The sequence below is a fragment of the Salininema proteolyticum genome (assembly GCF_042685645.1).
GTDB classification, from domain to species: Bacteria; Actinomycetota; Actinomycetes; order Mycobacteriales; family Micromonosporaceae; genus Salininema; species Salininema proteolyticum.
Genome location: NZ_JBHUNX010000001.1, coordinates 4,812,665 through 4,869,009, shown reverse-complemented (window position 1 = coordinate 4,869,009; position 56,345 = coordinate 4,812,665). Strand labels below are relative to the sequence as shown.

Genomic DNA, 56,345 nt, shown 5'->3' with positions numbered 1-56,345 from the left:
CCCCTCCTCGGCCGACTTCCCTGAAAGAGTCGAGGTCGTCCAGGGCGACCCCTCTCGCCCGGAATCCGTCAGAGAGCACCTCCGCGGCGTCACCGCCGTCTTCATGAACTCCGCCGCCATCGGCGACGCGACCGAGGAGTTCGCCGCCCTCGCGGCGGAGCGCGGTGTACGGCGCCTGGTAGCCCTCGCCGCGTACAACGTGGAGGAGGCCGTCGCGCTGCAGCCCTCGCGGTTCATCGGCCACCGGAACCGGGAGTGCGAGGCCGCCGCCGAGTCGAGCGGCCTGGAGTGGGTGAGCCTGCGCCCCCACGTCTACGCGAGCATGGCCTTCCCCCTGTGGGGAGAGCAGATCCGGGCGGGAGACGTAGTCTCCTGGCCGTACCCCGACTTCCGCGAGCCCATCCTCGACCCGCGCGACGTTTCTGAAGTCGCAGCCCGGGCGCTGCTCGATCACGATCTGCTGGGCAGGAAGCCCGTCCTGACCGGACCGGAGGTGATCAGCAACGCCGAGATGGTCGACGCCATCGGCAAGGCGATGGGGCGGCCCCTGCGCTACCACGAGATCACTCCCCGGCAGACCGTCGAGGCCATGGCCGCGATGGAGCTGCCTCCGGCGCTCGCCGCCTCGTTCCTGGCCCGGTTCGTCGCCTTGGAGGACGAGCCGCCGGTCGTGACAGACGAGATCGAGGGGATCCTGGGCCGTCCGGCCCGCACGTACGGCGAATGGGCCGCCGACCACGCCGGGGCCCTGGCCCGCCCCTAGAAAAGGAGAGCCGCCGGCGACGGAGTCGCTCGGCGGCGTTCGCTCGGTTGGGAGCTCAGGCGGATGCCGGAGGCAGTGCAAGGGCTCCGCACTGGTGCGTTGGTTCGTGCCGGTCTCGTGGCCCGATGGACGGAAACCCTACGGGGCCACGAGACTGGCACGAACTCTGTCTTCAGGCCGGCGCCGCGTTCAGGTGGGGCCTAGCGGTCACAGGCGACCCGAAGGCCGCATAAAGCCGTGCGGCCGTAGGGCCCTCAGGACGCAAGGCCGTCTGGACGCAGGGCCGTACGGTTCTAAGCCCGCGAAACCGTCACGCGGTGACGGCGTCCGCGGCCGCCGGGTCGCAGTCGCGCAGGAACTGAGCGCAGCGCGCGGCCTCGTCGGACTCGCCGATCGCGTCGGCCGAGCGGGACAGCTGGAAGAGGCATTTGAGGAAGCCCCGGTTGGGTTTGTGCGCCCACAGGACGGGGCCGTTGCCGCGCCATCCCGCACGGCGCAGCTGGTCCAGCCCGCGGTGGTAGCCGGTGCGGGCGTAGGCGTAGGCCTCCACGTCCCGGCCCTCGGCGAGCGCGTCCTTGGCGAGCCGCGCCCACGCGGCGCAGAACCAGGGATAGTTGCGCGCGGTGTCCTCGGCGGAGTTGGCGTCGAGGTGCGCCCGGGCGTCGGCGTCGTCGGGCATTTCGGTCGCGGGGGGCTGGGCCATCAGGTTCTGAGGTGCCATGTATCCGCCCTTCTCTGTGTCTGTCGCTGGGCTTGAGCTCACGGGTACGTACAGCGTCCAGCCTAACTCGGGCGGGGGCCGGGAGCCGACGGCGTGTCCGGCTTCTGGACTAGCCGTTCGGGCAGCGGGGCGGGGCGTCCGCCCCTTCAGGACCGCGAGTCGCGGCGCTCCTCTTTCTCGTAGGCCTCGTCGATGAGGTCGCGGACCTTCTCCTCGTGCTCGGGCTCCGGTTCGCTCTGCCGGTCGGGCCGTTTGCGCGTGGCGAGGTGGAGGATGAGCATGCCCAGGGCGGCGGCGACGACGGAACCGGCGAGGACGCCGATCTTGGCCTCGTCGGCGTACAGCTCCGAGTCTCCTCCGCGGAACGCCAGTTCGGTGATGAACAGGGCGACGGTGAAGCCGATGCCGGCGACAACGCTGAGGCCGGCCATGATCGGCCAGCTGGTGCCGTCGGGCCGGGAGCCGAGGCCCAGTTTGACCGTCAGCCAGGTGGTGCCGAAGACTCCGACGGTCTTGCCGACGACGAGCCCCAGGAGGATGCCGAGGGTGGCCGTGGAGGTGAAGGCCTCCCCGACGATGTCGGCCGAGAGGGGGATGCCGGCGTTGGCGACGGCGAAGAGCGGCAGCACCACGAACGACGAGAAGGGGTGCAGTTTCGCCTGGATGCGGTCGCTGGGCGGCACCGATTCGCGCGCCAGGATGATGAGGCGCCGGGTGCGTTCGGGGCTGGCTCCCTTGGCCGCGATCTTCTTGGCGTAGTCCTTCGCCACGCCGTCGTCGAGGAGGGGTTTGGCGCTGATGAAGAGCCCCATGACGACTCCGGCGATGGTGGCGTGGACGCCGGATTCCAGCATGCACAGCCACAGCGCCAGGCCGAGGACGATGTAGACGGTGGTGGCCCAGACGCGGATGGCGCGCATGACGGCCAGCAGCGCCACGATGGCGATGGCGGCGATCAGCCAGGGCAGGCTGATCTTCTCGGTGTAGAAGACGGCTATGACGGTGATGGCGCCGAGGTCGTCCACGATGGCGAGCGTGAGCAGGAAGACGCGGGCGGGCGCGGGGATCTTCTTGGCGAAGAACCCGATGACGCCCAGGGCGAAGGCGATGTCGGTGGCCATGGGGACGCCCCAGCCGTGGGCGGTGGGGGTGCCGGCGTTGATCGCGGTGTATACGAGGGCGGGGACGGCCATGCCGCCGAGGGCGGCGGCGATGGGCGTGACCGCCTTGCGCGGGTCCCGCAGTTCGCCGGAGACGACCTCGGACTTGATCTCCATGCCGACGACGAAGAAGAAAATGGCCATGAGGCCGTCGTTGACCCAGTCCTTGAGGCTCTCGTCGACGGTGAAGGAGCCGGCGCCGATGGAGAGGCGGGCGTTCCAGAACGCCTCGTAGCCGTCGGCCCAGCCGGAGTTGGCCCAGAAGAGGGCGATGGCGGTGGCCGCGAGGAGGACGATGCCGCCGGCGGACTCGATCCGGAGGAACTTGCGCGCGGGCAGGCCGATGTAGCGCGCCAGCGGCGTCCCGGAGCAGATGTAGGGCGGGCGGTCGCGCCAGATCGGCAGCTCCCACAGGTCGGTGCCCTTCTTGCCGGCCAAGGTCCTAGTCCTCCTTCGGGAGGCGCAGGGAGCGTTCCTCGGTCATGTCGTCGCCCCAGACCTGGACGCCGCGGATCTCGGGGAAGGCCTCGCGCCGGAAGACGGGGTCGCGGCCCTGTGCGCGCTGGGCGTCGTAGTCCTTGAGGAGTTTGAAGGCGACGCCGGAGAGGGCGGCGATGGCGATGAGGTTGACGAATGCCATGACGCCCATGGTGATGTTGGCGAGGCTCCAGACCAGGTCGAGGCTGGCGACGGCGCCGAAGAAGACCGCGGCGACCACGATCCAGCGGACGGTGTTGAGGACGATCCGGTTGCCGCTGAGGAAGCCGACGTTGGACTCGCCGTAGAAGTAGTTGCCGATGGTGGAGGTGAAGGTGAACAGGAGCAGGATGAGCGTGAGGGGGTAGATCGCCCAATGTCCCAGGGAGGCGGTGACGCCGTCGGAGACGAGCTGGGCGCCGACGTTCTCGCCGTAGGCGGGGTCGGTGGTCAGGACGATCATGGCGGTGATGGTGCAGACGAAGAGCGTGTCGAAGTAGACGCCGAAGGCCTGGGTGAGGCCCTGCTTGACGGGGTGTGAGACCGAGGCGGTGGCGCCCGCGTTGGGCGCCGATCCCATGCCGGCCTCGTTGGAGAACATGCCCCGCTGGATGCCGACGACGAAGACGGTGCCGAAGGCGGCGCCCCCGATGGCCTGCATGCCGAAGGCCGACTCGAAGATGCTCTGGAACATGAAGGGGATGTTCTCGACGTTGAGGGCGACGACCGCGACTCCGATGGCCAGGTAGAGGAAGGCCATGAAGGGGATGAGGAGCTGGGCGGTGTGGGCGATGCGGCGCAGGCCGCCGAAGATGATGAGGCCGACCAGGGCGGCCAGGCCGAGTCCGATGACGACGTTGACGTCGGTGCCCACGTCGAGCCCGGCGGCGGTGAAGGCGTCGGAGAGGGCGGCCGAGGCGGTGTTGGCCTGGACGGTGTTGAACGTCAGCGGGTAGGTGAGGATGAGGACGACGGCGAAAATGGCTCCCAGCCAACGCTTTCCGAGCCCGTACTGCATGTAGTAGGCGGGGCCGCCCTTGTAGCCCTCGGGGATCCGGGTCTTGTACAGCTGCGCGAGCGTCGACTCGGCGAAGGCCGAGGCGGAGACGACGATGGCCATGGCCCACATCCAGAAGACCGCTCCGGGGCCTCCGGTGGCGATGGCGATGGAGACGCCGACGACGTTGCCGGTGCCGATCCTGGCGGCCGAGGAGATCGCGAAGGCCTGGAAGGCCGAGGTGGCCTTCTTGCCGTCGGGGGCGGCGGCCGGGGCCTCGGTGATGCTCTTGAACATCTGGGGGAACAGGCGGATCTGGACGCCCTTGGTGCCCACTATGTACAGCAGGGAGACGGCCGTCAGCAGCGGGATGAGAGTCCATAGCCAGAAGGTGTCGTTGGCGTTGTTGATCGAATCCAACCACTGGTCCATGACTCATCCCCCGGGTCCGCGTCGTACTTCGCAGAACCAGGCTAATGTCAACTGTGGTCGGTCGCCCACGCTTTGTGAGATTTCGCCCCTCGCGGGCGAATCGGACTCACGCTCCGGCGGTCAGGACTCGCCTTGGCAGTCGGGGCAGATGCCTCGGAAGGTCATCTTGGCCTCGGTCACGAGGAAGCCGTGGCTGTCCTCCGGGCGCAGCAGCGCCAGGGCGTCGCCCGAGAGGTGGACGTCGCGCATCTTGCCGCACACGTCGCAGACGAGGTGCTCGTGGTCGTGGTGGACGTTGGGGTCGTAGCGCTTGGAGCGGCCGTCGACCGAGAGTTCCAGGACCTCCCCGAGGGAGACGAGGTCCTTGAGGGTGTTGTAGACGGTGGCGCGGGAGATCTCGGGCATCTTCTCGTTGGCGCGCACGAGGATCTCGTCGGCGGTGTAGTGGACGTGCTCGCCGCAGTCGAGCATCTCGGCGATGACCCGGCGCTGCGGCGTCATGCGCCAGCGACGGTCTCGCAACCGTTCTACCAAGCTACTCATCGTTTCGACACCTTTGCCTAGGGGCTCGCGTTCGTCGGGTGTGACCAGGGAGATCAAACCCCATCCTAACAGCAAATGGACAACGGTGCCCATGTTGCGTCCCACACCTCGGACCGCCTTGTTGTTTAGAACGAGTCTAAGGTAGGATGGGGTCCGCATTCATCAGAGTATCAGTCGCAGACCGCTACGGATCGTAAAGGAAGACTCATGGTCGACACTTTCGACAATACTGCCGGCCCCCTGACCACCGAGTCCGGGGCTCCCATCGCCAACAACAACCAGAGTGAGGCCGCCGGCAAGGGCGGACCGCTACTCATCCAGGACCAGGTGCTCCTCGAGAAGCTCGCCCACTTCAACCGCGAGCGCATCCCCGAGCGCGTCGTCCACGCCCGCGGAGCCGGCGCCTACGGCAAGTTCACCGTCACCGCCGACGTGACCAAGTACACCAAGGCGGCCTTCCTTTCCGAGATCGGCAAGGAGACCGAGACCTTCCTGCGCTTCTCCACCGTGGCCGGCAACCTCGGCGCCGCCGACGCCGTCCGCGACCCGCGCGGCTGGGCCCTGAAGTTCTACACCGAAGAGGGCAACTACGACCTCGTCGGCAACAACACCCCGGTGTTCTTCATCCGCGACGCGATCAAGTTCCCCGACTTCATCCACACGCAGAAGCGCGACCCGTACACCGGCTCGCAGGAAGCCGACAACGTCTGGGACTTCTGGGGCCTGTCCCCCGAGTCGACCCACCAGGTCACCTGGCTCTTCGGCGACCGCGGCATCCCGGCCTCCTACCGCCACATGAACGGCTACGGCTCCCACACCTTCCAGTGGACCAACGCCGAGGGCGAGCACTTCTGGGTCAAGTACCACTTCAAGACGGACCAGGGCATCAAGAACCTGACCGCCGAAGAGGCCGACAGGCTCGCCGGCGAGGACCCGGACAGCCACCAGCGCGACCTGCGCGAGTCCATCGAGGCCGGCGACTACCCGACCTGGACCGTCCAGGTGCAGGTCATGCCCGCCGCCGAGGCCGCGAACTACCGCTTCAACCCGTTCGACCTGACCAAGGTCTGGCCGCACGAGGACTACCCGCCGATCGAGATCGGAAAGCTGGAGCTCAACCGCAACCCGGAGAACATCTTCGCCGAGGTCGAGCAGTCCATCTTCTCCCCCGCGCACTTCGTGCCGGGCATCGGCCCGTCGCCGGACAAGATGCTGCAGGGCCGCCTCTTCGGCTACGGCGACGCCCACCGCTACCGCGTCGGCATCAACGCCGACCAGCTGCCGGTGAACCGCCCGCACGCCACCGAGGCGCGCAACGGCAACCGCGACGGCTACGCCTACGACGGCCGCCACGGCGGGCAGAAGAACTACGAGCCCAACTCCTTCGGCGGACCGAACGAGACCGGCGAGGCCCTGTGGGCCCCGATCGAGGTCAACGGCCCGACTGGTGAGTGGGAGACGCCGCGCCACTCCGAGGACGACGACTTCGTCCAGGCCGGCGACCTCTACCGCCTCATGAGCGAGGACGAGAAGGAGCGCCTGGTCGCGAACCTGTCCGGCAACATCGCCGGCGTCAGCCGCGACGACATCGCCGAGCGCGCCATCGCCAACTTCGCCAAGGCGGACGAGGACTTCGGCAAGCGCCTTCGGGCCGCCGTCGAGGCCCTGCGCAAGTAACTCGGGACGGCCCGGCGCCGGTGATTCGCTCATCGGCGGTCCGGGCCCGGTCCGGCCCTTCCGGGGGCCGGCCGGCTCCGTGGAGCGAGGGAGGCCGAAGGAACGGCCGCCCCAGGTGAGACGACTCTTCCCCGGCCGACGTGTCGGGGCCGAGGTCCCGTGCGGGGAGCGTCCGCCGGTTCGCTGGTTCGCAAAATCGCATGTCCGTCGACCCGACAGGTCGGCCGGCTCGGACCGGCGCGGTGTTCACCGCATGAAGGGGTCCTTCCTTCCGGGAAGGGCCCCTTCCGCGTGTCCGAAGGAGAAGATGCGGTCCGGCTCCGGGCCGACCGCGTGCCGCGTGCGGAGCGGCGACCGTGCGCAGGGCAGCTCGTGCCCACTCATGCCCGACCGCCTACCGCATGCGGAGCGGCGGGTCGAGAGGCCTAGTACGCCTCCAGGGGCCGCCCGCACTTCTCGCATTCCGGCGGCTTCTGGCGCGGCACGTCGACGAACTCCTCGGCGACGATCTTCAGGCTCCAGCGCTCGTCGGTCTCCTTGAGGACGGTGATCGAGGTGATGTCGTCGCGCTCGGGGCGCTCCGTCCCCCAGTCGATCTCGAGGGGCTCCACGTGCTTGGCCAGCTTGACGTTGCGGCCCTTGAGGTAGTAGCCGGCCCGGGAGTAGATCAACTCGAGGTTGTCCTCCTCGGTCGCGAAGCGGGGCTCCTCGCCGCGGCCCGTCGTGAAGGCGTGGAACTGCGTGTGGAGCTGCCGCACGATCTGCTGCAGCGGGACCGAGGAGTACTCCTTCACCCAGTCGTTCTCCTCGCGGTTCTTCCACGCCGTCAGGCGGGCGGAGATCTCGGTGTAGGAGATCTTGCTGCGATCCTTCGCCCAGGTGTCCTTGAAGACCTGGAGCGCCCAGTTGTAGGCGACCCGCACGGCTCCGAGCGTCTCGTTGAGGTTGCGCGCCTGCTGCGCGCTGGGGGCGAACGTGTACTCGTAGCGTCGTTTCACCAGATGAGTCATAGGTTTAGAAAGATCCACCACCCGTTGATAACACCGATTACGTCTCGTCGGCTGTTCTTCACTCGCGTGTCGTGCGCGGTTTCGCTCGTGACGGTTGTTACACTTTTCCGAGACGATAAGTTACTCTAGGGTTTCCAGCGCCCCGCTGGACCGGTAGTCTCGACAGCATGGAGACTGAGAAAACTACCGATGCCGTGGAGCGGCTTCGGGCCTATTTCTCCGCGGGGAAGACGAAGCCCATTCCCTGGCGGCAGGCCCAGCTGGACGCCCTCCTCGCCATGATCGAAGAACGCGGCAGGGACATAGCCGACGCCCTGGAGGCCGACCTCGGCAAGGCCGCCGCGGAGTCCTACCTGACCGAGATCGACTTCACCAAGGCCGAGATCAAGCACCTGCGCCGCCACCTCTCCTCCTGGACCCGCCCCAAGCGCACGCACACCCCCTCCTACCTGCGGCCCGCGCGGTCCTACACGCTCCTCGAACCCCTCGGGACCGTCACCGTCATCGGACCGTTCAACTACCCGTTCCAGCTGGTGCTCTGCCCGGTCGCCGGGGCGCTCGCCGCCGGCAACACCGTCATCGTCAAGCCCTCCGAGCACTCCCCCGCCACCGCCGAGCTCGTCGAACAGCTGCTCGTCGAATACCTGGACGAAGAGGCCGTCGCCGTCGTGCAGGGAGGCGTGGAGGAGACCTCCGAGCTGCTGGCCCAACGCGTCGACCACATCTTCTTCACCGGCTCCTCGCGCGTGGGCAAGATCGTCGCCAAGGCCGCCGCCGAGAACCTCACCGGCTACACCCTGGAGCTGGGCGGCAAGAGCCCCGCCATCGTCGAGCCCGGCAGCGACCTGAAGGCCGCCGCCAACCGCATCGTCTGGGGCAAGTTCACCAACGCCGGGCAGACCTGCATCGCGCCGGACTACGTGCTGGCCGTCGGGGGCTGCGAAGAGGAGCTGACCGAGGAGCTGGGCGAGGCGGTGCGGCGCATGTTCGGCAACTCCCCGGCCGAGAGCCCCGACTACGGGCGGATCGTCAACACCGACTCCTTCGACCGGCTCGCGCGCTACCTGGACGACGGCAAGGCCGCCGTGGGCGGGGGACGCAACCGCGACCGGTTGTACATCGCGCCCACCGTGCTCACCGACGTGAGCGTCGACTCGCCGGTCATGCGCGAGGAGATCTTCGGGCCGATCCTTCCCGTCGTGCCCGTGGAGACGCTGGAGGACGCCGTCGGGTTCGTGAACCGCGGCGAGAAGCCCCTCTCCCTCTACGGCTTCTGCGCCTCGGAGTCCTCCAAGCGCAAGCTGCTCACCCGCACCTCGTCCGGCGCGGTCGGGTTCGGCATCCCGCTGGCCCACTGCGGGGTTCCCGGCCTGCCCTTCGGCGGAGTCGGCCACTCCGGTCAGGGCTCATACCACGGCAAGTACTCGCTGGAGGCGTTCAGCCACCGCAAGTCCGTGCTCGACAAGCCGCTCATGCCCGACACCATGGCGTTCGTCTACGCGCCGTGGACGTCCTTCAAGCAGAAGGTCATGCGCAAGCTCATGTAAGCCGGAGCACAGGACCCCCCTTCGATTCCCGATGCGGAGATCCTGTAGTCTGGTTCGCGGTGGCGTGTCTGAGCGGCCGAAAGAGCCCGCCTCGAAAGCGGGTGTGCGGTAACCCCGCACCGTGGGTTCAAATCCCACCGCCACCGCTCTGAAAGAAGGGCCACGACCGGCGAGGTCGTGGCCCTTCTGCTATCCCCGCCCGAAACTTTGACCGCTGTGCGGGCGGGGGACGTCCTGCTCATTCGGGATCCCCGCGCCGCTCCTGCTCCCGACCGCTGTGCGGGCGGGGGAACGTCCCCGTTCAGCGAAGGCGCGGCGCACCGCGCAGATCCAACACCGGAAAAGGCCCGGCGCCGAAGCGCCGGGCCCTGCTCGATAACGCCGGACTACTCCATCGAGGGCATGTCGAAGTCGAAGCCGCAGAACTTCCAGGCGTCGTCCTCCTTGACGAACTTGGCGTCGACGGAGGTCTCCTCTCCGCCCTCTGGCTTGCCGGTGAGCGTCACCGTGGCGTTGTCACCGTCTATCTTCTCCTCGCCGACGGTGATCTCGACGTCGTCGCCCGCGCCCTCCTTGAGGTCGTCCACGTCGAAGTCGCCCTCGGACTGGTCCTTGAGGTCGCCGCAGAAGTCGTCCTCGGTGATGTCACCGCTGACGAGGTCCTCGGCGAGGCTCTTGGGCGAGGCGGAGTTCTTGAAGACGAAGAAGTACAGGAGAGCGCCTACCACCAGCAGGACGACGACGATCACGATCGCGAGGAGCGGGCCCTTGCCGCCCTTCTTCGCCGGGCCGCCGGGCTGCTGGTTCGGGTCCTGGTAGGTCATGGGTTCCTCTTTTCGGGTCGGGAGGATCGGACCCGCACAGAGTAAGGGGCGCTTGCCAGCACCGGGCCGACATACGACCGCATACTCCCGATCCCCTTCAGTCGGAAGGCGAACCCGTGATCCGCTCCAGATGCGCGAGCCCGGCCTGGGAGGCGAGCACGAGAAGCCTGTCCCCCACCGCGATCACATGCTCCCGGTCGGGGTACCAGATGTCGCCGTAATGCTCCGTCTTCACGGAGGGCTCGATCACCTCGCCGTTGTCCCCGATCGTCGGGCGCCGCAGGGCGACGAGGCGGTAGGCGCCGGGCTCGTTGAGCCGGTCGGCGGTCAGTCCCACCGCGTCGGACCCGGCCTCGACGCCGATCTGCGCGATGTGGACCATCTGGCCCCGCACCGGGATCGTGGCGAGGATCTGGTCGTCGGTCACCAGCGCCGCGAAGGCGGCCGCGGCGACCCGGGGCGCGCTCCAGGAGGAGTGGCGCCGCGTCTCGAACCGCTCGTCCCGGGACGGCGGCCCCGACCGGCGCCGGCGCCGCTCTTGGAAGCGCCGGTTGAGGTTCTGGCGCACCAGCTCGGCGAACTCCTCGTCGTAGATGCGCAGCACGGTGTGGACGTCCGGCCGGCAGCTGATGGCCGACAGGGCGACCTCCAGGTTCGCGGAGTCCTGCTTGGCCATGGCGACCACCGAAATGCACTGCTGCACCCCGGCCTCATGGAGGACTTCGGAGCTCCCGGCGTCGCCGAACAGGACCTGCGCCCCGCAGGCGCGCGCCGTCTGCACGCCGGGCACGTCGCGGTCCTTCTCGATCGCCACGACCTGCTGCCCCTGCGCGCGAAGCAGTTCGACGACCCGCGTGCCGATGTTCCCCAGCCCGACGACGATGACGTGGCGCCGCACCGGCTCCACGATCCTCCCGGTGGCCAGCGCGTACTTGCGCCCGACGAGGGCCTGCACGATGGCGCCGGTGACGACGGGGACGAGCAGCGACCCGGCCAGAGTCACCGAGGCGTGCGCGAACCGCGTCCACGGCTGGGCCCGGAGTTCGGGGTCGATGCCCCCGCCGGCGGCGAGCGAGATGATGTACAGCGCGTCGTAGGTCGTCAGCGGCTGGTCGGGGTTCTGGCCGTAGACCCGCAGGAGGACGATGCCGGTGATGAGGATGACGGTGAGAGCCAGGGCGGCGAGCCGCAACTTGATGTCGACGGTGCGCCGGAACTCCCGCAGCACCCGCCTCAGCGCGCGCCCGGCCCTCTTGCGGAAGCGGCGCAGTGCGGGCGAGCGCGAGCGCGGCAGGAGCCTCAGGTAGCGCGCGTTGGCGAGGTCCTCGTCGGGCAGGATCTGGACGTGGGGCCGTTCCCCTTGGGCGATGGCCCATTCGGTGCCTCCCTCGGGGCGGTTGCTCACGAGGAGCTCCCTGCCCCACAGGCGGATCTTCCCGGGCGGCACGTGCAGTTGGGCGGCGGCGACGTAGGTGGGGGCGACCATGTCGGCGTCGGACTCGATGTAGAGGTCGTCCTTGCCGACGAGGTGTTTGACGCGGGAGCGCAGTTGGCGGTTGTACATGCGGATGATGAGGCGGGCGCGGTGGCCGTCCTCTCTCGCCGCCAGGTTGTTGCTCAGTTCGCGGATCTTGAGGGCCAGGTGGAGGTTGCCGACGTCGTCCTGGGCGAGGAGGACGACGGCGTAGGCGTCTTTGAGCCCGGCGTCGGCCACCGTCTCGGTGTCGATGTGCTCGGCCTCTTGGACGCGGATGAGGTCGTTGCGGGACTGGGCGGCGCGGATGGCCGTGCGCTGGAAGCCGGGGCCGGGTTTCAGCACGGCGGTGACGGCGAGCCCGAAGTTCTCGGTGGTGCTCTTGATGAACCGCAGGGCGAGGCCGGAGTCTCCGACGACTATGACGTGTTTGGCCCCCGGCGGCGGCCAGTTCGGGCGGAGCGGTGCCATACTCCGAGTGTAGCCTTGCGCGACAATATTATTACAGTGTCGTCTATGCTTAATTTCGCCTATATGCGGAGGAAGAAGCCCTGATTCTAGGCCAGGCGACTCTTAAGGTCCGAAATGGATATCTCGTAGTCGTACCAGTTGACGTCGTGGACGAAGCCCAGCTGGCCGTTGACCCAGTTCATGTCGTGGGCCTCGGGCGCCGTCCAGGTCTGGACGTCCTCCAGACGCGGTTCGCGGTGGCGCAGTTCGAGCAGCAGCGCCGCCTTCATCGTCATGGTCAGCCCGTAGGAGCGGTGTCCCCGGGCGACGACCGTGTCGTACTGGTCGGCCCTCGTGGGCCGCTGGCTGGAGACGACCAGCTCGGTCAGCCCGACGACCTCGTCGGTGCGCTCGTTGATGGCCACCATGATGTGCGGGCGCATGCCCCGGCGCCGCAGGGTCGAGAAGGCGGTGGCCAGCTGGTCGGCCTCGGCCGAGGGCCGCCACTCGGGGAGGGAGACGACGGGCGCCTCGGGCGTGTGCAGGTGCGCCTTGACGTCCGCGTAGGAGTCGGCGTACGAGGGCGGGACGCTTCCGGGGAAGTAGCGCAGCTCGTAGCCGGCCGCGATGCGCTTGGCGGCGGTCTCCATGTACTCCCAGTCGATGCCGTCCCAGGGCAGCAGGTGGCGGTGTTCGAGGTCGGCGATGGTGAAACCGAGGTGGTTGTAGAAGCCGACGGCGGGCGTCGTGGCGATGACCTCGGTGACCATGACCTCGCACTGGCAGGACTCGGCGACGTCGGCCGCCGCCGCGAGCAGGGCCCGCCCCACTCCCTTGCCGCGGGCGCGGGGCCGGGTGGAGATCTCGACGATGGCCGTCTCCTTGTCCGTCAGCGTCGTGAGGACGCAGTGGCCGAGGAAGTCACCGTCCTCGACAGCGACGAGCAGGCGGCGGTGGGACCCGGGGACGGTGTTCTCCAGGTAGTCGCGCATGTGGTCGTCGGTCCACCGGGGCTCGCCCGGCATGTCGGACTCGGTCATCGCGTTGAGGACCTCCCGCCAGCGGCGAAGGTCCTCGTCGGCCATGGCCGCGGGTTGGCGTTCCTCGATCCGCATCGACCCTCCTGGTTCTTCGTCCAGCGTGTTCGGGGGAGTCTTCCATTTTAGGCGAGGGCGGTCGCCCCCGAAAGACGTGAGGGGTGATCAATTGCTCTGGCGTCCGTAGGAGTCCGCCCTCGCGTAGACGTCCCGGACGTAGCTGTCCTCGTGGTTGTAGGAGAAGACGGCGTCGTACCAGTCTCCGGGGTCGGACAGGTCGTGCCCGTCGGCGCAGAGGTAGTCGGCCGCCGCGGTGGTCGCGTCGTCGATGTTGTGCGGACTGGCGGTGCCGTCGCCGTTTCCGTCCGCCTGCCAGGTGGCCCAGGTCGGCGGGATGAACTGCATGGGCCCGGCGGCCTTCATGCGTTCACCCCCGACTTCCACCTCGGGGCCGTAGATCTCGTCGGCGGTGTCGCCGTTGCCGGTCACGCGGGTGCCGCCGGTGGTGCCGTGGTTGGTCTCGACCGATCCGATGCCCGCGAGAGTGGTCCAGGAGAGGTTGCAGCCGGGGTTGGAGCGCGCGCTGACGAGCTCGGCGCGGCCGTAGGCCTCCAGGACCCGCACGGGGATGCCGAGGTCGCTCAGGCTCTCGGCCCAGGCGGTGACGCTGTCGGGGGCGGAGCCGGGGCTGGGGCTCCCGCTCGGGGACTCGGGGTCGTCCGGCACGGGGGCCACGTCGACGGGGCGTCCGGACTGGGGGACGCTGTCGAGGTCGGAGAAGTAGGGGCGCTCGGAGGCCTCGGGTTCGGGCGGTTCGCCGAAGGACCAGTCGGGGCCGGAGCGGGGGCTGACGAAGGCGCCGACGGTGAAGAGGAGTCCGACCGCGGCGACGGTGACGGTGGCCTGGACGGCGAGGCGGCTCGCCGGGGAGGTCAGCCGGCGGCGAAGCCAGCCGGCTCTGCCGGGGGCCTCGGAGGCCGGCGCGGCGGGATCGGCGGAATCGGCGGGATCGGCGGGATCGGCGGGATCGGCGGGATCGGCGGGATCGGCGGGATCGGCGGGATCGGCGGCCGAAGTTTCCGCCGCCGCGTCGTCGCCCCCGGAATCACCCGAGGAATTCTCGTCTTCACCGCCCCGGCGCTGCCCGGGAATCCCAGGCTTGGCATTCGGGTCGGCCGGCGGAGTCGCGGAAGCGGCGCCGCCGTCCTTCTCGGGCGCACCGGCGGGCCGGACGTCCACTTCGGGCGCCTTCGGCTCTCCGAGGGGTCTTCTCTGGTCGGGGATCTCGGCGGCGGCCTCCTCCGGGCCGCCCTGACTCCGACGTCGTTGCCTGAACCACACATCCGTGAGTATCTCTCACTCGTTCCCGCGGCCGCAATCGGGCAATGGTTTTGAGAATTTCTTGGACTGCCCGCCACCTGCCCGCCCCCGGCTCGTTGTCCAGTTCGGGGAATAGACCCGCAGTGAGGTCGTCCCTGGACGATTCGGCTTCTGTAATGGGGCGCGGAGCATTAGTATCTGCGTTGAGCCGGGTGGTCCGGGCGATGCCGGAGCGCGTTCTCATTGTGGCGGTTTGGTTCACGCACTCGACAAATAAAAGGTGGCTCTACGCAGTGGCGGTCGTCGAGTCCCATTCCACCGACGGATGGGGCCGCACGGCGCCGCCGGGGGCGGCCGGGTGAGCCCGAAGCCGTCCCGCCCGCGGACCGCCCCGGCGGCACGCCGACAGCGCCGTCGGCGTCGAGGGCTGCCCACCTGCCGTTGAATCGCGCTCGCCACTGCGGGGAGACAGAAAGCGACTACACCGGTGGACACGACGAACCTTCCAGAGGCCAAACCGACGCATGAACCGACACCGCGTCCCGAGCCCGACACCGCGCTGGGGGCGACGCGAGAACCGACAAGCCCGTCCGAGCTCCCGACGGCTCCCGAACTGACACGCCCGTCCGAGCCCCGGACCGCCCCGGAGGCGACCCGCGAACCGACACCCGAACCGACTCCGGCGCCCGGGCCGTCGCACGCTCCGGCGCCCGACCTTGAACCGACACCGACAGAATCGGGGCCCGCCATGCCGCCGACCACGACCACCCGCCCGGCGCGCCTGCCGTCGGGCTTCCTGACCTTCGCCATCACCGACATCGAGGGCTCCACGCCCCTCGCCGGCGAGCTCGGCGACGACGACTACGCCGAGCTGATCCGCCGCCACCGCTGCGTCATTCGCTCGTGCGTTCGACGCCACGGCGGCCACGAGGTCGAGACGGAGGGCGACTCGTTCCTCCTCGTCTTCACCCAGGCCCTGGACGCCGTCCGCTGCGCCATCGAGATACAGCTCGACCTGGCCGCCGCCTCCTGGCCCCGCTTCGGGCGCCCGCACCCGGTCCGCCCCCGCGTGCGCATCGCCCTCCACAGCGGACACGCCATGGCCGCCGAGCACGGCTACGACACCATCGAGATCCACAAGACCGCTCGAATCTGCTCGGTCTCGCACGGCGACCAGATCGTCGCCTCCGAGCAGTGCCGCGCCGCCGCCGACTTCGACCGCGTCAGCCCCTTGGGAGACTTCCTCCTCAAGGGGCTGAAGGAGTGCCTGACGCTCCACCAGGTCCACGCCCCGGGCCTCCCCGAGGAGTTCGCCCCGCCGCCGGTCCCGCCCCGGCGGCACAACCTCCCGCAACCCTATTCGCAGACCATCGCCCACGGCGTCCAGCTGGGACTGCTGAACCGGGCGCACCGCTGCCAGCGGCTCATCACCCTGAGCGGACTGGCGCGCTCCGGCCGGACCACCACCGTCCTGGCCTGGGCCCGCAACCACCTCGACTCCTACCTCGGAGGCATCTGGTACGTCCCGCAGTCGCACCTGGGGCTGGGGATCCTCTCGGCCCTGGGGCGACCCACCGAGCCGCTGCGCGACCCGCTGTCCACGGCGATCGACCACCTGCGCGCGCGCCACGCGATGGTCATCCTCGACGGCCCCCGGACACCCCCGGCAGCCGACATCGAACGGCTGCTCGACGAGTGCCCGAACGTCCACGCCATCGTGTGCGCCCCGGAGAAGCTGGGCATCGCGGGCGAAGCGGTGATCCCGCTGCGCGGACCGTCGGTCGAGCTGTGCGCGCGCATGTTGCGCCAGCTCGTCCAGGCACGCGGCGCCGAACTCGGCGACACCGACGCCCGCCGGGTCGCCGCCGCCGTCGACTGTTTCGTCCCGTCACTGGAGCTGGTCAGCGAACTGGTGGCGCTCAGCGGGGCCGCCTCGGCCCTGCAGCAGCTGGGGCGCAACCCGCGCGAGCTGTTCCGCGACTCGATCGTCGCCGACAGCGTGCACCGGTCCCTGCACGCGCTGACACCCGCGCAGCACGGCTACTTCCACGCCCTGGTCAACCGGGGCACGGGAGCCTTCACCTTCACCGACCTGATGCGGGTGGGCAAGGTCCACCGCGCCTCGTTCGGCGACGTCAAGCGGCTGATCGACATGACGCTGCTGATACCCGGCGTGGACAAGTCCTACCGGGTGCCGCTGCCGGTCCGGTGGATGGTCACCCCGTCGTTCGAGGAGAGCGACGCGGCGCTGCTGTCCATGTCGACCCTGCCCAGCGCGCTCGGCGAATGCGAGAGCGCCGCCCGCACGCCCGCCTACCTCAACGACTCCATGGTCGTCGACACGGTCCTCTACTCCTAGACGCGCCGTCGCGCTCAGGCATGCCGTTCCGCGCCCGTCGCGGACCCCGGCGCGCCTGAGCGCGATATCGCGGTCACATCTAAGCTGAGGACCATGCGGAAGCACACTGAATCCGAACTCTGCGCCGAGCGCGCCGCCACCGTCATTCCCGGCGGAGTCAACTCACCCGTCCGCGCCTTCGGAGGCGTCGGCGGCACGCCCGTCTTCATCAAGGAGGCCCGCGGCAGCCGCCTGATCGACGTCGACGGCAACTCCTACCTCGACCTCGTCGGCTCGTGGGGGCCGATGATCCTCGGCCACGCCCACCCCGAGGTCGTCGCCGCCGTCCAGGAGGCCGCCGCCAAGGGCACGTCCTTCGGCGCCCCGACCTCTGGAGAGATCGACCTCGCCGAAGAGATCACCTCCCGCACCAACTGCGAGGAGATCCGCCTGGTCTCCTCCGGCACCGAGGCCACCATGAGCGCCCTGCGCGTCGCCCGCGGCGCCACCGGCCGCGACAAGGTCGTCAAGTTCGCCGGCTGCTACCACGGCCACGCCGACGCCTTCCTCGCCGCCGCCGGCTCCGGCGTCGCCACTCTCGGAGCGCCCGACTCGCCCGGCGTGCCCGCCTCGGCCACCGCCGACACCATCGTCGTCCCCTACAACGACATCGACGCCGTCGCCGCCGCCTTCGAACAGAACGAGGGGCAGATCGCCGCCGTCATCACCGAGGCCGTCCCCGGCAACATGGGCTGCGTGGCCCCCGCCGACGGCTTCAACCAGAAGCTCTACGACCTCACCCGCGCCAACGGCGCCCTCCTCATCAGCGACGAGGTCATGACCGGCTTCCGCGTCGGCCCCGGCGGCGTGAAGGCCCCCGCCGACCTCTACACCTACGGAAAGGTCATGGGCGGCGGACTGCCCGCCGCGGCCTTCGGCGGCCGCCGCGACCTCATGGAGCAGCTCGCCCCCGTCGGCCCGATCTACCAGGCCGGCACCCTCTCGGGCAACCCCCTGGCCGTCGCCGCCGGGCTGACCACGCTCCGCCTCCTCACCGACGACGTCTACGAGAAGCTCGACGGCCTGGCCGAACAGATCGGAAAGATGGCCTCGTCCGCGCTCTCCGAGGCCGGTGTGGCCCACTACCTATCGGCTCCGGGAAATTTGTTCAGCATATTCTTTTCTGAGAATCGGGTAACGAATTTCAATGAGGCGAAAGCCCAGAACACGGGACAATACGCCGCCTTCTTCCACACCCTTCTGGAAGAGGGCGTCCACCTCCCGCCGAGCGCCTTCGAATGCTGGTTCGTTTCCGCAGCTATGACCGGGGAGGACCTGTCACACCTCGAGACCGCCTTCTCGCGGGCCGCCCGGAAAGCCGCTACAGTGCGGTTATGACCGGCTCCAAAACCATCGTCCACCTCCTCCGGCACGGGGAGGTCCACAACCCCGAAGGCATCCTCTACGGACGCCTCACCGGTTACGGCCTCTCCGCGCTGGGACACGAGATGGCCATCGCGGCCGCCGAGTTCCTCGCCGGCCGCGACATCGTCCACGTCGCCCACTCCCCGCTGCTGCGCGCCGAGCAGACCGCCGAGCCCGTGGCCGCCTCCCACCGGCTCGACCCGCACATCGACGCCGACCTCATCGAGCCCACCAACGTCTTCGAGGGCAAGCGCGTCTCCGTCGGCGACGGAGCCCTCCGCCAGCCCCGCTACTGGTGGCACCTGCGCGACCCCTTCACCCCCTCCTGGGGCGAGCCGTACCTGTCCGTCGCCCGGCGCATGACCCACGCCATCGAGGCCGCCCGCCGCCAGGCCCGCGGCTCGGAGGCCGTCCTCGTCAGCCACCAGCTGCCGATCTGGACCGCCCGCCGCTTCACCGAGCGCAAGAGCCTCTGGCACGACCCCCGCAAACGCCAGTGCGCGCTCGCGTCGGTCACCTCCCTGCACTTCGACGGCCCGGCCGTCAGCCACATCGACTACGCCGAGCCCGCCGCCGCGCTCATCCTCAAGTCGGAGTCCGCCAAACACGCCAAGGGCGCCTGAGCCGCAGGCGCGAAGAACCCTCCGGGATCCAAAGCCCAGCCCACCGGGAAGGAGATCGCCATGGCCCTGAGCCGCCGAGCACTGCTCACCCGAGCCGCGATCGTCCCCGCCGCCGCCCTCATCCCCCTTGCGGGATGCTCGGGCTCCGACGACTCCAACAAGGTCAACGAGATCAACCGCGCGCGGTACACCAACGCCGACGGCGGCAACCTCCGCTGGGACGACCCGGACCGGCCCCAGGCCCCCGACGTCAGCGGCGAGACCCTCGAGGGCGACCACATCGCGGCGACCGACTTCACCGGGCAGCTCGTCGTCGTCAACTTCTGGGGCTCCTGGTGCCCGCCGTGCCGGCGCGAGGCGCCGCACCTGGTCGACAGCGCCGAGAAATGGCAGCCGGGCGGCGACGTCCAGTTCCTCGGCGTCAACATCCGCGACTCCGTCGACTCCGGCAACGCCTTCGAGGAGCGCTTCGGAGTCCCCTACAGCTCCATCAACGACCCCGGCGGAGCGATCGCCAACAAGTTCGCCGAGGTCGGCGTCTCCCCGACCGACATCCCCGCGACCATCCTCATCGACCCCTCCGGCAACATCGCCAGCATCTGGCGCCAGCCGATCGACGAGAAGACCCTCAATGACGACATTGAGAAGGTACTGAACGAGTGAACCTGCAAGAAATCGCCAGCAGCGGACCCCTGTTGGCAGGGGCCGCCGTGGCCGCCCTGGCCGGCCTGGTGGCGTTCCTGTCCCCGTGCACCCTGCCGCTGATGCCCGGCTACGTCTCCTACGTGACCGGCCTGTCCGGCGCCGACCTGGAGTCCGGCAAGAAGAAGGGCCGGGTCCTGCTCGGCTCCAGCCTCTTCATCCTCGGTTTCAGCGCCGTCTACGTCTCCACCGCGTTCGCCCTGCAGAGCGTGGGCCGGATCTTCACCGACGCCGCCAGCTCCCGGGCGATCGAGATCGCCGGAGGGATGGTCATGATCGCCATGGGGGCCATGTTCATCGGCATGATCCCCCTCGGCAGGGGCTTCCAGGTCAAGTGGCGCCCCGCCGTCGGCCTGGCCGGAGCCCCCCTCTTCGGGGCGGTCTTCGCCATCTCCTGGCTCCCCTGCAGCTCCCCGGTCCTGTTCGCCATCATGTCCTTCGCCTACACGCAGGACGGCACCGGACGCGGCGTCACCCTGCTGCTCGCCTACTGCCTCGGGATCGGCCTGCCGTTCATCGCCGTGGCCGTCGGATTCAGCAAGCTGACCGGGGCACTCGACTTCTTCAAGCGCCACAGCCGGATCATCACCACCGTCGGAGGCGCCATGCTCATGGCCGTCGGCATCATGCTGACCACCGGCGCCTGGACCACGTTCGTCAACTGGCTGCGCGCCACCGTCGGCACCGGCGTCGGCCTGATATAGGAGGCACCGACAGTGTGGTCTAGAACCAAGAGCTTCGCCCGCCGCTGGTGGCACCAGCTCACCAGCATGCGGACGGCCCTCCTGCTCCTGCTGGCGCTCGCGCTGGCGTCCATCCCGGGCTCGGTCTTCCCGCAGCGCACCATCGCCCCGGAGAAGGTCAACGCCTACTACCTCGAGAACCCCGACCTGGCCCCGTGGCTGGACCGGATCTGGTTCTTCGACGTCTACTCCTCGCCGTGGTTCTCGGCGATCTACCTCCTCCTCATGGTCAGCCTCATCGGCTGCATCACGCCGCGCATGAGGGACATCATCCGCCAGCTGCGCCAGAGGGTCCCCGACGCGCCCTCGCGGATGTCCATCCTCCCCTTCCACAGGAAGGGTGCCTCCGTCCCGACTCAGGAGGCCGCTCGCAAGGCCCTCAAGTCCGAGCGCTGGCGCACCACCGTCCACGAGAAGGACGGCGCCACCACCATCGCCGCCGAGAAGGGCTACCTGCGGGAGGTCGGCAACCTCGCCTTCCACATCTCCCTCGTCGGCATCCTCGTCGGCATGGCGATGTCCAGCTTCTTCACCTGGTACGGCTACCGGATCCTCTCCGAGGGCCCCCAGCAGGCGTTCTGCAACAACCTCCAGCAGTACGACGAGTACGGCCTCGGCCCCTACGTCGACGAGAACGAGCTGCCCGCCTTCTGCCTGGAGCTCCAGGACTTCCGCTCCGAGTTCCAGAAGGGCCAGCCCACGCAGTTCGAGGGCGACATCAGGTGGACCCACGACGGAGAGGAGGGCGACTACACGATCCGGGTCAACCACCCGCTGTCCTTCGACGGCACCAACGTCTTCCTCATCGGCCAGGGCTACACCCCCGTCGCCACCTACACCGACAAGTACGGCGCGTCGACCACCATCCGCGCCCCGTTCCTGCCGGACGACGCCGCCATGAACTCGCAGGGCGCTCTCAAGTTCCCCGACGTCAACATCGACCCCGAGACCGGCGAGGCGGACACGCTCGGCCAGGTCGGCTTCGAGGCCACCCTCGTCCCGACCTTCGACCCCGACACCGAGATGCTCCTGGGCAGCGAGCCCGAGCTGAACAACCCGGTGCTCGCGCTCAACGCCTTCCGGGGCGACTTGGGCATGGACACCGGACTGCCGCAGTCGGTCTACACCCTCGACGAGGGCATGATGGAGAAGGGCCTGCTCGAACCGGTCGACGGCGAGACCCAGGTCATCGGCGTCGGCGACACCTACACCCTCGACGACGGCTCCACCCTCACCTTCGACGGCGTCGAGCAGTACGCCGTCCTCCAGGTCCGCTACGACCCGTCCCAAGGCATCCTCCTGGGCACGGCCATCCTCCTGATGGTCTCCCTGGTCCCGATGCTCGCGGTGCGCCGCCGCCGCTTCTGGGTCCGGTTCAACGCCGACGGCACCGTCGAGTACGGAGGTCTGACGAAGACCGAGTACGACGGCTTCCCCGACGAATGCGCCGAGCTCATCACCGATATCGCTCCCGAAGACGACAAAAGCTCCCAGCCCACGGGCTCTGAATCGAAGGAACAGACATCATGAAAGGCACCGAGGTCGCCAATGCCCTATTCGTAGGCGCCATCATCGTCTACGCCGTGGCCATGCTCGCCTCCGCCGTCGACTTCGCCTTCGGCACTTCCGACAGAGAGGTCAAGGCGAAGAAGAGGGAGCGCGAGCTGGCCGCCGTGGGAGCCGGAGGTTCCTCCTCCGACTCGGACGGCGCCGACGACGGGCCGAAGCGCGTCGCCGGCGCTCCGCTCGACGTCAAGGCCGCCCACAACGCCGGCCGCGTCGGCGTGGTCCTGACCGCGCTGGCGACCGTCTCGCTGATCTCCTCGATCGTCGTGCGTATCTCCTCCGTGGGGCGCTTCCCCTGGGGCAACATGTTCGAGTACACCGTCGGCGTGGCCTCCGTGGCCATGACGACCTGGCTGTTCCTCATGTGGCGCGGGCAGATCCCCCGCCGTCTGAACGTGTTCGCCGCCTTCACCATCACCATGCTGCTGGGCGCCTCCGTTCGCTACTACGTCGAGGCGGGGCCGCTCGTGCCCGCGCTGGAGTCGCCGTGGATCGTCATCCACGTGACCGCCGCGATCATCGCCTCCGGCATTCTCACCGTCGGGTTCATCTACGCCGTCCTGCACCTCATGAAGCGCCGCTACGACGCCCTGGTCTCGGACGGCAAGTCCCCGAACTTCCCGATCAACCTGGCCGCCAAGTTCCCCGACGCGAAGAAGCTGGAGAAGCTGACGTTCCACACGCACGTCTTCGCCTTCCCGCTGCTGACGTTCGGCATCTTCGCCGGGTCGGTCTGGGCGCACTACGCCTGGGGCCGTTACTGGGCCTGGGATCCGAAGGAGGTCTGGGCGTTCATCTCCTGGGTCGTCTACGCCGCCTACCTGCACTCCCGCGTGTCGGGCCGCAGCCTGAAGGCCTGGGCGCCGTGGATCGCCATCATCGGGTTCGCCGTGACCCTGTTCAACCTGACGGCCGTGAACCTCGTGTTCCCCGGCCTGCACTCCTACTCGGGAGTCTGAAACACACCGACGAGGATGGAAACGGCGGCCCCGCGTGTCGCGGGGCCGCCGTTCTCGTGCTCGGGCCCGTAGTATCGGTGGCCATGGCATCGACTTCCCACCACACCCGACCGATCGGAACCTTCACCATCCTCGTCGCCCTGGTCCTGATCGGCATACATGCCCTGTCCGGCGGGTACCGCGTCTGGCCGATCGCGCTGGCCGTCATCCTCGCTCTGATCGGGTCGGCCCTGCGCATCGAAGCGGCCATCAGGGAATCGGGGTACCGCTCCAGAGGTTGATGCCTTTTCGCTGCGGCAGTAGCCTGCGAACAGAACGACCTTCTGTTCCCGTCCTCTCCTCAGCAACGGAGCACCGACATGAAGCCCCGCGATCCGTCGTCCCCGCCCTCGCTCGGCGGCTACCGGCTCCTCGCCGAGCTGGGCGGCGGCGGCATGGGCAAGGCTCATCTCGCCGGAGGGCGCGACGGAGGCCTCGTGGCCGTCAAGCAGATCCATGGGCACCTGATCTCTCTGGACGGTTTCAGAGCCCGCTTCCGGGAAGAGGTCCGGGCCTCGCAGCGGGTCGCGTCGAGCCCGTACACCGCGTCGGTCGTCGCCGCCGACACCGAGGCGGAGGCCCCCTGGCTCGCCACCGAGTTCGTCTTCGGCCCCACCCTCGCCGAGGCTCTGGCCGCCGCCGGACCGCTGGACGAGGGCTCCTTCGTCCGCCTCGCCGCCGGACTGGCCTCTGCGCTGGAGACGGTCCACGACGCCGGCATCGTCCACCGCGACCTCAAACCGTCCAATGTGCTGCTGGCGGACGAGGGCGTGAAGGTCATCGACTTCGGCGTCTCGCGCGCCCTGGACTGAGACGGAGCGCAGACGCTCACGCAGACCGGGTTCGCCGTCGGCTCGCCCGCCTACATGTCGCCCGAGCAGGTCGTCAACCGGGGCGTCTCCCCCGCGAGCGACCTTTTCGCGCTCGGGTCCCTGCTGGCCACCGCCGCACTGGGGCAGAACCCCTTCGACGGCGACTCGCTTTACGCCGTCCACGGCAAGATCCTCGAGCACGAGCCCGACCTCAGCGGGCTCTCGCAGAGGATGCGGCAGATCATCGCGCCTTGCCTGGCGAAGGACCCCGGCGGCCGACCCTCTCCCGCCGCCGTGCTCGCGGCCGTCGGCGACGTGCCGGCGAAGGTCCGGCCCTGGCCGATGGAGGTGCACTCGCTGATCGAACGGCAGCGGGCCGACGTCGCCCGTCTTCTGGAGGGGACCACGGTCGACCTGGCCGCGCCTAGCGAGGGGACGGCGCCGACCCTCGTGGACCGCCTACCGTTCCCGGCCTCGGCGGATACTACGGCCCTGCCGGCGTCGGCGAGCGGAGAAGACTCCCCGCCGCAGCGGAACTCCGATCCGACGATCGCCGTCCGGCTGCCGGAACCGTCCGGAGCTTCCGGTCGCGTCACCGACGGCGCCGGCATGCCCGCTACGCTCCGCATCGCACGGCGCCTTTATCTGACGGCGGCCGTGCTCATCAGCTTCGGTGTCCTGGCGAGCCCCGCCATTGAATACAGCTACCTGTATCCGTTCTTTTCCTTCGAGCTATTGTTCAGTGACTACAGTTCGTCCCTGGTTCCGAACCTGTTGCTCGGCGGCCTGACAGTGGCCGGCATCGTCGCGGGGCTGCACCGGATGAGGCGGAGCATGTTCCTCTTCCCGGCCTGTTCCGTCGGCATGGCGTATCTCTGCTGGGTGAACTTCGCCTTGGTCCTCGACAGGCTGCAGCTCTACCATGGCCCAGTGCTCTTCCTCGGCCGTTTCCTGCTGGTCGGAATAGTATTCGTCTTCTGGACGGCGTTCATCGCCGCGGCCCTGGTCCTCTCGCCCGCCGCCCGAAACTGGACGGACCAGAGTCTCGAATAGAAAACGGTGAGACCGTTGTCGACGGCCTCACCGAAAGTTCCCCGCACGGGTGCCCGCAGCGTCAGTACCAGGAAACTACCTGGTCCATCCAGTCGTAGTGGCCGGTCACGCTCGAATAGACCGTCCCCGAGTCCCCACAGGACTGCGAGCCGCGGCTGGTCACGCCGACCAGGAGCCACCAGCCTCCCCGGTCGATGACGGCGGGTCCGCCGGAGTCGCCGTAGCAGGCCGTGGCGTCGGGCCTCGAGCGGGTGCACAGTTCGTCGGGGTTCATTCCTCCGCAGTGGGCGTCGTCGGCGATGGACGTGTCCAGCTGCTTCAGGTCGTCGGAACCCCGGTCGCATTTCTTGACCGGACAGGTCTGTCCCCAGCCGAGCAGCCTGACGTCCGTGCCGGCCGCCGGCTCATTCGCGGCGATCGCGACCGATGCGAAATCGACGGGGTAGGCCAGCTTGAGCATCGCGATGTCGTTGGCCGAGGTGTACTGGTGGTAGAGGGGGTGCGAGACTTCGCGCTCCACCGGGACGACGGCGCCGCCCGATGTGCGGTCGTTCGATCCGAGGCGCACGGCGGTGATGCCTCCCAGGCAGTGCGCGGCGGTGACCAGCCACTGGTCCGTCACCAGGGCCGCTCCGCAGCCTTGAACCAGCCTGCCGTCGCTATCGGCGTAGAGAACGGCGGCCAGGAACTGGTACCTCTCATGGGAGATGTCGCCTCCCACGATGAACCCGTTCTCGCCGGAGTCGGCCTGCCGACTTTCTGCGGAAGCCGTGGACGGAACGAGGACGAGGGCCAGCAGGCCCGCTAGAACCGCCGTCGACCACAGTCGGATCCTGGAACGCTCGATGAACCTTGACATGGTGCCCCTTGCCTGGAATCGTCGGTGCGCCGACCCGCTTCACGACGGCGCTTTACCGACAGACTCTAACTCCGAATAGGACTAGAAGAGACGGTTTCACCCTATTGGACAGTCCACTGGCCGACCGTCCGCGCCGCGAGCACAACGTCCGTCCCCCGTCACTTCCAACTGCGGAGTACCGCATTCGCCAACCCGCCAATTGCCGGGTACACGAGAGTGCCGACCGTCGTCGGCATCCAGGAAACGCGCGCCGCCCAGTGCCGCGCGAGAGGTGTCAGCAAATTCGGCCCTGTCCGGTCAAGGCACCGATACGCACCTCCACGGCCGTCCACCGGCATGAAAGGAACGTCCGATGAAGTCGATCATCGTGTGCGCCTCCGTCTCCCACGGCAACACAAAGAAGGTCGCCGACGCCATGAGCGAGGTCTTGGACGCCCCCGTCCTGAGCCCTGCCCAGGTCCGCGTCGAAGACCTCGAGTCCTGCGACCTCGTCGGATTCGGATCGGGAATCTACTACCAGAGGTTCCATCCGCAGTTGCTCCGACTGGTCCGGAGCCTGCCTATCACGCGGCGGGGCAGGGCCTTCATCTTCGCCACCAGCGGTTTCTCCGAGCCGCCGTTCCGGCGCTACACTCGCTCCCTCCGTCGCCTGCTCGAACGGAAGGGCTTCGACGTTCGCGACGCCTACCAATGCCGGGGGTTCGACACCTCGCTGCCGTTCAAGCTCGTCGGCGGTGTCAGAAGGGGACGCCCTGACGAGCAGGACATCGCGGGGGCACGCGAGTTCGCGGCGAACCTCCGAGAACATTCCTCCTCCTGACCGAATCGATTCCGACCAGGATTCTCTTCGGAGTCGGCCATGCCTGTATCGACGACCGCCGCACCTCGTCGCGAAGTCAACGTCGGCTGAGGTCCCGCTTCCCGAACACAGCCTAAGCCGCATCTCGGACCAGCTTGACATTGCGTGCATAGCACCGGAAGCCGAGATCCTCGTACAAAGCTTTCGCAGCGGTGTATCCGTCGTCCCCGCGAGCGCACACTCGGACATATTCGGCTCCTTCATCTCTGGCGGCGCGGAGAGCCCCCAGCATCGCGAGGCGAGCCAGGCCCCGGCGGCGATACCGCGGGTCCGTGCCGACGGGTTCGAGTGCGGCCACAGCGTTCACCGGATCCAACCAGGCCAGACAGTACGCGGCGGGAGTCCCGTCGGCGGACTCGACCAGCCAGTCGAGGCCGCGGCGGTACTGCTCGTCTCCCATGAGCGAACGATAGGCTCGGGAGTTGACTTCTCCGCCTCGGCGGTCCCCACCGAACACGGCACGGTGCAGGTCCGCTCGCTTCTCCGCGTCGGAGAGGCCGCGTACCGGCCGGGCTTTGAATTCGCCCACCGCCGTCGCCTCCCCGGCCAGATCGGAGAGGTCGAGCCGTAGATGAGCGAAGTAGGGGCCCGCGGGATCCACGGCGAAGCCCCTCTCCTCGAATGCACGGATCAATGACGACTCGGCTTCCAGCACGGTGACGACCGTCCGGGGACGACCAACTGGGCTGTCTTCAAACCAGTCAAGGATAAGGTCGGTGAGTTCGGGATGTGCGGGGTCCACTTGCACATCGAGTCGTCCGGGAGATTTAGACCAGGCCCATCCCACGGTGACGTCGTTTCTCTGCCAGGTGGAAATCCTCCATTCCTCCAGCGGGCCGCCGCGTTCCCACCAGAAGGCGGCAAGCTCGCCGGGATGCCATCTGCTGGACCAGCTCCACAGCCGAGTGGCTAGTTCTCGCATACGCGCTAGCTGGTCCTCGCCGGTGCCGATCGTTCGCGTCAAGACGGTCATGGTGTTCACCTTCGACTCACGGTATCGCGTGGGGAGTGGTATAGGGCAGGTGGTCGAGTGTAGTCCGAATGAGTCGACACCGGGAACACGGCGGGTCGGACGCAGTCCGCCGGCCATCCTCGGCGTTGCCCTTTCGAAAGGTGTTCACCAGTTCCCGGTCTTCGAACGGACCCCCTGGAGCCCGGCATGGTGAACGATTGCTCGGATGCTGTTCATACGGGACGGTAGACGAGCAGGACGTTGCCGGACCGGAAGGTCGTGGTCCGCAACAGTTCCAGTGGCAGGCGCTCTTCAAGCGTCGCGAACAGCGAAACGCCTTCCCCCAGGACCACCGGGAACACCATCACTCGCAGTTCGTCGACCAAGCCGCGTTCGAGCAGACTCGCGGTCAATTGCACGCTGCCGAACATCGCGATCTCCTTACCCTCCTGCTCCTTGAGCTCCGCTACTTTGGAGGCGATGTCGCCTCGCACGAGAGTGGTGTTATTCCATTCCACCTTCTCCAGCGTGGTGGAGACCGCTATCTTATCGACGCCGTTCATGAACTCGATGACCTCGGGGTCGTTCTCGGTCGCGGTCGCAGTCGGCCAGTGGGACGCCATGAGCTCGTACGTCTCCCGGCCGAACATAAGGGTGTCTATGTGGGCGTCCTGCCGGTTGGAGAAGTCGTAGAACTCCTGGTCGACATTGGCGAAGTCGAACTGGCCGTCCGGGCCTTTGTAGTACCCGTCGAGACTGATGCCGATGAAGGAAACGAGTTTGCGCACGGAATTCGGCTCCTCTGAATAAGAAATGCAAGGTGCGATCGAACAGAGGCTAACGCGAAGTGATTGCGGAATGCGTTTGTTCTTCGGTCAATTACTTTCCCACCGCGCAACTGCCTTTCTCGGCTTCGCAATAGACGCTTTCGCCGACACGCGAATGATGTCGTTGACATTCCACGACTGAATCCAGAACATGGAAGATGCCGAGCAGTCCCGATGGCTGCCCGGGGTCACGTGGGAATATCCAGTTCTCCTGTGTCAGCGGCTTGCCAGCACTAGCTAGCAACTACATCTGGCAAGCCGCCTCCCAAAACAACTACCCTGAAGGGAGGTTGTCGCACTAACGATCCTAGTGCACTTCCAGGCGTAATTCCAGCCTGAAACCCATTTCCCACGGCGCTTCAGCCCGCCGTGTCTACACAGCGCTATATACGCGCTTCCTGAGCACAAGACCTTAGACTCCCCTGCCCGAAATACGCAGGGAGAAAGGGCGCAGCACCATGCCCACGATCTTGAGGAAACTCCCCCTGGGCGACAAGACCGTCGCCATCGTCCGACGCAGCACCAAACGCATCGTCTGGATCGTCATCGATTTCGAACTCGCCGGCATCGTCCACATCGACGGCTGGATCCGCCTCTGCAGCGGCTGGTCCCTCCACCCCGACGACCTCGAACACATCCGCCGAGAAGCACTCGCCGCCGCGGCCATCGACCTCCTAGAACGCAACGCCGCCGAAGAGCTGGCCGCACGCACCAGGCAACGCCACCACGACCCCGTCACCGACCACAGGGCGCAGGAACAACAGCCGCGCCAGTGGGGCGGTAGCGCATGAACCCCGAACTCATCGCCATCGCCACCATCGCGGTCCTGTTCATCGCCTGTGTCGCCGTCATCGCCGGACCCCCGTATCGGCCCACCACAGCGACCACGGCCGGCGCCGCCGGATCGGCCACGGCCGGTGTCATGGCCACGGCGGCAGTGCCGGCTACGGCGATGAACACCGCTACTACCACGACGAACGCCGCTTCCACGCGTGCTGCCGGCGCGGTCGCTCCAGTCCGTGCACGAACGCACCCGCCCTCGCCACACCGTCGCTCGTCGCAGTGGCGGCTCCCGCTACGGCTCGACGGACCACGGTTCGGAGCGGTCCACTACTGCGGCCGCCGTTTCGACATCCGCGCCGCCGGACCCACCACCGCCGTCGTCATCACCGCCGAACCCGGCCGACAGTCCGCACACCTGGCCACTCTCGACTGGGACTCCCGCCGCGCCGGAACCGTCCACTGGACCGACACCCCTGCCCGGCACGCGCTCATCACCAACGGCACCCGCCACCAACACTGGCTCGAACAGCGGTTCCGAGCCGTCATCGAACACGCCGTCCACAACCGCCCGCTCCCCCAACGCTTCACGGATGAAATGAACGGACAACGTTATGACCAACGCTTACATGCCGCCCGACACCACCGACCTCGGGACCATCACCCACGCCGGACAAGAGCTCCGCCTCCGGCTCCACCCCGCCACGGGCGGCGTCTACCTCTTCACGCCCGACCCCGGCAACCGGCCGGTCGAAAAACGGCCGCCGGCGGTCATCGCCGATTGCCGACACCGCCACTCGCCCAGAATCACCATCTACTCCGCCGAACTCCACGAACGGTTCCTGAGCGTTCCCGACTGGAAGGTCCGCCTCTGCGACAAGATCGCGCTCGCCGTCAGGCCGTACACGGGCGCCGACACCAGGACCCGCCTCGGTGACCGCGGCTGGAACAGCGACGGCGACACCGATCCCTGATCATCGCGGCGACTCGGACCGGGGCTTCTCGCACCGACACGCGAGGAGCCCCTTCATCCCTGCTGCAACGCCCGCCTCACCGCGTCGACGATGCTCTCCGGCGCCGCCCCGCGCCCCAGAGCCTTCCGCACGAAGGCGTCTGCCTCAACCTGCAGGTCATGGCGAAACGGTTCCGACGCCAGGTTCTGCGGCCCGACCACCGTCGTCCCCTTCCGGGACTTCGCCGCCGTGTACCCCTGAGCTTCGAGTTCTTTATAGGCCCGCGCCACGGTGTTCGGCGCCAGCCCGAGATCGGCGGCCAACTGCCGCACCGTGGGCAGCCTGTGCCCTTCGCCCAACCCGCCCGTGTCTATCAACAGGGCGATCTGGCTCCGAATCTGCTCGTACGGCGGGACCGGACTGGCCGCGTCGACCTCGATCACGCCGCCACCCGCTCCGACTCGGGCTGAGAGACCGTGCGCCCGTGCTTGAACATCAGCCAAGCCCCCAACAGGCCCGCCAGCATGATGAAGCCGACATCGACGTTCGCCGACCATTCCAGGCACATGAGTGCGAACGTCAGGGAGTTGATGACTTTCAGGGAGTAGCCTCGCACGGCATGGTCGGCCGCCACCTGGTCGGACGTCTCGGCCAGGCTGGGCCGGCGGAGAATGCGGTGCAGTGCCGTCGCCCAGAGCACGAGACCTAGGACCGGCAGGAGGAAACCCTCGGCGAAGGGAAGGCCGCTGCCGAGCGTCCAAGTCGTGGAGAGGAAGTACGTTGCCACGGCGAAGCAGCCGACGATCCCCGTGTACGCGATGTGGTGAGCGGGAATGTAGTCCGTGATGCCACGGCGGTCCAGCTCGGCTCTCCGGCGCGCGCCCGCCGGCGAGTGAGAGGCCACCAGCTCAGCGCCGACCGCGCCGCACAGCCATCCGGCGAAGGCCCCGACCACGACCGGCGCCTCATAACCGTCGGTGCTGAGGAACCCGCCGGTGATGGCGGCCCAGACTCCCACGGCCAGGCCGATCGCCCTCCATCGGCGGATCCGCGCCAGATAGCCTATGACCAGTCCGCCGTTCTCCGGCGTGATGACGAGGTCCTGCCGCTCGGCGAACTTCTCCACCCGGCGGCGTTCCACCGGTCCGTTCAGACCGTCCCAGAACCGCCAGCCGATCACGAACAACAACAGCGGAATCAGCAAGAACAGGACGCCTGCCGCTACGACGTTGCCCATGGGCACCTCCTCTTCAATGTATTAATGCAATGATACAATACGTACTCGGAGGTTTTCGATGACGCAGTACCTGAGCGACCAGACCTGGGCAAAGCTGAATCCCGACGAGGCCCGCATGGACAAACGGCGCCGCCGACACGTGCTCATCGGCGGCGCCATCGTGGTGGCCTTGGGGCTCATCATCGGTACAGGTGTGCAGACCGGCCTGATCGGTCCGCAATTGGGGGACTACACCACGAGTTATAGCGTTCCGGTTTCCGACTCCGGGGAACCCGTCGAGGGGGCGCAGCTAGACGTGACCTTCGGCCTCGTCAACGAGACATGGGTCGACCTGACCGTCAGAGACGACGTCCAAGCGTTCCCGGGGATGAAACCCCTCTACTCCGGTGTCGAGGCGACCGTGGAGCCCGACAAAGTGGTCACGGTGGTCAGGTCGTACTTGATCACCGACTGCGACCGGGCCTTCGCCTCCGTGGAGCCCCTGGAATTGACCGTTTCCACCTGGGCCGCTGAAAGAACAGTGGAACCGCGTGTGACGGCGTCCGTGGGAATGGGCTCGCCCAGCGATGAGGAGTATCCGATCCTCGAAGCGCTGGTCCGCGAAACCTGCGGCTTCGGAACCGAACCCAAACCGTCTTGAATCCGGAGCGAGCCCCCGGAGGCCGCCCCTCTCCGAGGCATCGAGCGGTCGGGGCGGAGCCGCCCGGAAGACGGTCGATCCGCTGTCGTCCCTCGCCCCGAAACCGCGCGTCTCCGCTTACTCAAGCAGGCCGGCCGCGTTCGGGCGGCCCGTCCCCTCGGCGGTGGCGCTGCTGGTCGCCACGATGACGCAGTCGATGACCACGCCGACCTCGAAGCCGAGGACTCCGGCCGCGCACAGGGCCCAGACGGTTCCGCCGCTGATCGCGCCGCCGATGCCGCAGGCGGTGCCGACCATGGCCACCAGGAACGCCGAGGCGCCGTAGTCGGTGACGCACTCCTTGAACTTGTCCCAGCTGAAGCCGGCGATCTGCACGTCGCTGCCGATCTCGGTGCTCAGGGACGCGGTGACGGACGAACCGTCCCGGTAGACGTCCACCAGGTAGAGGTCCGCGCTCACTTCGCTGACGTACACCTCCACGGTGGCTTCCAGGTTCAGCTCCGCGTCCACGGTGACGACGAGAACGGACGGGTCGTCCTCGAACTTCGCGGCGGGGACGATGACGGCGGCCTCGCCGTCGGCGCCCGCCTCGACCACGGCCTCGGCCCAGGCCAGGTCATCAGCCTCGATCTTGGCGAGAACGAGCACGTCGCTCTCGATCATGGCCTTCACGGCCTCGATCTTCTCGGTGTCGTCGACCACGTCCTCCTGGTCGACCGGGAGCGCTTCGGCGGTCGCCCCGTCGCACTCGATCGTCCGGGTCTGGGCCGTCGTCGCGGCCTGTTCGGGGGCGGGATTCGCCGCCACCAGCGATTGCGCCCCCAATGCGGCGGCGATGACCGCAACGAGCGAAGCGAGGGCCGCCCGTCCTATACGTTTTGCCATTGTGCTGTCCTTTTGTCTCGACGTATCGATGGCACGGACGTTCACGCAGGCCGCGCAACATGCCATGGCGTCGATCCACAGTGAACGCCACGGGCGACCGTATCAACGGGGACAGTTCTTTGTAGAGAAACTCTTGCGTTCACCGACCGGGTCGGTCAGTACTTCGGGGCCTGTCCGCCCCTCGTGACGGACTCCGTGGTGTCCCTCAAGCGGGCCGACTCCTCTTCCAGCACCATGGGAACCGCGAAATGGTCCTCTCCCCACCGGTTCTTCCTCAGGTACACGTTCACCCGAGTCTTTGTCGGCAATCCGACTTGGAAGACGATGTCGGAGTCTCGCAGGAGGTAGTCGAACGTCTCCACGCCCTCGGCCTCGCCGCCGTCCGTCTTCACCGGCACCGTCACGATGACCGTCGTCTCGAACTCCATGGCGACGCGCTTCAACCTCCGCGAGGTCTCCGCGATCTGGTCCATGCGGGTCGGGCGGTCCTCCCAGTCGTCGAAGTCGCCGTACTCCGGTTCGGGGAACTCGAAGTCCTGGACTGAGTCGACGACGATGACGGGGAAGTCCTCGCACCTGGTCTCCACGACGTACTCGAAGTCCTCGAAGCTCTTGATCGGGGCGGAGAGGTGGCGGCCCCTGGGCCGTCCGGCGCCGCCCCAGCGCCGCTTGAGCCGCTGCTCCAGCGCGCCCTGGCGCTGCACGGAGTGGAAGTACGCGCCGTCCGCCCCCTGCTCGAAGATCGCGTGGCCAAAGATGTTGACGGCCATGAGCGAGGCCAGGCCGGAGTCCTCGGAGGCGATGGTGATGAGGTTCTGCCGGGCGAAGTGGTTCACCGCGCTGTCGAGACCGGGGAATCCGGTCGAGAACACGGGACGCGCGTCGCCGTCCGTCATGCCGAACATCGTGAGCTCCTCTCCAATCGGCCCTCGCCCCAGGCTAGAGGACCGGTACCGTGCGAAACTGGTGACATGCCCGAAAGAGACGCTTCAGATAAGTCCGAGGAACCGAGGGTCAGGGTCAGCGACGCCGCGAGGATGAAGGCTCTCTCCCATCCGGCCCGCATCGCCGTGTTCGACTACCTCGGCAGCCTGCAGGCGCGCGGGCAGGAGAGCGCCACGGCGACGGAGATATCCCAGCACACGGGCCTCTCCCCCAGCGCGATGAGCTACCACCTGCGCACACTCGCCAAGGCCGGCTTCATCGAGGAGGCCGAGGGCCGGGGGGACAAGCGGGAGCGCGCGTGGAAGCTGATACTGGGCTCCTTCGATCTCTCCGCCGAAGCGGACGGACCACCGAGCGCGTTCATCGCGGAGAACGCCACGGTCCGCACCATGCTCGACCACGACGTCAAGGAGGTCCGCAAAGCCCTCGACCGCCGCTTGGAGGAACAGGGCAGGGGAGTCGTCAGTGAGACGTCGTTTCTCAACCGAACTCGGCTCACATTGACGAAAGAGCAGGCCGTCGAGTTCAACAAGGACTTCCAAGCCCTGCTCAACAGGTACGACAAGCATCCTGACGGCAACACGGTCCCAGCGGACGACGAGTACGTCTTCCGCATGATCAGCTACTTCTACGTCGAGTTCCCGGAAGAACCGCAGAGATAGCGTTATCAAAACGTTATGAAATAACTCTTTCATACTCAGATGTGAAAGAGTATTTTCGAAGTATGAGCTTCACATCTGAGTCGCGCGAGCGATACGACTCCACCGACCTCTCCGACCTGGCCGGCGTCGCCTTCCTCGGCGGCGCGGCCCTCTTCACCGTCCAGTTCTCCCTCGTCCTCGGCCTCCAGAAGGAAGGCCTCGGCACCGCCGCCGTCGCCCTCCTCATCATCGTCGGCACCCTGCCGATGGTCCTGCTGAGCAAGGTCGCCGGTCGCATCGCCGACCGCTTCGACTCGCGCCGCGTCCTCACCCTCAGCGGGCTCCTCCAGGCCTCCTCCATCACCGCGATGGCCTTCGCCGAATCGCTGCCGGTCCTCCTGGCCCTCCTCTTCCTCACCGCGTGCGGGACCGCGATCATGGCCCCCACGCAGGGCGCGCTGGTCCCCCGCATGGCCGAAGGGTCGCGGCTTCCCAAGGCGATCGCCATGGTGCAGACGGGCAACCTCCTGGGCATGGCCGCCGGGCCGGCCTTCGCGGGATTCATCATCGACGCCTACTCGACCCAGACAGCCCTTGCCATCGTCGCCGTCGCCGCGTTCGTGCGCGTGGGCCTGATCCAGATGATCCGCACCCGCCGCTTCGGCGGAGACGCGGCGCCCACCGCCACCGCCGAGGCGCCTGAGCCCGCGACAAGCTGGAAGATGCGCGACGACCGGCTCTTCTTCACCGCCGTCCTCGGATTCTCAACCGTCATCGCCGTCCTTTGCGCGGCCAACGTCCTGGAACTGTTCCTCGTCCGCGAGGTCTACGGCGCCTCGGAGAGCATGTACGGGCTCATCAACGGCTCCTGGACCGGCGGCATGGTGCTCGGTGCCCTGGTCGCCGCGGCGGTCATCGTGCGGGTCTCCAAGGACCTCGACCTCTCCCGGATGCTCCTCCTCTGCGCCGGCGCCACAGCACTCCTGTTCACGGCCATCGCCGTCGAACTTCCCTCCGCCTGGTTCCTCATCCCGCTCTACCTCGTGGGCGGCGTCCTCAACGCGGCGCAGAACGCCTCGGTGCAGAACCTCCTCGCCCGCCGCGTGCCCGACCGGTTCCGCGGCCGCGCCGGGGCCCGCGTCCAGGGGACGATCAACGCGGCCACGCTCGGCGGCTTCGGGCTGGGCGCGCTGATCACCTCGGTATTCACCGTCCAGCAGTCGCTGATCGTTCTCGGACTCACCGGCATGGCCGTCGTCGCCGTCCTCCTGCCCGTGCTGAAAGGGACCGCGGCCAAGCGCGTCGACACCGCTCGCAACCGTCCGGAACCCGTGCGGGCCGCCTGACGCCGTCGATCGGCCAGCCCTCCCGTCCCGACCGCCGCCTCTCCACCGCCAAGGGGAACGACATGCGATCCGACCACCGCGACCTCACCACTCGAACGCGAAGCTCACGCCTTCAGGAAAGCCAGCACCGCCGCCACGCGCCGATGCTGCTCGGTCTCCCCCGCGCTCAGTCCCAGCTTGGCGAAGATGTTCCGGACGTGCTTCTCGACGGCCCCGGGACTGACGACGAGTTTCTCCGCGATGGTGCCGTTGGAAAAGCCCTCGGCCATGAGTGCGAGCACCTCGCGCTCGCGCGCCGTCAACGCTGCGAGCGGTCGACGGCTGCGCACCATCAGCTGCGAGACCACGTCCGGATCGAAGACGGTGCCGCCGCCCGCGACCCGGGCGAGGGCGTCCATGAAGTCGGCGACATCCAGGACGCGGTCCTTCAACAGGTAGCCGATGCCGCCGCCCGAGGAGATGACGAGGTCCTCCGCGTAACTGAGCTCCACGTACTGCGACAGGATCAGGACGGGCGCCCCGGGATGCCTGCGGCGGATCTCCGCGGCGGCCTGGAGTCCCTCGTCGACGAACGTGGGCGGCATGCGCACGTCGACTATCGAGACGTCCGGCTCGTGCTCGGCGACCGCCGATAGGAGCGCCGGAGCATCGTCGGCCGTCGCCACGACCTCGTGGCCGAAGTCTTCGAGGAGCCGCACGATGCCCGAACGGATGAGCACCGCGTCGTCGGCGATGACTATCCGCATGGAACGTCGGCTGTGATCACGGTCGGTCCTCCGTCGGGCGAGTCGAGGGAGATCTGTCCACCGACCGATCTTAGCCGTTCGTGCAGCCCCGCGAGGCCGTGGCCCGGAGTCACGACGGCCCCGCCGACCCCGTTGTCCGAGATCCGGACGGCCAGGCTGCCTCCGGTGTCGTGCACGGTCACGACGACCTCGTCGGCCCTCGAGTGCTTGAACGCGTTGGACAGCGCCTCGGCCACGACGAAGTACACCGTGGTCTCCGCCTGCTTAGGATAGCGGCGGACGGCGTCCACATCGAGGTCGACCGGGATCGCGGAGCGTCCGGCGAGCGCTTCGAGGGCGGATTTGAGCCCCCGGTCGGCGAGGATCGGCGGGGCGATCCCGCGCGAGACGGCGCGCAGGTTGTCGATGGCGCCGCGCGCGTTGACGATGGCCTCGTCGAGGGAGTCGCGGGCGGCGTCGGGGTCGGAGTCCATCAGGGCGCGCGTCCGGTTGAGGTCCATGCCGAGGCTCAGCAGCTGCTGCTGGGGGCCGTCATGGATGTCCCTCTCGATGCGGCGCAGGGCCTCGGACTCGGCCGTCTGTGCGGCGTCGCGGCGGTCGGACAGGTCGTCGACCTGTTCCTGCAGGGTCCCGAGGCCGGTGAGGACGGCGCGGCTGACGTGGGCCCGGCCGAGGGCGGCGCCCCGCATGACGAAGGGCAACAGGAGGGCGCAGGCGAGGCCGATGGAGACGTGGAGGACGGAGTTCCACAGGAAGGAGTCGATCCCGACGAACTGTCCGAAGGTGCCGATCTCCCCGGTGTCGTCGATGCGGCGGACGATCGCCCACCAGAGGGGGAAAGCCAGGTTGGCGAGGGTGAACGACCAGGCGACGACGGTGACGACGAACTGAGCCAGCCCCAGAGGGAAGGCGAGGAGCCCGTGGAGGACGTCCAGGTAGTACTGGGGGACGGTGAACGGGTGGAAGAACCGGCGGATCGGCCCGTGGTCGGGGTCGATCGGCTTGTAGTGGACGGCCGGGTTCGGTTCGCCCAGGATCATCGGAAGGCTAGCCCGTTCGACCACAGCGAACCCTCGGGCGGTGTAGAGGGCGCCGACGAGGAGGGCCAAGCCGACCCAGACGATGGCCAGGGGGCCGCCGGCGGCGATCATGACCACCATCAGCACGAAGCTGGCCAGGCCGAGCGGGAACGAGTAGATGTTGTAGCCGGTCTCCCGCCCCAGACGGGCAAAGAATGTCTTCATACCTCGACGTTAGAGCCGGATGGGGCTCTTATCCATCCGATACGCTGGCGTTTCTCTGGTAGTGCGTGCACTACCGCGGTCGGGTTCGACGGGCCGGGAGGTTTTGACCGCCGTCATCGGTGCCGTTGGCGGAGAGGGCGTTCGGCATGGAAACGGCTCTGCGGGAGGACGCTGGTCCCGGTCTTGGCACGGCCCCCATATTATTAGAAGTCCATTCCAAGAAAGGCGGCTCCGTGCGACGCATGCCCGGCATTGTCCCAGGTCTCGCAGCTCTCCTGTTCCTCGCGTCCTGTTCGACACCTTCGGGGGAGGTCGACGGCGAGCCTGCCGAGTCCACCGCGGGCGACCCCGACGACGCTCTCTTCCAGTTCCGCCTGGTCGAGGACTGGGGCCACTCGTACCCGTCCATGGCCGACGGCGAATCGATCCCCGAATGCGCGCCGGCGGAGGCCGACGGCGAAGAGGCCTCCACCGTGGAGGAGGTGTGGGACAAGGTAGGGCCCGAGGCCGCAGAGCTGGCGCAGAGCCTGACCTATCCGATGTACGAGGGGTACCATGCCAGGCCGCTCCTGGAGTTCTGCGACCTGACCCCGCGAGAGGCCCAGCTGCTACCGGCGGACGTGCTGTGGAACGTCCCCCACGTGACCTGCGATCACCTGACCGGCGCGCCTCGGGAGGTCGCCCCGGACGAACCTCTGGTCACTTGTCTGGGCGAGGGGCACAAGGGCAGTGACGACCGGCTCCTCCTCCGGCCGGCCCTCTTCGACCGGAACGGCGTCAACGACGTCTACATCGTGCCGCAGGAGAAGGGCGACTATTCGGTGGAGATCATTCTGAACGAAGAAGCCGCCGAAGCGCTGACCGGGCTGATCGAGGATAATGCCGTGAACCCGCAGACCCGCACCGCCTTCGTCATCGACGGCATAGCGGTGGCCACCCCGGTCGTCTTCGAGCCGATGGGCGAGGTCCTCTTCATCCGGGAGGATTACACCGAGGAGGAGGCTCTGGCCATGGTGGATCTCCTCAACGGAGAAGCCTAGGGAAGGGGAAGGGCCCCCTGCCGAAGCAGAGGACTCCAGCTAGCAGTTCACCGGCCGGGCCCGTCGCCGTCCTCGGCCAATACGACATGCCGCAGGTCCCGATTCCCTCCGGGGATCAGAACACGGGAGGTGACGCTAAGGTCTTCTGCTGCGATGTGCGACAGCCGGAACCGAAGACGGTGGCCGTCACGGTTGTCCACGACGCAACCCGATGAGTTCCACAGGGACCGGTGCCCCTCGTCCGCGAGGATCTCCTGGGAGAGTTTCCTGAGGTTCGCGTCGTCGGGATACTTGACAATGGAGAAGCGGAGCATCGACAGGAACACCCGTGCGTGGTCTTCCCAGTCCGCCAACTGGACGCGGGCTTCCGGCTCGGTCAGCGCCCAGCGGATGACATTGGCGTCCGGCGCCTCTACGGCCGGGAACCATTCGGCCATCAGGCGGTTGTGGCCGATGACGTTCCAGGCACGATCGCATGTGTAGGCCGGATAGGGAAGTCCTTCGCCGAGAATCTCGTAGAACTCGGACACGGCGGACGCCCCGGCGTCGCAGCGGTCGGGCGACTGGCTCGCCAGACTCCCGACCGCGTGCTCACCGAGCACGATTCGCTCATCGTGGTCGAGGAGCAGCGCCTCGGCGAGAAGGTGCAGCGTCCGCCGGCTCAAACGGGTGATCGTTCCGCGCTCCAGGTCGCGGTACCAGCGGAGGCTCATCCCCACCTTTTCGGCAACCTCTTCCTGGGTGAGCGGCCTGCGGCGCCCCAGCCTGCGCGCCGCGGATACCCGCCAGGAACGCAGCAGGCTTCGCAGTTCCATGCCCTCGTCGACCGAGTGGTCGACGGTGGTAGCATCGCTCGATCCCTGGTCGGCCATCTTTCTCCTCCATTGCGATCTGTCGGCCGGCACGTGCGACGACGCCGAAGTCGCGACCCAGCGCCAGGGTCACGAGTCGGCGTCGATGAGTTCCCGTCGACCTCCCGCCTTTGTCAAGGCCAGACGCCGCATCGGGGCACATCGACCTTCCGGCAGATCTGAACCACATGGACGGTGCCCAGATGTTTCGCCTGCCCGATAAGGTCCGGATCCACACCGTTCAGCTGTGAACCTTTCCGGCAAGCGGTCCTGTACGGACGGTGTCATGACCACGTTGGGAGACAAGAGAACCTCCAAACAGAAGATGTAGGTGCCACACGAACAACGTCTCCTAAAAGGCTAGATGGATCGCAGAGTCACTGTCAGGATTGATGTACCGGGATTTGAGCTAGATTTCCGGTGGTCATGGCCTGACCCGCAGTGTCATTGACCCTCCCGCAGATGTCTTCCGTATGATCTGTCGGCCCGGCTTCAGGCATGAGAACGCTGTTCCGGACGGCGTGATTCAATAGGAGCATGACCTGGAAATCTCGTGACGGTGCTGTCGGCCTGGCCGTCACTTCCCCCGAATGGCTCCTCGGCCGCATCTGCCTTGAACCCTAATCCGTCTCTCGGACGACCTCACTCAATGATCGCGTCATGACGGGGTCGTCCGCCATTTCACCCAACATCTCCCGCACTGCTCCCACGTACGTCGATCGGGCGGCTTCGACCATCGCTATTCCCGCCTTCGTCACCTGCGTATAGACGCCCCGCCGATCGTTGGGGCACATATAGCGCTCGGTCAGCCCGAGGTTCTCCAGCCTTCCGACGAGTCGGCTCAGTGAACTCTGGTTCAAGGGGACGGAGTCCGCGAGGAACTGCTGACGCAAGTGGCCGTCGTCGTCTGAGTAGACCAGCGCGGCCAAGGCGTTGTACTCCGACAATGAGATGCCATGCTCCGCCTGAAGAGCCCGGTTCGCGGTCTCGTCGATCCGCCATTGCAGCACCCGCAGGCCCTGCCAGTGCTGTTCGAGCGGGGTCGGGAATTCTATCTGCGGGTTCGCCGCGGCCGCTGGCATGGGACTTCCGGCCTCCTCCAGATGACTTCTTCCTGCCGAACCATCTTATCATGCATAACCATAACTTTCTCTTGCAATTAATGTATCGGCGTTTTATTCTTATGCATACACTATGGCGTCCGAAACCGGCGCCCTGTCTCATCGAAGGAGTCCGAGCACCATGCCTCTTGCTCTGTTCGCGTTGATGGTCAGCGCGTTCGGTATAGGTACCACCGAGTTCGTCGTCTCCGGTCTTCTGCCGGAGATCGGCGACGACATGAACGTGAGCCTGTCCATGGCGGGCCTGCTTATCTCCGGGTACGCTCTCGGCGTGGTCGTCGGGGGCCCGATCGCCACAGCCGCCGGTACAAGACTTCCCCGCAAGAACATGCTCATCATCCTGATGCTCCTGTTCATCGCCGGGAACGTCCTCGCTGCCCTTGCGCCCACCTACGGCTTCCTCATGGCCGGTCGCATCATCTCTGCCGTCTGCCACGGTGCGTTCTTCGGAATCGCCGCCGTCGTCGCCGCCGATCTCGTCGATGACTCAAAGCGTTCCCGTGCGATCTCCATGGTCTTCACGGGTCTCACCATCGCCAACGTTGTCGGTTCCCCTCTGGGGACCTGGGTCGGTCAGGGCTTCGGCTGGCGAGCCACCTTCATCATGATCACGATCATCGGTTTCATCAGCCTCGTTGGCATCGCTGCTCTCATCCCCAAACAGCCTCGCCCCGAATCCACTAGTCTCCGTGCCGAACTCTCCGAATTCAAGAAGCTTCAGGTGTGGCTCGCCGTCGCCATCGCCGGCCTCAGCATCGGCGCGCTCTTCGCCGCCTACAGCTACATCGCGCCCATCCTCACCGATGTCTCCGGATTCGATTCCAGTTCCCTGACGCTCCTGCTCGTCCTCTTCGGAGTGGGGCTTGTGATCGGCAACCTTCTCGGCGGTCGTTTCGCCGACCGAGCCCAGATCCCCACCCTCCTCGTCACCACCGCTCTACTCGCAGTGGTCCTGGTCGTCTTCACCTTCACCGCGCACTACAAGATCCCCGCCGCCTTCACCCTCATGCTCGTCGGCGGCGCCGGGTTCGCCACCGTTCCCGGATTCATGACCCGTGCGATCGACAAGGCCAAAGGCGCCCCCACTCTCGCCTCCGCAGTAGCCTCCTCCGGTGCCAACCTCGGCATTTCCATCGGCGCCTATGTCGGCGGCCTGACCATCGACGTCGAACTCGGTCTCACCTCGCCCATCTGGGTCGGGGTCGTCATGGCCGCGCTCGCCTTGGCTGTGACGGCTTGGGCGGGAGCGCTCGACAAGTCCGAACGCAAGCAGTCGGATGAGCCCATCGCCAAGGCCGACACTCCGGCCGCAGTCCAGTCGTAGATGCTGGAAGATCCGAATCGGACCCTCCAGCACCCGCCGGGCGAAGTCGCCAAAGTCCTCAAGAGCGCCCCGCTCCTGGACCGCATCATCGGATCCACTGGATGTCTGCCATCTTGGGGGATCGTTATCCACATTCAACACAGGATTGAGCCGTTCCATAGGCGCCATAGCGGACGAGAGGGCGACTTCTTCTGCCAACCTGACGTTCGGCCTCCGTCCAGGTGACCTATCTCCCACCATTATTGCTTCAGATCACACTGTGAATTACGATTCACGAATCGGCTTCGGTTCCCCCTGAAGGAGATAACTTCATGATCAAACTGAATCTAGTGGCGCCTGAGATGATCGCGGCGACAGGCTTGTCGGAAGGCCTGGCCCGCGACCGGAAGATCCACGTCAACTCTGTCTCCATCGCCTCGTCGTTGGCGTTCGCGCTGCCTGACGCGGATCTGACACTGTGGTGGACCCCTACCCGGCTCCCCACCGCCATTGGTTCGGCTTCCACAAGAACACCGGTTCTAGCCGCTGTCGAGCGACCTGAAATGTTCGACATCGTTCGGCTCTTCCAAACAGGTGTCCGCGGGCTCGTATCGAAAACGGACGACTTCTCGGCTCTCCGCTCCGCCATCGTGGACATGCGGCGGAATGGCAGTGCCTCGGCACCGGACATCCGCAATCGGATCGTCAAGCACATCGCGCGCCCGCGGACCCCCGAAAGGTACGACCTCACCGGCCTCCAAGAACAACTCCTCAGGAGGCTCTTCGCCGGCGACAGCAATGAACAGGTCGCAACTGCGCTGCACCTTTCGCGCCACACCGTAAAGGACCACATCAAGGCGCTGTTCACTAAGCTGGAAGTAGCGAACCGAACAGAGCTGTTCGCCCGTTATACCGTTCCGATCATCTGATCCCCCACCTTCATGGCCGATACCGAATCGGCCATGTCTAGGTTCTCGGCACGGTGCAGCACAGCGACCTGCGCCGTATCCGGCGAGAATTCCCGAAGCACAGTCAGCACCGCTCGCTCTCCCTCTGCGGTCAACGCCGACGTCGCCTCGTCCGCGAGAATCAATTCGGGTCTTCCCCACCAGCACCGCGCCAGATTCACCAATTGGCGTTCGGCCAGTGAGAGCTGATCGATCTGACTGGCCGGGTCGACGGGAACTCCGGCGGCGTCGGAGAGTCTCTGCAGCAATGAGTCGGCACCCGGAGAGAGATGGCCGAAGAAGTCGGACACGCTGACGGGCAGCAACGACATCTCGGAATCGATGAACATGCCTTTGCCGGCCATGAGTTCCCTTCCCTGGCCCCCTGAGCGACCCCAGAGACGGACTGTTCCCTCTGCGGGAGGTCGCCCGAGCGCAATGGTCCGCAGCAGAAGGCTCTTTCCGCATCCGGACGGACCGGTGACCGCGACGAATTCTCCCTTCCCCAGTGTGAAGGAGACCGGACTCGGCAAATCGACGCCCGGCCTGTCGACGACCAATCGCTTCAATTCGATGACCGGACTCGAGCCATCCGAATCTGTCTGGGCGGGAACAGATCGGTCATAGCCGTCTGCTTCCGAGGCCAGGGATTTCCGAGACGGCAACCGGCGCTCTCCGAGTATGCCGGCCACTCGCGACACCTGGAGTATCGTTCCGTCCAACATTTGAAGGTTGTCGACCAGAGTCCGCATCGACTGAGCTAGGACAAAGGCCGCATATACCACGACTCCTGCGGGAATGGCGCCTTGCAAGGGCAGCAGGGCGACTGCCCAGACGGCGGTCAGGAAGAGCCCCAGACCCAACATCTCGACCCCGAACAAGGTCAGCAGTCTGATGTACCCCGCCCGACCGACTATCACAGCGCGCACAGACGCCAGATCGTCGAACCTGTCGTTGACCACCTTCTGAAGTGGTCTCGAAGTGTGCACCGGCCCGTAGGAAAGTGCCGTTCTGGCGAAGTTCAGAAGTGGGCCTCTCACATTCGCGGAGAGCTGCATCGTGTCGATCAGAGCGGGCCGTGCGATTCTCCAGAACGCCCATCCGATTACTGCGAGTACCGCTAGCACGGGCAGAGTCTGCCAACCGGTCAATGCCACGGTGGTCGCGGAGACGCCCAGGGACAAGATCATGAGAACCGTCCCTGACAAAATCGTTGGAACGCGGGTCTCCAAAGAATAGAAGTCGCGACCGAACCGCCCCACCAGGCTTTCGTGCATCTGGTCGAGCCCGCCCCCGGCCAGCCTTCCGACTATGCGCGTATGAAGTCGGTCGACGGTATCGATCGGTGAGGAAAGAACTGTGAAGCCGTTGACCCAAGCGGCCGTCGCCCCGATCAAGGTAACCGTGGCCATCGCGAGTACCCATGGCCAGGAGTCGGCCTGTTCGGCGAGTCCGGATATAACGTATTCCATACCGACCGCCAGAGCGCCGGTGAGTACGATGAGGATCAGAGCCCAAGGGCTATAGAGGGTACGCAGGCTTGCAAGGAAATCCGATCCGCGAGGAGGCGGTGCCGGCTTTTCGTACGAGGCCGTTGGTGGCGGTCTGAAGTCCGACGCTTCCGGCTGGCGCGCCTGCGGCACGGCTCCGATCTCTGGCGGAGTCTCACTCCTCATAGGCTCCACTTTGAGGTTCGCACCGTCCCATTCGAGTCGGTGCGTGGCGCAGGGCTCGTACTCGCTCCTGGTCGAAGTGAAGACGACCGTCCTCTCGAATGATCTCGACGTCAGTATGTTCTGCGCCAGGCGTTCACCTCGTTCGGGATCGAGGGGGGCGAACACGTCTTCGAGCATGAGCAGGTCCGGTTCGAGGAGCAAAGCCTGCGCAATGCCCAAACGGACTCTCTGCCCATCGGACAGGCTCGAGGTGGTCGAAGACAATACCGTGTCCGCGCCTTCGCGCATGCGCTTGACTTCTTCGCTGAGGCCGACGATACCGAAAGCCGACTCGACCCGCCCAGAGTCCCTCCAGAAAGCCGCATTCTCTTCAATCGAACCGTCCCACAGAGGGAAGGAGCGGCTGACCGTCACGTGGTCTCCGGGACGCGAGACGTTCCAGTTACCCAGCGCAGTCGCGCGTTCCACTGCGCTGAACGCCTCTTGAGTGTGAATAGGAGTCGCGCCGACTATGAGGACTCGAGCGCCACGGGGTACTTCGACAACGCCGCCATCAGGCCCTGAGAAGGTGAGCGAACCGGGGTCGCCGGACGCGGGCGGCTTGGACGAGCTGCCCTTGGTCTCATCGAACATACGACGGGCCTGCGCCGAAATCGACGCACCGAATCTTAGCGCCTCGTAACTGATCAAGTTCTCGCCGACCGCGAAGAGGATCATCCGCACGATCACCAGAATGGCAATGACCTCACCCGTCGAGATGTCCGAGTAGACCATGATGATCAGCGCGACCGCGATGGTCTGTACCAGATACGGCAAAGATCCGACAGCCATCTGCGCTTCGCCGGATCTCAAGGCCCGTCGTCGGAGCAGGCGTCGCTGCCGGCTCCGCGTCTCCTTCATCGGGGCCATGAGCCCCCGGATCAGGCCTCCGCGATCGATGGCCTGCCAGGCGGAGACCAGCACATCGATGAGAGCGGACCTTCGATGGTCGCTGTCCAGGAAATCCCGATCGGCGTCGGTGGCCTTGTCGATGAGATGTTTCGCACCGATGGAACCGGCGACGACGGCCGCGAGTACCACCGGTCCGATCCACCCGACCATCACCGTCAGTACACCGGTGAGGACCAGGATGAGAATCGACTCGGTCACGAATTCGACCACGAAGGCCAGCTGTGAAATCTGAGCCGGTATCGCTGACAGGTACATTTGCGAGGATTTCCCCTCGCGGGTCAGCCATTCCGAGGGGGCCGCTGCGAGTCGGCGAAAAATCACTCTCTGAATCGTTATGTCGATGCGATAGACGAGAAACCGCACCTGGAAAGTGGCCAGCCACCGCAGAAACGTGTATCCGGCTGCGATCCCCGTGAGAATCACGGCGGATTGAACGGCACGGTCCGACGCGAGGCTGTCCACGAGTTGGGTGATCGCATACGGAACATAAGCAGCGGCTCCTGCGGCCAGCAAGGCCGTGATGGCGAAAGGGATGGCGTACCGGGCGAAGTGGATCGCCATGCCCCGATAGAAACCATGGTGGTCTATGCGTTCGGACAGCTTCCCGGCGGATCTGCGGACCTCGAGCCCGTAGTCTTCCGCCTCCTCCGGTCGCAGCTCCCATGCTCCTTGACCGGTTCGAAGAAATGAATTGCGGAGGATCCGTCGGATAGCCATCAGATTGCAATCTCCTTGGTGTATGGGCCGTGTCCGAATGCCATGGTGATAGGTTTCCGCTGCCCGCCGGATTCAACCCTTTCCGGCGGTAGAGGGTCTAAGGCGGAAGCCTGGATTGCATTGATGTTGTCTTTGACGATCTCCGAGTCCGGGTGCATGACGGCCAACTCCTTCAGCCGTTCCACGACCGCGTCCTCCGTCATACTCTCGACGAACGACCGTGCCTCCAGTTCAAGCAGCTTGCACTCGACGGATTCCTCGCCCTGCAGGCCGGCATCGGGGACTCGAGCAGTCCACTGCAACGCCTCGGTGTGCTGCCCGCTCAGGCACAGCTGGCGAATCAGAGAGAGCACGTTCTCGGCGCGATCCGGTGCCAGTAGCACCGACCGGGCGTAGGCGGCCGCCGCCTCGCGATGGTCGCCCGACCGAGCGTGAAGAAAGCCCAGCACGGCCGGTATCCTGGCGCTCCAGGTACAGACCGTTTCGGCCTGCCGCACAGCGGAGAGCGCCCCGCCGAAATCATCCTCTTCGATGAGCAGATACGCCAGTTCACTCCACGCCTCGGGATTGTCGACCTCCAGTGCCACCGACTCCTTGAGCAGCTCGATGGCACGAGATACGTTCTTGTTCCTGATATGTATTCGTGCCAGGTTATGGAGCATAATGGCCTTGGCGGCCGCATTGTCATCATCGTTCCCCAGCTGCCCCAGAGAGCTCTCCAACAGGCTCTCCGCTTCTGTGAGATGACCTCTGAAGAATTTCACCAGAGCCTGCCCATTGCGATTCAACGCCCAGGCGACCGGCCGAACACCCTCGGTCCGTATTTCCTCAAGCAGTTCCTCCCCGTCTTCCAACAGGCTGCTCGCATAGTCCAGATCCCTCATCGGCTTGGCCACATGCCTGCCCCAGAGAATGGCCCTGGAATAGAAAAGGCCGGCCGTCACTATCGGATCGTCCGTCTTGGCCGATGCTTCACGATAGTACGAGTCTGCTTCCAGAGGCCGTTCTAGCAGTTGAGAGGCCAGGCCGAAGAGGTCGGCCGTCTCAGCGTCCAGACGGTGTTCGGTCTGCATCGCAAATCCGCCGAGGTATTCCAGAGTCCACGCATCTCCACTGGACAGGTACCGACGAATCCTGCGGCGGAACACCGTCCAATCACCCTCAGCATCGAACTCGGTCTTGATCCATTCGCGGTCGGCCAGCACCTGTCTCAGATCCTGGTCGAGATTTTCGAACCGGTCAGTGGACCACTGCCGCTCGATCGTGACCGGGGCGAATGTGGATATCTCCTCGAAGAAGTCGGCATCGGCTCGGTTGCCGGTGCCCTGCAGTGTTATGTGTAGGCCTTTGGGATAGGCATCGGCCAACCTCCACCCGATCGCTCTGGCGGCCACCAGGCAGCGCGAACGATGCCAGTACCGAATCCTGCTCTTGACCGATACCGACCGGGATTTCTTCTTCTGCCCATGAGACAGGACGGGCATTGAAGCCCAGAGTTCTGATCGGAATGGCTCGTCGAATGTTTGGAGGAACGCTCGAAATCCGCTGAAAGGAAGCTCACTGGATTCGCAGGTGAAGTGGGGGATACGCACCGTCGATGGTCTCCTACTGTATAGTCGGAGGCCGCTCTGCCCCGTATCGCAGGGCAGAGCGGCCTCTCGCTGATCTATGCGTTCAATGGAACGTCTTGCTTAGTTGGGGTCGGCGCAGTGGTTGTAGCCGAGAGTTCCAGCGAAGTCGGCGGCGTAGCGCTCCGGGATCTGCTCTTCACGCTTGATAAGGGTCATCTTTCGACACCTTTCGTCGTAGGGATACTGTCCGTGCCGTTCTCCGTGCGCGGACAAGATCATCTTATGAGGCCCTGGAGAACCGTAGAACCCCTTCGAGTGGGGGGGATCTTTCTATCCATGAAGGGGTAGATCCACACCGAGCGAGGTGGTAGCATCCCGGTCTCCCATAATAGATTCGGATACCGTTTGTCTATATTGGATATACGGGCTCGGCGACGACGGTGCACAGGCCGAGGCGCGGAATCGGCCAGCCTTCTCGCGATACCGCAAAAAGGCCCTCCGCCGAAGCGGAGGGCCCTTTTGCGGAGCGTACCTAAAGTCCCAGTTCCTCCAGTCGCGGAAGGTGGGCGCGGGCGATGTCCTTAGCCTCCTCGGCGCTGACCGCGCCGAGGACCGCGTCGGCGGCCTCGCGGCACTGCTCCACGGTGTGGAGCGCGAGGGCGGCCTTGACCATCGGAATGGCCGGAGCGGACATGGACAGGCTCTTGACCCCGAGCCCGACCAGCACACAGGCCAGGATCGGGTCGGCCGCGGCCTCGCCGCAGACGCCGCAGACCTTGTCCTCGGCACCGGCGCCATCGGCAGCCGCACCGATCAGGCGCAACACGCCCGGCTGCCACGGGCTCTGGTAGCGGGCCAGAGCACCGACCTGGCGGTCGGAGGCGTAGGCGTACTGGGTGAGGTCGTTCGTGCCGATGGAGAAGAAGTCGGCGACCTTGGCGAGGTGCCCGGCGGTCAGCGCCGCGGAGGGAACCTCGATCATGATGCCGTTGGTCTTCAGACCGGCTTCGCGGGCCTTGTCCACGAAGTACTCGGTGTCGCGCATGTCGGCGACCATGGGCGCCATGGCCCACAGGTCGGCGGTCGACTCGGACTGCACCTCGGCCAGGGCGCGCAGCTGCTCGTCGAGGAGCTCCGGGTGCTTGAAGGCGAGCCGGAGTCCGCGAACGCCGAGGGCCGGGTTCGGCTCCTCCTCGGTGCTGACGAACGGAAGCGGCTTGTCGGCCCCCGCGTCGAGCGTCCGGACGACGACCTTCTGGCCGGGGAACGCGTCGGCGACAGCCTTGTAGGCCTTCACCTGCTCGGCGTAGGACGGCTTGTCGGCACGGTCCAGGAACAGGAACTCGGTGCGGTACAGGCCCACGCCCTCGGCGCCGTTCTTCACGGCGTTCTCGACGTCGGCCGGCCCGCCGATGTTGGCGAGCACGGAGATCCGCTCGCCGTCGGCGGTCGCGGCGGGCCCGGTGGCGGCCTTGGCCGCCTCGGCGCGCTTGGCCTCCAGCGTGCGGGCCTTCGCGACGTCCTCGTCGGACGGCTCGGCGACGACCTCGCCCGTGGTGCCGTCGACCAGGACCGGGGTCCCCTCGGCCAGGGCGTCGGCCTCTTCCATCGCCACGACGGCGGGAATGCCCATGGTGCGGGCCAGGATCGCGGTGTGCGAGGTCGGTCCGCCCTGGACGGTCACGATGGCCTCGACGGTGTCGGCGTCGATGCCCGCGGTGTCGGCCGGGGCGAGGTCCTCGGCGACGAGCACGAAGGGCTCGTCGGACTCGGGGATGCCCGGGACGGGCTGTCCGGTCAGGACCGCGATCACGCGGTCGCGGATGTCGTCGAGGTCGGTGACGCGCCCGGCCATGTAGCCGCCGGCGGCGGCGAGCATGTCGCGGAAGGTCCCGAAGGTCTCGAAGACGGCGCGTTCGGCGGAGGTCCCGGCCGCCAGCTTGGCGGCGGAACCGTCGACCAGGCCGGGGTCGGAGGCCATGAGCACCTGGGCCTCCAGGACCTCGGCGGCCTCGTCGCGACCCAGGCCGCGCGCCTTGTCGGCGCGGGCCTTCAGGTCGGCGGAGACGGCCTTGACGGCTTCGGCGACGCGGGTCTTCTCGGACCCGGCGTCGCCGCGGAGCTGCCCGGCGGCGTCGGGCTCGGGGATGGGTTCGGCCATTCTGCGGACCGGCCCGACCCCGATCCCCGCCGAGACTCCTACGCCTTTAGGCACCGGAGGTCACCAGCTCTTCCAGCTTCCCGACGATGGCGTCGTCGTCGGACTCGATCGTGATCTCGTCGTCCTTGCGGACGTCGAGGCCCATCAGCGAGAGCATCGACTTGGCGTTGACCGGGTCTCCCGCGGCCTTCGCGATGGTGACGTCGGAGTCGGTCTCGCCGGCGGTCTGCACGAACTGGGCGGCCGGGCGGGCGTGGAGCCCGGTCTCGAGCGTGACCTTCACAGTCTTCTGTGCCATTTCTGTCCGTCCCTTTGTGAGTGTGTGTTGGGTGCTACTGCCAGGCGAAGAGCGCGTCTCCGGCGGAGACCGCGCCCGAGGCCTGGTCGGTGATGGACTCCGGCTTGCCGTCGAGCGCCACGACCGGGCAGATCGTGTCCTTCCCGCCCTCTGCTACGGCAACCGGGTTCCAGGTGACGATGTCCTGTCCGGCCTCGACGACCGCTCCCTCCTCGACGTGGAGCTCGAAGCCCTCGCCGTGGAGTTCTACGGTGTCGATGCCCAGGTGGACCAGGACGCCCCGCCCGTCCTCGCCGGTGACGACGTAGGCGTGCGGGTGGAGCTTGGTGACGGTGCCGCCGATGGCGGCCACCGCGGTGATTCGGGGCTCGGCGACCGGCTTGACCGCCAGCCCCGGGCCGACGAAGCCCTGCGCGAAGACCGGGTCGGAGACCTGGTCCATGCTCACGATTTCGCCGGCCACGGGAGCTAGAACGTTGACCATTGCTTATCCGTCTCGCTTACTGGAGGTCTTCGATGTCGGAGGCGATGTTGTCGGCCTCGGGGCCGACGACGACCTGCACGACGTTGCCCGACTTCATGACACCGTAGGCTCCGGCGGCCTTGAGGGCGGCCTCGTCGACGGCGTCGGCGTCCTTGACCTCGGTGCGGAGGCGAGTGGCGCAGGGCTCCAGGTCCTCGATGTTGTCGAGCCCGCCCAGGCCCTTGACGATGGCTTCAGCGTCTGCCATTTCTCTTCCCTTCATGAGTGGGGTGTTGTACCCGTTTACCAGCGTAGATCGCGCGAAGTGAGGGTGAGGCCCGTTTGCGACCCAATACTCACCGCACACGGTCGTGAACTGCCTTGCATCTCCGGAACCCGGCCTCGGGACGGGATTCCGGGAGCGGCGGTTGAGCGAGAAGTCCTCGACATCCGTGCAACAAGCGAGGGCAGGCCCTTGTTCCGGGCCCGCCCTCGATGTCGGCTAGGGTCTGTCCTTCTTGTCCGCGGAGCCGTCTCCGGAGCCTCCGGGCGCCGGAGAGGCGCCCTGGTTCCCGGACTTGGCCGCGGGGGCGTCGCCGTTGTCGTTGTTGCCGTCGAGGGCCTCGCGGCCCGGCGTCGGCAGGTTCATCTTCTTGATGAGGAAGGTGAAGATGACGAAGTAGATCGCGAACATGATCGCGCCGATCACGAAGACCATCAGCGGATTGTGCGTGTTGGACTTGGTGAAGTTGATGACGTAGTCGATCGCTCCCGCCGAGAAGCTGAAGCCTATCTTCACGTTGAACAGATCCGCCAAGAACATCGAGACACCGGTGAGGACCGCGTGGACGCCCAGCAGGACCGGGGCGATGAAGATGAAGGCGAACTCGACCGGCTCGGTGATACCGGTGACGAACGAGGTCAGACCGGTCGCGATCGCGAAGGAGGCGACGGTCTTCTTGTTCTCCGGGCGAGCGGTGACGTAGAAGGCCAGCAGGATCGCGGGAATCGCGAACATCATGATCGGGAAGTAGCCGGCCATGAAGGTGCCCGCGCCGTCCTGTCCGGCGAAGTAGCAGTTCAGGTCGCCGGCAGCGGACTTGCCGTCCACTTCGCAGCCGGGAACGGTGAACCAGACGACGGAGTTGAGGATGTGGTGGAGACCGAAGGGCAGCAGCAGGCGGTTCACGACACCGTAGATGCCGGCGCCGACGCCGCCGTTGTCGGACAGCCAGTCACCGAAGTCCGTGAGCGGGCCGGTGAAGGCCGGCCAGACGAGACCGGCGAAGACACCCAGGAGAAGGGTGGAGGCGGCGGTGACGATCGGAACGAAGCGGCGTCCGCCGAAGAAGGAGAGCCAGGTGGGCAGCTTGATGCGATGGAAACGCTGCCACAGGAGAGCGGCGATGACACCGACGGCCACACCGCCGAGCACGCCGGTCGGGTTCTGGATCCCGAGGTTGAGGATGGGGTCCCCGTCCCCGTTATAGGCGGTGACCGAGTCGGCGATGTCGGAGTCGAAGAACATCTTCATGCTGACTCCGTGGAACACCAGGTAGCCGACGAGTCCGGCGACCGCGGCCGATCCATCGCCCTTCTTGGCGAAACCGAAGGCGATGCCGACGGCGAAGAGGATCGGGAGGTTGTCGAACAGGGCGCTGCCGCCGGCCGAGAACACATCGGCGACATGCTGCATCCAGCCCATACCGCTCAGGCCGGCGAGGCCGTCGCCGCCTAGAAGGTCGTCTTGGCCGAAACGCAGAAGCAGACCTGCCGCGGGCAGGACGGCGATGGGCAACATGAGGCTGCGCCCGAGTCGCTGTGCTACAGCGAGGGCTCCGCCTCCGGATTTAGTGGACGATGCCACGGTCTCCTCCTTGAGTTTTCCGTTCACATCCGGCATGGGCTTGCCGGCACGTATGCGACAGCTTTTCTATCACCCGGCAAAATCCTGCCGCAAACCCGAGAACACTGGACCCCGTCACCGCGAGTAAGGGCATCTGTCGATTATGTGAGAACTGAAATGGAATTTTGGTTGAATTGGTGATTTATGCCCGTGGCAATTTATGGCCCACTTCATATTGATATGTGTCTAAGGTCACTTGGAAACAAACCTAAATGATCAGCTGTGACGACGGTTTTCGAGAACTGCGAACAACGCGCGTGTGTGCTGATACGGGCACCCGTCTGCCCCTCTCCGACGGTCCCCTGAGGCATCATTGAACGATGCGAATCCAGCGCCTGGCGAATACCCTGTGCGGTGACAACCTCACCCATCTCCACACCCTCCCCGCGCGCGCCCCCGAGTCCGCCGACTGGCCCGACTGGGTCGGCGGCCCCCTCGTCGAGACCCTCCGCGCGGCGGGCGTCGACCGGCCATGGCGCCACCAGGCCGAAGCCGCCACCAGCGCGCACGAAGGCCGCGACACCATCACCGCCACCGGGACCGCCTCCGGCAAGAGCCTCACGTACCTCCTACCGACCCTCCAGGCCATCGCCGACGACGAGCACGCCAAGACCCTGTACCTCTCCCCCACCAAGGCGCTCGCCGTCGACCAGGCCCGCGCCGTGACCGCCCTCGACTCGCCCGGCGTCGTCCCCGCCGTCGTCGACGGCGACACCCCCTACACGGAGCGCCGCTGGGCGGCCGCCTACGCCAACGTCGTCTTCACCAACCCCGACCTCCTGCACCACTCCCTCCTCCCCCGCCACCGCCAATGGCGCTCCCTCCTGTCGGGACTGCGCTACATCGTCATCGACGAGACCCACCTCTACCGGGGCGTCTTCGGCGCGCACGTCGCATGGGTCGTGCGCCGGCTGCTGCGCCTGGCCCGCCACTACCACGCCGAACCGGTCGTCATCGCCGCTTCGGCAACGTGCGCCAACCCGGCCGAGTCCCTCGCGACGCTGACGGGCAGGAGCGCGGAGGCCTTCACCGCCGACCGGTCGGGACGCCCCGAGACCACCGTCGCCCTGTCCACGCGCAGCAACGTCGAGATCAACGGCGAGAGCGTCTCCGTCTCGACCATGTCCGAGGCCGCCCGCCTCCTGGCCGACCTCGCGAGCCGCAAGATGCGCACCCTGGTGTTCGTGCCCTCCCGACGCGGCGCCGAAATCGTCGCCTCCGAGACCCGCCACCGCCTCGGCGCCTCGCCCGACGCCGACCACATCGCCGCCTACCGGGCCGGATACCTGCGTGAACACCGCCGCGAACTGGAACGGCGCCTGCGCGACGGCGACCTGCTCGGGCTGGCCACCACCAACGCGCTCGAACTGGGCATCGACATCACCGGGCTCGACGCGGTCGTCCTCTGCGGCTACCCCGGCCGCCTGGCCTCGTTCTGGCAGCAGGTCGGGCGGGCCGGGCGCGGCGACAAGGAAGCGCTGGCCCTGTTCATAGCCAAGGACGACCCTCTCGACACCTACCTGATCCACCACCCCGAACGCCTCATCGACCACCCCGTCGAGGCCAGCGTCTGCGATCCCGCCAACCCCTACGTCATGGCCGGCCACCTCTGCCTGGCCGCCGAGGAGAAGCCGCTGCGCGAGGACGAGCTGTCGGCCCTGGAAGGCGCGGTCGACACCGCCGACGAACTGTGCGCCCGGAAACTGCTGCGCAAGCGGACGGGCGGGCGGTACTACTGGGTCGGCGACGAGCGCCCGGAGGTCAGCCTCCGCGGCGGCGGCCCCGGTGAGGTCGAGATCGCCGAGGCCGACTCCGGCGAGTTGATCGGCACCGTCGACCTCGCCGCCTCCCACCGCCTCGTCCACACCGGCGCGGTCTACGTCCACCAGGGCCGAACCTACCTCGTCGACGAACTCGACCTGGACGACCGGGTCGCGCTCGTGCACCGGGACAACCCGCCGTGGACGACCACCACGCAGGACATCTCCCACTTGGAGATCGTCGAGACCGAGCGCCGCGAGCACCTCGGCGGGCCCGGCGGAGGGGTGACTCTCAACTACGGTTCGGTGGAGGTGACCAGCGCGGTCGTCTCCTACCAGCGGCGGCGCTCGCCGTCGGGGGAGGTCATCGACACCCGTCCGCTGGACCTGCCGCCGCAGGTGCTGGAGACGAAGGCGGTGTGGTGGACCCTGGACGAGCACCTCGTGGCGGACCTGTCCGACCTCGCCGGCTCGCTGCACGCCGCCGAGCACGCGGCCATCGGCCTGCTGCCGCTGGTCGCCACGTGCGACCGGTGGGACATCGGCGGGCTCTCGACCGACCTGCACCCGGACACGGAGCGTCCGACGATCTTCATCTACGACGGCCATCCCGGCGGGGCGGGGATCGCGGCGGCCGGGCACGACGCGATGGAGACCTGGCTGGCGGCCACGAGGGACGCGATCGCCGACTGCGGCTGCGAGTCGGGTTGCCCTTCGTGCATCCACTCCCCGAAGTGCGGCAACGGCAACGATCCTCTGTCGAAGCGCGGCGGCGTGGCAGTTCTCGAACGCATCCTGCGAGCCCAAAACGAGTGAGTTGTATCACTCTCGCCCGCATATTCTCGCTTTTCCTCCCCTAGACTCGGACGCCGATCGACAGAGAGGAAGAACAGTGAAATTCGAACTGACCGTGGAGCTGCCGGAGGACATGGCGAGCGAGCGGCGGGAGAAGGAGCTCTCCCGGATCCTGCGGTACTGGGCCGGCAACATGAAGCACTACGAGCTCGTCGACGGCGACTCGTCGGAGATCTACGACTCCGAGTACCGGCAGGTCGGGACCTGGACGATCTCCGAGTAGTGCGATTACTCTCCCGAGCCTTCCGGTCACCTGTTGACATGCAAGCAATCACTTGCCTATAGTGGTCTGCGTGGCCGATGTGTTCAAAGCCTTGGCCGACTCCACGCGCCGCACGATTCTCGACGAGCTGACCGACCGGAACGGCCAGACGCTCTTCGAGATCTGTGCTCGACTGACCAATAAGCACGGAATCAGCTCGTCTCGCCAGGCCGTGTCGCAGCACCTCCAGGTGCTCGCCGACGCGGGACTGGTCGAGACCAGGCGCGAGGGCCGGTACAAGTACCACTACTTCGACACCCGGCCGCTCGAACCGATCGTCGAGCGGTGGCTGGGAAGAGATCTACACGAGGGAGAGAGATCGACATGAAGGTCCGATGGACGAGCATTCTCGTCGACGACCAGGAGAAGGCCGAGAAGTTCTACACGGAGAAGCTCGGCTTCGTGAAGAAGGAGGACGTCTCGCTCGGTGAGGCCCGGTGGCTGACCGTGGTCTCGCCGGAGAATCCCGACGGTACCGAGATCGTGCTGGAGCCCAGCGGGCACCCGGCGGCCAAGCCGTGGAAGGAGGCCCTCGTCGCCGACGGCATCCCGTACACGCAGTTCGCCGTCGACGACGTGAAGAAGGAGTACGAGCGCCTCCGGGACGCCGGGGTCCACTTCACCCAGGAGCCCGCCGAGATGGGCCCGGTGACCACCGCCGTGTTCGACGACACCTGCGGCAACCTGATCCAGATCGTCCACATGGCCGGCTGAGGGCCGCGCGAAGGCCCGGCGGAACTCCGGCCGAGCCTCTTCGGATCCGCGGCCGATCCGTGAAACGACACGAGCCCACCCGGTGCGCCGGGTGGGCTCGTCGTATGTTCCTAGCCGGAGGACCGCGTGCGCGCTATCCGCCC

General features: G+C 66.9%; 52 protein-coding genes, 1 tRNA gene and 1 pseudogene (2 of these 54 running past the window's edge). 26 read left to right on the top strand and 28 right to left on the bottom strand.

What is annotated here, in order from left to right; translation table 11 throughout:
* Positions 1–763, top strand: the 3' portion of a protein-coding gene (locus ACFTE1_RS22800) for an NAD(P)H-binding protein (RefSeq protein ID WP_380619078.1). Its footprint begins 95 nt before the window's first position; 763 of the gene's 858 nt are visible here — the last part of the coding sequence; the start codon falls outside the window, past its left edge; the stop codon is at positions 761–763.
* Between the two features lie 310 nt (positions 764–1,073).
* On the opposite strand, the gene ACFTE1_RS22795 is transcribed toward ACFTE1_RS22800, so the two are convergent.
* From ACFTE1_RS22795 to ACFTE1_RS22780, 4 genes are all read right to left on the bottom strand, one after another.
* A complete protein-coding gene (locus ACFTE1_RS22795; protein ID WP_380619080.1) occupies positions 1,074–1,484 on the bottom strand; it encodes a DUF3151 domain-containing protein in 411 nt (136 codons plus the stop codon).
* Between the two features lie 146 nt (positions 1,485–1,630).
* The gene (nhaA, locus tag ACFTE1_RS22790) at positions 1,631–3,082 is read right to left on the bottom strand and encodes a Na+/H+ antiporter NhaA (RefSeq protein WP_380619082.1); all 1,452 of its coding nucleotides are present in this window, start codon (positions 3,080–3,082) and stop codon (positions 1,631–1,633) included.
* A 4-nt stretch (positions 3,083–3,086) separates the two neighbouring features.
* Positions 3,087–4,550: an alanine/glycine:cation symporter family protein gene (locus ACFTE1_RS22785; protein ID WP_380619084.1), complete on the bottom strand. Its 1,464-nt coding sequence runs from the start codon at positions 4,548–4,550 to the stop codon at positions 3,087–3,089.
* Positions 4,551–4,670: 120 nt separating this feature from the next.
* On the bottom strand, positions 4,671–5,093 hold the full coding sequence (locus ACFTE1_RS22780) for a Fur family transcriptional regulator (protein ID WP_380619086.1): 423 nt from the start codon (positions 5,091–5,093) through the stop codon (positions 4,671–4,673).
* Between the two features lie 207 nt (positions 5,094–5,300).
* On the opposite strand from ACFTE1_RS22780, the gene ACFTE1_RS22775 reads away from it, so the two are divergent.
* Complete coding sequence (locus ACFTE1_RS22775; protein ID WP_380619088.1) at positions 5,301–6,770, top strand: catalase; 1,470 nt, start codon at positions 5,301–5,303, stop codon at positions 6,768–6,770.
* Positions 6,771–7,195: 425 nt separating this feature from the next.
* Here ACFTE1_RS22775 and ACFTE1_RS22770 read toward each other — a convergent pair whose 3' ends face one another.
* Positions 7,196–7,768 (bottom strand): helix-turn-helix domain-containing protein, encoded by a 573-nt coding sequence (locus ACFTE1_RS22770; RefSeq protein ID WP_380619090.1) that lies wholly within the window; start codon positions 7,766–7,768, stop codon positions 7,196–7,198.
* A 179-nt stretch (positions 7,769–7,947) separates the two neighbouring features.
* Here ACFTE1_RS22770 and ACFTE1_RS22765 point away from each other — a divergent pair, with 179 nt between their 5' ends.
* Complete coding sequence (locus tag ACFTE1_RS22765) at positions 7,948–9,327, top strand: aldehyde dehydrogenase family protein (protein ID WP_380619092.1); 1,380 nt, start codon at positions 7,948–7,950, stop codon at positions 9,325–9,327.
* 58 nt (positions 9,328–9,385) lie between these two features.
* Positions 9,386–9,473 (top strand) — tRNA-Ser (locus ACFTE1_RS22760).
* Positions 9,474–9,713: 240 nt separating this feature from the next.
* Here ACFTE1_RS22760 and ACFTE1_RS22755 read toward each other — a convergent pair.
* The 4 genes from ACFTE1_RS22755 to ACFTE1_RS22740 form a co-directional block, all read right to left on the bottom strand.
* Positions 9,714–10,151, bottom strand: coding sequence for a hypothetical protein (locus ACFTE1_RS22755; RefSeq protein WP_380619094.1), 438 nt, complete (start codon positions 10,149–10,151; stop codon positions 9,714–9,716).
* Positions 10,152–10,248: 97 nt separating this feature from the next.
* Positions 10,249–12,096: a potassium channel protein gene (locus ACFTE1_RS22750; RefSeq protein ID WP_380619096.1), complete on the bottom strand. Its 1,848-nt coding sequence runs from the start codon at positions 12,094–12,096 to the stop codon at positions 10,249–10,251.
* 86 nt (positions 12,097–12,182) lie between these two features.
* Positions 12,183–13,190, bottom strand: coding sequence for a GNAT family N-acetyltransferase (locus tag ACFTE1_RS22745; protein WP_380619098.1), 1,008 nt, complete (start codon positions 13,188–13,190; stop codon positions 12,183–12,185).
* Positions 13,191–13,277: 87 nt separating this feature from the next.
* Positions 13,278–14,453, bottom strand: a complete 1,176-nt coding sequence (locus tag ACFTE1_RS22740; protein ID WP_380619100.1) for a lytic transglycosylase domain-containing protein — start codon at positions 14,451–14,453, stop codon at positions 13,278–13,280.
* 727 nt (positions 14,454–15,180) lie between these two features.
* Between ACFTE1_RS22740 and ACFTE1_RS22735 the strand changes: the two genes are divergently transcribed.
* From ACFTE1_RS22735 to ACFTE1_RS22695, 9 genes and pseudogenes are all read left to right on the top strand, one after another.
* Positions 15,181–16,791, top strand: coding sequence for an adenylate/guanylate cyclase domain-containing protein (locus ACFTE1_RS22735; protein WP_380619102.1), 1,611 nt, complete (start codon positions 15,181–15,183; stop codon positions 16,789–16,791).
* A gap of 93 nt (positions 16,792–16,884) precedes the next feature.
* A complete protein-coding gene (gene hemL, locus ACFTE1_RS22730) occupies positions 16,885–18,168 on the top strand; it encodes a glutamate-1-semialdehyde 2,1-aminomutase (protein WP_380619104.1) in 1,284 nt (427 codons plus the stop codon).
* Complete coding sequence (locus ACFTE1_RS22725; RefSeq protein WP_380619106.1) at positions 18,165–18,818, top strand: histidine phosphatase family protein; 654 nt, start codon at positions 18,165–18,167, stop codon at positions 18,816–18,818. The genes hemL and ACFTE1_RS22725 overlap by 4 nt, the downstream gene beginning before the upstream one ends.
* Positions 18,819–18,878: 60 nt before the next feature.
* On the top strand, positions 18,879–19,481 hold the full coding sequence (locus ACFTE1_RS22720; RefSeq protein WP_380619108.1) for a TlpA family protein disulfide reductase: 603 nt from the start codon (positions 18,879–18,881) through the stop codon (positions 19,479–19,481).
* Positions 19,478–20,224: a cytochrome c biogenesis CcdA family protein gene (locus ACFTE1_RS22715; protein ID WP_380619110.1), complete on the top strand. Its 747-nt coding sequence runs from the start codon at positions 19,478–19,480 to the stop codon at positions 20,222–20,224. Before ACFTE1_RS22720 ends, ACFTE1_RS22715 begins: the two co-directional genes overlap by 4 nt.
* A gap of 12 nt (positions 20,225–20,236) precedes the next feature.
* Positions 20,237–21,793 (top strand): cytochrome c biogenesis protein ResB, encoded by a 1,557-nt coding sequence (gene resB / locus ACFTE1_RS22710; protein WP_380619112.1) that lies wholly within the window; start codon positions 20,237–20,239, stop codon positions 21,791–21,793.
* Complete coding sequence (ccsB, locus tag ACFTE1_RS22705; RefSeq protein ID WP_380619114.1) at positions 21,790–22,788, top strand: c-type cytochrome biogenesis protein CcsB; 999 nt, start codon at positions 21,790–21,792, stop codon at positions 22,786–22,788. Before resB ends, ccsB begins: the two co-directional genes overlap by 4 nt.
* Positions 22,789–22,871: 83 nt before the next feature.
* Positions 22,872–23,069 (top strand): hypothetical protein, encoded by a 198-nt coding sequence (locus ACFTE1_RS22700; RefSeq protein WP_380619116.1) that lies wholly within the window; start codon positions 22,872–22,874, stop codon positions 23,067–23,069.
* A gap of 78 nt (positions 23,070–23,147) precedes the next feature.
* Positions 23,148–24,692: pseudogene (locus ACFTE1_RS22695) on the top strand (serine/threonine-protein kinase).
* A gap of 61 nt (positions 24,693–24,753) precedes the next feature.
* Here the strand turns inward: ACFTE1_RS22695 and ACFTE1_RS22690 are convergent.
* Positions 24,754–25,551, bottom strand: coding sequence for a S1 family peptidase (locus tag ACFTE1_RS22690; protein ID WP_380619118.1), 798 nt, complete (start codon positions 25,549–25,551; stop codon positions 24,754–24,756).
* Between the two features lie 352 nt (positions 25,552–25,903).
* On the opposite strand from ACFTE1_RS22690, the gene ACFTE1_RS22685 reads away from it, so the two are divergent.
* Positions 25,904–26,371, top strand: a complete 468-nt coding sequence (locus tag ACFTE1_RS22685; protein WP_380619120.1) for a flavodoxin family protein — start codon at positions 25,904–25,906, stop codon at positions 26,369–26,371.
* Positions 26,372–26,483: 112 nt separating this feature from the next.
* On the opposite strand, the gene ACFTE1_RS22680 is transcribed toward ACFTE1_RS22685, so the two are convergent.
* Entirely contained in the window at positions 26,484–27,383 is a 900-nt protein-coding gene (locus tag ACFTE1_RS22680) for a GNAT family N-acetyltransferase (RefSeq protein WP_380619122.1), read from the bottom strand.
* 212 nt (positions 27,384–27,595) lie between these two features.
* Positions 27,596–28,150, bottom strand: coding sequence for a dihydrofolate reductase family protein (locus ACFTE1_RS22675; RefSeq protein WP_380619124.1), 555 nt, complete (start codon positions 28,148–28,150; stop codon positions 27,596–27,598).
* A gap of 497 nt (positions 28,151–28,647) precedes the next feature.
* On the opposite strand from ACFTE1_RS22675, the gene ACFTE1_RS22670 reads away from it, so the two are divergent.
* Together ACFTE1_RS22670 and ACFTE1_RS22665 are read left to right on the top strand one after the other, a co-directional pair.
* Positions 28,648–28,980 carry a hypothetical protein gene (locus tag ACFTE1_RS22670; protein ID WP_380619126.1) on the top strand — a complete coding sequence of 111 codons (333 nt, stop codon included), beginning with the start codon at positions 28,648–28,650 and terminating at the stop codon, positions 28,978–28,980.
* 603 nt (positions 28,981–29,583) lie between these two features.
* Positions 29,584–29,943: a hypothetical protein gene (locus tag ACFTE1_RS22665; RefSeq protein WP_380619128.1), complete on the top strand. Its 360-nt coding sequence runs from the start codon at positions 29,584–29,586 to the stop codon at positions 29,941–29,943.
* A 53-nt stretch (positions 29,944–29,996) separates the two neighbouring features.
* On the opposite strand, the gene ACFTE1_RS22660 is transcribed toward ACFTE1_RS22665, so the two are convergent.
* Both ACFTE1_RS22660 and ACFTE1_RS22655 read right to left on the bottom strand, forming a co-directional pair.
* Complete coding sequence (locus tag ACFTE1_RS22660) at positions 29,997–30,365, bottom strand: GntR family transcriptional regulator (RefSeq protein WP_380619130.1); 369 nt, start codon at positions 30,363–30,365, stop codon at positions 29,997–29,999.
* A complete protein-coding gene (locus ACFTE1_RS22655; protein WP_380619132.1) occupies positions 30,362–31,159 on the bottom strand; it encodes a hypothetical protein in 798 nt (265 codons plus the stop codon). Before ACFTE1_RS22655 ends, ACFTE1_RS22660 begins: the two co-directional genes overlap by 4 nt.
* Positions 31,160–31,217: 58 nt before the next feature.
* Here ACFTE1_RS22655 and ACFTE1_RS22650 point away from each other — a divergent pair, with 58 nt between their 5' ends.
* The gene (locus ACFTE1_RS22650; protein WP_380619133.1) at positions 31,218–31,799 is read left to right on the top strand and encodes a hypothetical protein; all 582 of its coding nucleotides are present in this window, start codon (positions 31,218–31,220) and stop codon (positions 31,797–31,799) included.
* A 117-nt stretch (positions 31,800–31,916) separates the two neighbouring features.
* On the opposite strand, the gene ACFTE1_RS22645 is transcribed toward ACFTE1_RS22650, so the two are convergent.
* Positions 31,917–32,684 carry a hypothetical protein gene (locus ACFTE1_RS22645; RefSeq protein ID WP_380619135.1) on the bottom strand — a complete coding sequence of 256 codons (768 nt, stop codon included), beginning with the start codon at positions 32,682–32,684 and terminating at the stop codon, positions 31,917–31,919.
* A 155-nt stretch (positions 32,685–32,839) separates the two neighbouring features.
* Entirely contained in the window at positions 32,840–33,589 is a 750-nt protein-coding gene (locus tag ACFTE1_RS22640) for a hypothetical protein (RefSeq protein WP_380619137.1), read from the bottom strand.
* 66 nt (positions 33,590–33,655) lie between these two features.
* Here ACFTE1_RS22640 and ACFTE1_RS22635 point away from each other — a divergent pair, with 66 nt between their 5' ends.
* Complete coding sequence (locus ACFTE1_RS22635; protein ID WP_380619139.1) at positions 33,656–34,291, top strand: helix-turn-helix domain-containing protein; 636 nt, start codon at positions 33,656–33,658, stop codon at positions 34,289–34,291.
* Between the two features lie 62 nt (positions 34,292–34,353).
* Positions 34,354–35,616: an MFS transporter gene (locus ACFTE1_RS22630; protein WP_380619141.1), complete on the top strand. Its 1,263-nt coding sequence runs from the start codon at positions 34,354–34,356 to the stop codon at positions 35,614–35,616.
* A gap of 104 nt (positions 35,617–35,720) precedes the next feature.
* Here the strand turns inward: ACFTE1_RS22630 and ACFTE1_RS22625 are convergent, their stop codons facing one another.
* Both ACFTE1_RS22625 and ACFTE1_RS22620 read right to left on the bottom strand, forming a co-directional pair.
* Positions 35,721–36,362 carry a response regulator transcription factor gene (locus ACFTE1_RS22625; RefSeq protein ID WP_380619142.1) on the bottom strand — a complete coding sequence of 214 codons (642 nt, stop codon included), beginning with the start codon at positions 36,360–36,362 and terminating at the stop codon, positions 35,721–35,723.
* Complete coding sequence (locus ACFTE1_RS22620; RefSeq protein WP_380619143.1) at positions 36,353–37,606, bottom strand: sensor histidine kinase; 1,254 nt, start codon at positions 37,604–37,606, stop codon at positions 36,353–36,355. The genes ACFTE1_RS22625 and ACFTE1_RS22620 overlap by 10 nt, the downstream gene beginning before the upstream one ends.
* Before the next feature lie 233 nt (positions 37,607–37,839).
* On the opposite strand from ACFTE1_RS22620, the gene ACFTE1_RS22615 reads away from it, so the two are divergent.
* Positions 37,840–38,646 (top strand): hypothetical protein, encoded by an 807-nt coding sequence (locus ACFTE1_RS22615; RefSeq protein ID WP_380619144.1) that lies wholly within the window; start codon positions 37,840–37,842, stop codon positions 38,644–38,646.
* A gap of 47 nt (positions 38,647–38,693) precedes the next feature.
* Here the strand turns inward: ACFTE1_RS22615 and ACFTE1_RS22610 are convergent, their stop codons facing one another.
* Both ACFTE1_RS22610 and ACFTE1_RS22605 read right to left on the bottom strand, forming a co-directional pair.
* Positions 38,694–39,518 carry an MmyB family transcriptional regulator gene (locus ACFTE1_RS22610; RefSeq protein ID WP_380619145.1) on the bottom strand — a complete coding sequence of 275 codons (825 nt, stop codon included), beginning with the start codon at positions 39,516–39,518 and terminating at the stop codon, positions 38,694–38,696.
* A 599-nt stretch (positions 39,519–40,117) separates the two neighbouring features.
* Positions 40,118–40,579 (bottom strand): MarR family winged helix-turn-helix transcriptional regulator, encoded by a 462-nt coding sequence (locus ACFTE1_RS22605; RefSeq protein WP_380619147.1) that lies wholly within the window; start codon positions 40,577–40,579, stop codon positions 40,118–40,120.
* A 160-nt stretch (positions 40,580–40,739) separates the two neighbouring features.
* Here ACFTE1_RS22605 and ACFTE1_RS22600 point away from each other — a divergent pair, with 160 nt between their 5' ends.
* Together ACFTE1_RS22600 and ACFTE1_RS22595 are read left to right on the top strand one after the other, a co-directional pair.
* Positions 40,740–41,942 carry an MFS transporter gene (locus ACFTE1_RS22600; protein WP_380619148.1) on the top strand — a complete coding sequence of 401 codons (1,203 nt, stop codon included), beginning with the start codon at positions 40,740–40,742 and terminating at the stop codon, positions 41,940–41,942.
* Between the two features lie 311 nt (positions 41,943–42,253).
* On the top strand, positions 42,254–42,850 hold the full coding sequence (locus ACFTE1_RS22595) for a helix-turn-helix transcriptional regulator (RefSeq protein WP_380619150.1): 597 nt from the start codon (positions 42,254–42,256) through the stop codon (positions 42,848–42,850).
* Here the strand turns inward: ACFTE1_RS22595 and ACFTE1_RS22590 are convergent.
* The 7 genes from ACFTE1_RS22590 to ACFTE1_RS22560 all read right to left on the bottom strand — a co-directional run bounded on the left by ACFTE1_RS22590 (position 42,829) and on the right by ACFTE1_RS22560 (position 52,572).
* On the bottom strand, positions 42,829–46,056 hold the full coding sequence (locus ACFTE1_RS22590; RefSeq protein WP_380619152.1) for an ATP-binding cassette domain-containing protein: 3,228 nt from the start codon (positions 46,054–46,056) through the stop codon (positions 42,829–42,831). The genes ACFTE1_RS22595 and ACFTE1_RS22590 overlap by 22 nt on opposite strands.
* A gap of 155 nt (positions 46,057–46,211) precedes the next feature.
* Entirely contained in the window at positions 46,212–47,804 is a 1,593-nt protein-coding gene (locus tag ACFTE1_RS22585; protein ID WP_380619154.1) for a tetratricopeptide repeat protein, read from the bottom strand.
* A 511-nt stretch (positions 47,805–48,315) separates the two neighbouring features.
* Entirely contained in the window at positions 48,316–49,998 is a 1,683-nt protein-coding gene (gene ptsP / locus ACFTE1_RS22580) for a phosphoenolpyruvate--protein phosphotransferase (RefSeq protein ID WP_380619156.1), read from the bottom strand.
* A complete protein-coding gene (locus ACFTE1_RS22575) occupies positions 49,991–50,242 on the bottom strand; it encodes an HPr family phosphocarrier protein (RefSeq protein WP_380619158.1) in 252 nt (83 codons plus the stop codon). Before ACFTE1_RS22575 ends, ptsP begins: the two co-directional genes overlap by 8 nt.
* 34 nt (positions 50,243–50,276) lie before the next feature.
* Entirely contained in the window at positions 50,277–50,726 is a 450-nt protein-coding gene (locus tag ACFTE1_RS22570) for a PTS sugar transporter subunit IIA (RefSeq protein ID WP_380619160.1), read from the bottom strand.
* 16 nt (positions 50,727–50,742) lie between these two features.
* Entirely contained in the window at positions 50,743–50,973 is a 231-nt protein-coding gene (locus tag ACFTE1_RS22565; protein ID WP_380619162.1) for a glucose PTS transporter subunit EIIB, read from the bottom strand.
* Positions 50,974–51,207: 234 nt separating this feature from the next.
* The gene (locus ACFTE1_RS22560; protein WP_380619164.1) at positions 51,208–52,572 is read right to left on the bottom strand and encodes a PTS transporter subunit EIIC; all 1,365 of its coding nucleotides are present in this window, start codon (positions 52,570–52,572) and stop codon (positions 51,208–51,210) included.
* A 359-nt stretch (positions 52,573–52,931) separates the two neighbouring features.
* Here ACFTE1_RS22560 and ACFTE1_RS22555 point away from each other — a divergent pair, with 359 nt between their 5' ends.
* The 4 genes from ACFTE1_RS22555 (at position 52,932) to ACFTE1_RS22540 (ending at position 56,202) form a co-directional block, all read left to right on the top strand.
* Positions 52,932–55,187: a DEAD/DEAH box helicase gene (locus tag ACFTE1_RS22555; RefSeq protein ID WP_380619166.1), complete on the top strand. Its 2,256-nt coding sequence runs from the start codon at positions 52,932–52,934 to the stop codon at positions 55,185–55,187.
* 76 nt (positions 55,188–55,263) lie between these two features.
* Positions 55,264–55,449: a hypothetical protein gene (locus tag ACFTE1_RS22550; protein WP_380619168.1), complete on the top strand. Its 186-nt coding sequence runs from the start codon at positions 55,264–55,266 to the stop codon at positions 55,447–55,449.
* A 70-nt stretch (positions 55,450–55,519) separates the two neighbouring features.
* Positions 55,520–55,816, top strand: a complete 297-nt coding sequence (locus ACFTE1_RS22545) for an ArsR/SmtB family transcription factor (protein ID WP_380619170.1) — start codon at positions 55,520–55,522, stop codon at positions 55,814–55,816.
* Positions 55,813–56,202: a VOC family protein gene (locus tag ACFTE1_RS22540; protein WP_380619172.1), complete on the top strand. Its 390-nt coding sequence runs from the start codon at positions 55,813–55,815 to the stop codon at positions 56,200–56,202. The genes ACFTE1_RS22545 and ACFTE1_RS22540 overlap by 4 nt, the downstream gene beginning before the upstream one ends.
* A 133-nt stretch (positions 56,203–56,335) precedes the next feature.
* Here ACFTE1_RS22540 and ACFTE1_RS22535 read toward each other — a convergent pair whose 3' ends face one another.
* Positions 56,336–56,345: the 3' end of an FABP family protein gene (locus tag ACFTE1_RS22535; RefSeq protein WP_380619174.1), read on the bottom strand. It continues 584 nt past the right edge of the window; the window shows 10 of its 594 coding nt (coding positions 585–594); its start codon lies beyond the right edge, outside the window — the gene reads right to left on this strand; the stop codon is at positions 56,336–56,338.

Bases quoted from the DNA above. Each gene is read 5' to 3' on its own strand.
- ACFTE1_RS22690 (WP_380619118.1), bottom strand. From the start codon at position 25,551: ATGTCAAGGTTCATCGAGCGTTCCAGGATCCGACTGTGGTCGACGGCG.
- ACFTE1_RS22700 (WP_380619116.1), top strand. From the start codon at position 22,872: ATGGCATCGACTTCCCACCACACCCGACCGATCGGAACCTTCACCATC.
- ACFTE1_RS22565 (WP_380619162.1), bottom strand. From the start codon at position 50,973: ATGGCAGACGCTGAAGCCATCGTCAAGGGCCTGGGCGGGCTCGACAAC.
- ACFTE1_RS22640 (WP_380619137.1), bottom strand. From the start codon at position 33,589: ATGTTCGGCATGACGGACGGCGACGCGCGTCCCGTGTTCTCGACCGGA.
- ACFTE1_RS22645 (WP_380619135.1), bottom strand. From the start codon at position 32,684: ATGGCAAAACGTATAGGACGGGCGGCCCTCGCTTCGCTCGTTGCGGTC.
- ACFTE1_RS22680 (WP_380619122.1), bottom strand. From the start codon at position 27,383: ATGACCGTCTTGACGCGAACGATCGGCACCGGCGAGGACCAGCTAGCG.
- ACFTE1_RS22745 (WP_380619098.1), bottom strand. From the start codon at position 13,190: ATGCGGATCGAGGAACGCCAACCCGCGGCCATGGCCGACGAGGACCTT.
- ACFTE1_RS22755 (WP_380619094.1), bottom strand. From the start codon at position 10,151: ATGACCTACCAGGACCCGAACCAGCAGCCCGGCGGCCCGGCGAAGAAG.
- ccsB (WP_380619114.1), top strand. From the start codon at position 21,790: ATGAAAGGCACCGAGGTCGCCAATGCCCTATTCGTAGGCGCCATCATC.
- ACFTE1_RS22555 (WP_380619166.1), top strand. From the start codon at position 52,932: ATGCGAATCCAGCGCCTGGCGAATACCCTGTGCGGTGACAACCTCACC.
- ACFTE1_RS22630 (WP_380619141.1), top strand. From the start codon at position 34,354: ATGAGCTTCACATCTGAGTCGCGCGAGCGATACGACTCCACCGACCTC.
- ACFTE1_RS22735 (WP_380619102.1), top strand. From the start codon at position 15,181: ATGCCGCCGACCACGACCACCCGCCCGGCGCGCCTGCCGTCGGGCTTC.
- ACFTE1_RS22765 (WP_380619092.1), top strand. From the start codon at position 7,948: ATGGAGACTGAGAAAACTACCGATGCCGTGGAGCGGCTTCGGGCCTAT.
- ACFTE1_RS22610 (WP_380619145.1), bottom strand. From the start codon at position 39,518: ATGGCCGACCAGGGATCGAGCGATGCTACCACCGTCGACCACTCGGTC.
- ACFTE1_RS22655 (WP_380619132.1), bottom strand. From the start codon at position 31,159: ATGGGCAACGTCGTAGCGGCAGGCGTCCTGTTCTTGCTGATTCCGCTG.
- ACFTE1_RS22590 (WP_380619152.1), bottom strand. From the start codon at position 46,056: ATGGCGATCCACTTCGCCCGGTACGCCATCCCTTTCGCCATCACGGCC.
- ACFTE1_RS22575 (WP_380619158.1), bottom strand. From the start codon at position 50,242: ATGGCACAGAAGACTGTGAAGGTCACGCTCGAGACCGGGCTCCACGCC.
- ACFTE1_RS22650 (WP_380619133.1), top strand. From the start codon at position 31,218: ATGACGCAGTACCTGAGCGACCAGACCTGGGCAAAGCTGAATCCCGAC.
- ACFTE1_RS22725 (WP_380619106.1), top strand. From the start codon at position 18,165: ATGACCGGCTCCAAAACCATCGTCCACCTCCTCCGGCACGGGGAGGTC.
- ACFTE1_RS22780 (WP_380619086.1), bottom strand. From the start codon at position 5,093: ATGAGTAGCTTGGTAGAACGGTTGCGAGACCGTCGCTGGCGCATGACG.
- ACFTE1_RS22625 (WP_380619142.1), bottom strand. From the start codon at position 36,362: ATGCGGATAGTCATCGCCGACGACGCGGTGCTCATCCGTTCGGGCATC.
- ACFTE1_RS22670 (WP_380619126.1), top strand. From the start codon at position 28,648: ATGCCCACGATCTTGAGGAAACTCCCCCTGGGCGACAAGACCGTCGCC.
- ACFTE1_RS22685 (WP_380619120.1), top strand. From the start codon at position 25,904: ATGAAGTCGATCATCGTGTGCGCCTCCGTCTCCCACGGCAACACAAAG.
- ACFTE1_RS22540 (WP_380619172.1), top strand. From the start codon at position 55,813: ATGAAGGTCCGATGGACGAGCATTCTCGTCGACGACCAGGAGAAGGCC.
- ACFTE1_RS22635 (WP_380619139.1), top strand. From the start codon at position 33,656: ATGCCCGAAAGAGACGCTTCAGATAAGTCCGAGGAACCGAGGGTCAGG.
- ACFTE1_RS22775 (WP_380619088.1), top strand. From the start codon at position 5,301: ATGGTCGACACTTTCGACAATACTGCCGGCCCCCTGACCACCGAGTCC.
- ACFTE1_RS22620 (WP_380619143.1), bottom strand. From the start codon at position 37,606: ATGAAGACATTCTTTGCCCGTCTGGGGCGGGAGACCGGCTACAACATC.
- ACFTE1_RS22605 (WP_380619147.1), bottom strand. From the start codon at position 40,579: ATGCCAGCGGCCGCGGCGAACCCGCAGATAGAATTCCCGACCCCGCTC.
- ACFTE1_RS22785 (WP_380619084.1), bottom strand. From the start codon at position 4,550: ATGGACCAGTGGTTGGATTCGATCAACAACGCCAACGACACCTTCTGG.
- ACFTE1_RS22795 (WP_380619080.1), bottom strand. From the start codon at position 1,484: ATGGCACCTCAGAACCTGATGGCCCAGCCCCCCGCGACCGAAATGCCC.
- ACFTE1_RS22720 (WP_380619108.1), top strand. From the start codon at position 18,879: ATGGCCCTGAGCCGCCGAGCACTGCTCACCCGAGCCGCGATCGTCCCC.
- ACFTE1_RS22570 (WP_380619160.1), bottom strand. From the start codon at position 50,726: ATGGTCAACGTTCTAGCTCCCGTGGCCGGCGAAATCGTGAGCATGGAC.
- ACFTE1_RS22665 (WP_380619128.1), top strand. From the start codon at position 29,584: ATGACCAACGCTTACATGCCGCCCGACACCACCGACCTCGGGACCATC.
- ACFTE1_RS22750 (WP_380619096.1), bottom strand. From the start codon at position 12,096: ATGGCACCGCTCCGCCCGAACTGGCCGCCGCCGGGGGCCAAACACGTC.
- hemL (WP_380619104.1), top strand. From the start codon at position 16,885: ATGCGGAAGCACACTGAATCCGAACTCTGCGCCGAGCGCGCCGCCACC.
- ACFTE1_RS22600 (WP_380619148.1), top strand. From the start codon at position 40,740: ATGCCTCTTGCTCTGTTCGCGTTGATGGTCAGCGCGTTCGGTATAGGT.
- ACFTE1_RS22595 (WP_380619150.1), top strand. From the start codon at position 42,254: ATGATCAAACTGAATCTAGTGGCGCCTGAGATGATCGCGGCGACAGGC.